This is a genomic window from uncultured Rummeliibacillus sp., assembly GCF_934216135.1.
Classification (GTDB): domain Bacteria; phylum Bacillota; class Bacilli; order Bacillales_A; family Planococcaceae; genus Rummeliibacillus.
The window spans coordinates 288,358-331,342 of the sequence record NZ_CAKQBI010000001.1 but is presented as its reverse complement, the minus strand read 5'-3'; the positions used below and the strand labels follow the sequence as shown (position 1 = coordinate 331,342).

The window sequence follows — 42,985 nt, the reverse complement described above, 5'->3', positions numbered from 1 at the left end:
GTACTATAACGGCTCTCGCCTCGTACTACTGGGTAGTAATCATCTATCTACAAAAGCGTTAAAACACTTTTGTCTCTCCATCCATTCATTTCCTTCAGGAGAACGCCCCTACCATAATTTGGGTTGCTCACTCGCGGGGTTTACCTCGTTCCACTTATTACGTTTCCGTAATAACTTCGTCACTGTGGCACTTTCATAGAGTTTCAACCATATCCCAAATGAGACTTAGGTTTTCCTCTCGCCGTCAGCCATTAGACTGCCTTAGCTTATTTATTCACTAAGCACGAACACTACGGTCATCTCAGAACCGTGCGAGCATGGACTTTCCTCAACAACGTCAAGCGTTGCAGCGATTACTTGTTCTTTTATGATGACTTGATTATTATATGCCTATTATTCATTAATTTCAAGGGGTTAATAGTTATTAAATGAATTTTAATAAAAAATTTCTTGACATACGTAACAAATCACTTCAAAACTTTGCTTCTATTTACTATTAATCGTAAAGTTTGTCGCCAAATACATGCTTCTCTAAATTGGCAATTCGTTTTAGAATATCAAAGTTTGTATTATTTGTATACGCTGAAGATGTTGATTGGCGTCTTGGTTCAGTCGTTGTTGCTTGTAGTTGAACTTGTTTCAATTCATTTTTCAATGCATCAACCTCTTGTTGTTTTTTCGCTAATGCTTTCTCAAAAGATTCATAATCTTGGATAATAATATCTAGAAATTGATCTACTTCATCCTGACTATAACCTCTAATTCCTGTTTTAAAATCTTTATCTAATATCGTCTTTGCAGATAATTTAATGTCCATTTCCATCTTCCTTCCATATATATATAGGTCTTATAATTATAGCACATTTCGCTCTAGTCTATCTCTGTTACTTCCATTGTTAGCAAAGTTATTCATTTCCCAGGTGATGATATTTTTCTTTCGTTTCTAACTATTCTTTTTTCTATCTCACGTAACTTCTTGAATTTTATTTCATCGTTCCATATTATGCTATTTTCCACAAGTTTATAAGCATGTTGGCTATAATAAATTGCCTGTTCATAATTTTTATTTCGATGCTCATCAATTTTAGCTAGTTCAATCAAAGCAATAATTTTTTGTCTTTCTTTAATGAATGGAATAGCGCTTTTAAATGATAAATAGGCTTGTTCAAAAAGCTGTTGCTTTTTTTGTTGAAATGCAAGATGGTAATATGCATATCCTGCTTCATCACTCTTATATAGCTTTGTAACATTTTTTAATAATTCACTACTTTTTTCAGTTTCAGCTAAATCCCCATACCATTTTCCAATATTCGTATAAGTGGTAGCGGATTCTTTTTTAATATCTTCACACAATAGTTTTGTAGTTTGTATATAAAGTGTTATTAATGACAACAAATCGTATTCATTATGTTCAAGTACCTTTAATAATGTAGAAGGATTTCCATTCTTAACAGCATCTAAATAGATAATAGGCGCAAGATAACCCGGTATATCACCTATTCTATGAAAGCCTAATTTTTCTTCCTCTACTTGAGAAAGTTTCATACGAGATAGATCATCTTTCCATATCCGCTTAGAACCATGTAGTAGGTCGATTTGCTTTTGTTCAGGCAATTTAGGCAAATCTTTTCTATGCAAAGTAAAACGAGTTTGTAATTGTGGCCAATCAAAGCTTTTGCCATTGTATGTAACAATTGTCTTATTGGCTTGCCATAATTTTGACTCCCATAAGAAAGCTACTTCATGGCTGGGATCTGCTAGAACATATTGTTTTAATACAAAACCACCTGGCTCTGCTTCTAATATACCATTCAAAAAAATCTGTGTGCCTACACCTTTTAATCCCGTCGTTTCCGTATCGTAAAAAACTAAGTTGTTATCATTCTCTAGTGCTAACGGATGTTTTTGCTCTGTATTATTCCATAATTGAAATGCATTATATAGTTCACCTAAATAAAAATCACCATGCTTATAATTAGTTGAATAATGCTTTTCAAGCAAAAATACAATTCCAAATTTATTATCAATTCTTTTTAACCCTGCATCTTCCCATTGTTTCGCATATGTCGGTACATCAGGTTTTTTGAATACTTTTTCAGCATTTTGTTCTGATTCTGGCTTTTTTTTTCGCATTTTCTTCATTTGAAGAATTTTATTTTCATATGACATTTAATCATCCAACTCTGCTAATAATATTGTCTTTAAGAAAGTTAAAACCTGTTTTTTTCCTTCAGCACTAATATCTTGAGCTCCAATACAAGAAGGACATCCATTTTGACATGGACAACTTTTAACATGTTCATAAACATGGTGTAAAAGCTCATCCCATAGATCATAAATGCGTTCGCTCAATCCTATTCCGCCTGGATAACGATCATAAACAAAAAAAGTAGGTTTTTCAGAATGTGTTGCTTTTACTTGAGGAACTACATGAACATCACTACGATCACTTTGTAATAATAGTGGAATAAAGCTATTCATAGCATATGCTACCCCTGTCATAGCTCCTGTCAAATCATCTTCTTTCCAATTTTCAGGCTGGTCAAAAGATAACCATGTACCACTTGTATGTAGTTCTTCAGGAGGTAAATGTATAGGTCCACTTCCGATATTATCATGCGTTCCAAAACGTATTTTTTTGAAAATAGTGGCAGTAGCTAGTGTCATTAAATCTCCAAACGCAACTTCAGCATGCCCAATTTGTCTACTCTTATCTTCACTGATTACTTTCAACTCTACAGCTAAATTGGCATCTGTAAAATAGTCCACATCCACTTCACGTACATATGCTTTTTTTTCATCCCAGTCTAATTTTTCTACCTGAAATTGCGTTCCTTGATGTAAATAGATAGCTTCTTCATGGAGCAATGTCAATGCACTGTAACGATCCATTTCACCAATAACTTTCGTTTGTGCAGGGATAGATTGATCAATAATCACAACGTTTTCTTGCGAAGCTGATCTAAGGCTTATATCGTGTGCTGGAAAACTATCACTCATCCAATGCCACTTTTCTGAAGTCTTTATAAGAATACCCTCTTCTTGTAGATATTCTAACAAATCTTGCACTTCAAATTCTCCATAAGTGTCATTTACAGAAAACGGTAATTCAAAAGCAGCACATTTTAAATGATCCATCAGTATTAACATATTGTCTGGATATACCCTTGCTTCTTCAGGGGTACTTTCAAATAAATAATATGGATGTTTAATAATATATTGGTCCAAAGCCGTAGATTGGGCAACATAAATGATTAATGCGTCATCTTGTCTTCTTCCCGCGCGTCCCGCTTGCTGCCATGCACTTGCAATATTACCAGGATACCCTGTCATAATACATGCTTGCAATTGACCAATGTCTACCCCCAATTCTAGCGCATTGGTCGAAACAACACATTGTATAGTACCATCTCTTAATCCTTTTTCAATTTTCCGTCTCTCAGATGGTAGATATCCTCCTCGATACCCTCGGATTGTCTCATCTTGAATTTTCTTTGCAGTCAAAGATTTCATATAAGTAACTAGCATTTCAACACGAACCCGACTTTTCGCGAAAATAATCGTTTGGATATTAGAGTTATACAAATCTCTCGCTAAATCCCGCACTTCTAAAATGGCACTTCTACGAACGCCAAAAGTTGGATGGATAATCGGAGGATTATAAAACAAAAATGTTTTCTTGCCAGTTGGTGCTCCATTTTGTGAAATCAATTGATGCTGCGCATTGGTCAAGGTCTCTGCTAATTCCTTAGGGTTTTTAATCGTAGCAGATGTACAAATAAAAATTGGATGACTCCCATAAAAATGACAAATTCGAAGAAGACGTCTAAGTACATGTGCTACATGTGAACCAAATACTCCCTTATACGTATGCAATTCATCTATCACAATATACTGTAAATTTTCAAATAGTGAGACCCATTTTGTATGATGCGGTAATATGCCTGAATGCAACATATCTGGATTAGTCATCACAATATGACCTGCTTTGCGGACCTTTTGTCGAATTCCAGGTGCAGTATCTCCATCATATGTATAACTTAAAATTTCTTCACCACTATCTTCGATTAAATTATTTAAATCGCTTTTTTGATCTTGAGCAAGCGCTTTCGTTGGAAATAAATATAAAGCTCTCGATGCTTTATTTTCCAAAATGGCTTGAAGTACCGGTAAATGATAACAAAGTGATTTTCCTGACGCAGTAGGTGTTACAGCAGTAAAAGATTGGCCATTAATAGCATATTCAAAAGCTTCTCTCTGATGGGAATATAATTGATCTATCCCTCTCTTATGCAATGCTTTTACTAATGAAGGATGTAATTTACTAGGAAAGTCAACTAATTTAGCTGGTTTAGGTGGTATAGTATGAACATATTCAACTCTATCTTGCATTTCGGGATTGGCTTGCCATTCTTGTAAAAGTTCTTCGATGGTTTTCTTTTTACTAATCATCTAAATCATCCTTTTGTAAAATACGTTGCAAACTTTCTAATGTATATGTAACTGATTGAATCGATTGATATAATCTTTTTTTACTTGTTTTCTGATAAAAAGATTGCACAACAAACTGATCCATTGCATCGACAGCATTTCGAATTTGTGTTTTATGCATATACTTTGGCTTTTCTTGATCAATCCAAGTTTCTATTTCCTTTTGCCAGGTGATCAATTTTTGATGATACAAATCTGCATGTGGCTTTACATCTATAAAAAAATCTGGAGATGTGTCAGTTTCTCTCATTTTCAAAAATCGTTGCCAACATTCTTTACATTCATCTAATAACTCGTCTGTTAATGTTTGTAACATTATACACACCTCCAAAATATATTTTCCTCTACTATTTTAAGTGTATCAAAAAAGTTGTTATTTCACTACTTTAAAGCGAACAAATATTCTTTTTGTTCTTCAATCAATTCAAGGCGGTTTGCAACGTATCTCATATTTCTTTCAAGTGTTTTATTATACATTTCTTCCTCATGGTTTACTCTGTTTTCTAATAGTTTATCCACCATATCAATTAAAGTAATAAGCTTATCTATTCTTTGCATCTTCATCGCCTCCCTGCTGTTAACTTTCAAGATATAAAAAACAAATCCTTTATAGTGGACAAAACAAGTGGAGATTCGACGATAATAGTAATTTTTTTTAACATTTTCTAATGGAATTCTCATCATATAACCTATAAGGTTTATGGTATTATAGAATGCAGATGAGGTGTTTTTATGACTATTCGTTATCCAAATGGGAAGAAATATTCGCCAACCCAAAAACTAGAGGTAAAACTTCCGAAAAAGAAGGATTTATCTTATAGTAATCGTGGGAGAACTCTTGAAGAAGAAATAGATGAAACCAATGATTTCTATCGACAAAGGAATATTGCTGTAATTCATAAGAAACCTGTTCCTATTCAAATCGTCAAAGTAGAGTACCCATCGAGAAGCGCCGCTGTCATTCGTGAAGCATATTTTCGAACACCATCCACTACCGACTACAATGGTGTTTATAATGGCTACTACATTGACTTTGATGCAAAGGAAACAGAAAATAAAACATCTTTTCCTTTAAAAAATGTCCATCCCCATCAAGTCTCTCATATGGAGTCTTCTGCAAAGCAGAAGGGAATATGCTTCTTATTAGTACGTTTTTCTTCCTTAGAGCGCTATTTTGTAGTACCTTTGGAAATGCTATTAAAAGCATGGAATCGAATGCTTGAAGGTGGTAGAAAATCAATTCCTTTGAGTGAATTCGAGGAACAAGCTATAGAAATAAAACTAGGACTTGTTCCAAAATTAGATTATTTAAAAGCAATCACACAATTGCTACCATAACTTGATCGTAGTTATGAGAAAGTGAGGAGAATGTTGTGGATCAACAAATAAATTCTCGTAGGCAACGAAAGCAACTAGAAGAACAACAGAGAAAGCGACATACAAAGAAGAAAGGACCAAAAGGCCCCAAAGGACCTAATCGTTCATGGATTAAGAAAATTATCATTGCTATCTTAGCAATTGGTATAGCAATGTTTGCAATAGGTGGTGGAGTGTTTGCATTCTATGCAGCGCAAGCACCTAAATTAGATGAAGAATTATTAAAAGACCCAGTATCATCAAAATTCTTTGATAATAATGGCAAAGTATTTTATACAATGGGCGATCAAGAACGTGAACATGTAGCATACGAAGATATACCAACTAGTATGCGTGATGCAATTATCGCAACTGAAGATTCACGTTTTTTCCAACATCATGGTATCGACTTTGTCCGTTTAGGTGGTGCAGTGTTAGCTAATTTCCGTTTTGGATTTGGCTCACAAGGTGGTAGTACTTTAACACAACAAGTTATTAAAAACTCATTTTTAAATAATGGGAAAACATTAAAACGTAAGGCTCAAGAAGCATATTTAGCCGTACAACTAGAACGAGAATATTCAAAAGAAGAGATTTTCGAAATGTACTTTAACAAAGTATTAATGTCCGGTCGTATCTATGGTTTTGGAACAGCTGCTAAATTCTTTTATGGTAAAAATTTAAAAGACTTAACTTTAGCTCAACAAGCACTTTTAGCAGGGATGCCACAAGCACCTAATGCTTATAATCCATTTAAAAATCCAGATCGTGCAGAAAAACGTCGTAATATCGTTTTAGGTTTAATGTATCAACATAAAAAAATTACAAAAGAGCAAATGGAAGCTGCTAAAAAAGTTGATGTAGCAGAAGGTCTACTTCCTGAAAACAAAAGAAAAACTGCCTCTTCTTCTAAGTACGATGCATTTATCGACGTTGTCTTAAAAGAATTAGAAGAAAATGGGGATGAAAAGGCATTAGCGGATGGTGTGAATGTATATACAACATTAGATACATCAGCACAAAAAATTGTTGAAAAAACGATGAATAATGATGCTAATTTCCCTACAAAAGATATTCAAGCAGGCTTATCTGTTATTGATACAGAAACAGGCGCTATTGTAGCTGTCGGTGGCGGACGTGATTACGGCCCTGAACGTGGATTTAACTATGCAGAAGCGTTAACAAATCGTCAACCAGGTTCTACGATGAAACCGTTAATGGATTATGGTCCTGCAATTGAAAATCTAAAATGGTCTACAGGCCAAACAATCGTTGATGAGCCAATGACTTACACAGGAACAAACCAACAAATTAATAACTTTGACCATCAATACAAAGGAACAATTACAATTCGACAAGCATTATATAACTCACGTAATATTCCTGCTGTTAAAACATTTAAAGAAGTTGGTGCTGATAAAGCTAAATCTTTTGTTAAGAACCTTGGTATTAACGCAAGTAACGTCACTGAATCTGATGCAATTGGTGGAGGTAAAATCAACCTTTCTCCTATTGAAATGGCTGGTGCTTATGCTGCATTTGGTAATAATGGTATTTATACTAAACCACATGCGATTAAGAAAATTGTCTATCGTGATGGTAAAACAGCTAAATCGTATACACCAGATCCAGTACCTGCAATGAGTGATTACACAGCATATATGGTAACAGATATGTTGCGAGATGTAGTAAGCTCTAAATTCGGGGCTTCTGGTACTGCGGCAGGTATCGCTGGATTAGATGTTGCTGGTAAAACCGGTACAACCAACTATAGTTCAGATGATTTTAGTAAGTGGGGTCTCCCTGAGTCATCTGTACCAGATTCTTGGTTTGCAGGATACACATCTAAATATTCAATCGCTGTATGGAGTGGATACACTAATTATAAAAATCCAATTACAACAAGTGCCGAACGTGTTCTACCACAACAACTATTCAGAACCGTTATGTCCCAAATTTCAGCAAATACAGAAACGCCTGATTTCACTCAACCAAACTCAGTTGTAAGAGTTGGAAGTGAATTGTATGTAAAAGGTCAACAACCGGTTACAACAAAACCAGAAGAAACAACAGATGAAGAACAAAAAGTAAATGCTCCATCTGGATTAAAGGCAACATATGATGCTAATTCAAATGCCATTAATCTAACTTGGTCACATGAAGCGACTAACGACGAAAAAGCTAATTTTAAAATTTCAGTCTCAGTTGATGGTGGAGGTTCACAAGCTTTAACTGAAACATCTTCAAATTCTTACACGTATAGTGGTGCCGAAAGCGGAAAGACATATGTATTCTCCGTTGTAGCAATTGCTGGTGGTAAGACAAGTAGCGCGGCAACAACGTCGATTCAGATCCAAGCATCTGAGCCTGAACCTGAACCTGAACCTGACGTAACAGAACCTGATCAAACGGAGACACCAACTACACCAGATCAATCAGAAACGCCAACTACACCTTCTGAAGGTAATGACCAAGATAATACGAATACAGATCAAAATGATCAAACAACAGAAAATTCAAATCAACAAAATAATCAATCGAATAACGGGAATGGGAATGGAAAAAATAAAGCAAATCTAAATAGCATAAAAAGAAATTCCTCTCCCGAAGAACTAGAAAGTCAACAATAGCTTCTTAAGATAATATTAGGCTGTCAACAAGTATAGGTAAAACTTGTTGACAGCCTTTTTAATTATTGCAATTACATCATATGATGAAAAAAAGGCAGAATCATGAGGAAATGATTCTGCCTTAACATATATCATATTGGTTAATGTTTTAAACGCAATCTTGCACATCTTTTTTTCGTTTCTATAAATAATTCATCCAACTGTCTATAACATGCATATTGACTCGGACGGGACTTGATAAACGATAATCTTTCTATTGCATTGATCGGTAAGATTTCGTAATCCTCATTTTCTACTAAATAATCTTGTCCATTAGATGCTTTTATAATAAAAGATTCATAAAGTTGTATTCCTTTATTCATCATATCTCCAGCTTTACCATCTCGAGCTGTATGTGAATGATGAATCTCTTGTTTTAATGATTCCCATTTAATAATCCACTCATCAACGAGCTCTTTTAATATGGCTTCTTTTTTGCACTCAATCATCTATTTCACAAGACCTTTCTTCGCTCTCTTTTGTCCTTCCCTACATATTTCAAATAAAGGACATTCACTACAGTTTGGATTTTGTGCTTTACAATGATAACGACCAAAGAAAATTAATTGGTGGTGAGTTTTAGACCACTTTTCTTTTGGCGTTTTTCTCATCACAGTATTTTCAACTTCTAATACACTATCTTTCCATTTGCAAAGCCCTAATCGTTTCGTAACACGTTCTACATGTGTATCAACTGCTAATGCAGGATGTCCAAATGCAACAGATAAAACGACATTAGCTGTTTTACGGCCTACACCAGGTAAAGTTACTAATTCCTCACGTGAATCTGGAATAATACCGTTATATTCGTCTAATAAACGTTGGCAAAGTTTTTGTATATTTTTCGCTTTACTACGATATAAACCAATTGAGCGAATATCTTGTTCGAGTTCTTCTAAAGAGACAGCTAAATAATCTTCAGGCGTTTTATATTTTTTAAACAATGTAGCGGTAACTTTATTGACAAGTACATCGGTACACTGTGCCGACAGCAAAGTCGCAATTGTTAATTCGAACGGATTTTCATGGACTAATTCACAATGAGCATCCGGAAACATTTCTTCCATTTTTTCTAGACAATATTCCCACTGCTTAATTGTTAACATTTAAATCCACCTCTCACTTATGACGATCTAGCCAGTTATAAAAAGGGACATTACTTGCTGGTGGCTTTTGTTCTGTCTCTTTTTTTGCGGACTTCTGTTCAACAGTTTTAGGAATAATATTTTTTCGGAAATTCTTGCTTTGTTTTTCAACATCTTCTAAAGTTTTTACATTATTCTTCTTCCATTCAAAAAGAATACGGTCGATATACCTTAAACTTAGCTTCTGAGACAAAACGGCTTCTTTTAATGCATGACGAATAATTTCAGGAGAATGACCATCTTGATCAAGCCACATGGAAATCATTTCAGTTTCCATAGGAGATAGGAACCTTCCGAATTCTTGTTCAAATAATTGAAATAACTGTCCTTCTTTTAACTTTGTTACTTCATTTTGATCAGTATCTCTTTTTACAAGAACAATATCCAGAAGTCTACTCCATAAAGGCATTAGGGTAATCACTTCATAAAGTACACCATTGTCATCTAACTTTTGATGAATTTCCATGAAACCCTTTTGCATAAGTCTTTGCATACTTGTAGAGATCATATCTTCAGTCATATTCATACGTTGAGCTATATTAGCAGGTGTAGGGAATTCATTTCCTTCTTCATGAAATGCATACAAATGCATAATTAGCATCGCTTCTACATCTGAGATTTGCAATTCCTTATAAAACTGAAAAAAAAGCTGAGAAATATTAACACTTCCCCGCTCTATCCAAGTTTGGAGACGCTCTGCTTCTTTCATATCATCGAACTCTCCTTTATTTTAAAATTGAACAAGAAGAATCGCCTAAGCGGTTCTTCTTGTGATTTACAACATAATAATATAAGCTAACCTACTACTTATGGATAAATACGGTTTAATAAACGAGGGAATGGAATAGTTTCACGAACATGTTCTGCACCTGTAATCCATGCAACTGTACGTTCCAAACCTAAACCAAATCCTGAATGAGGTACTGAACCATATTTACGTAAGTCTAAATACCATGCATAAGCTTCTTCGTCTAAGCCATAATCTGCAATACGTTTTTTCATCAAATCATAATCCCAGATACGTTCTGAACCACCGATAATTTCACCATAACCTTCTGGAGCGATTAAATCTGCACAAAGCACAACATCATCACGATCAGGATGTGGTTGCATATAGAATGGTTTAATACCAACTGGATAACATGTGATGAATACAGGTTTGTCGAAATGTTCAGCGATTGCAGTTTCGTGCGGTGCACCGAAGTCGTCTCCCCATTGAATATCATCAAAGCCTTTTTCGTGTAATAAATCGATCGCATCATCATATGAAATGCGTGGGAATGGAGCTTGTACTTTTTCAAGTTTAGATGTATCACGGCCTAGAATTTCTAATTCTAGTTTACAATTTTTTAGTACAGATTGGACAATATATGAAACATATTGTTCTTGAATTTCAAGAGATTCATCATGTTCTACAAATGCCATCTCTGGTTCAATCATCCAGAACTCGATTAAATGGCGACGGGTTTTAGATTTTTCTGCTCGGAATGTTGGACCGAAAGAAAATACCTTTCCAAGTGCCATTGCTGCAGCTTCCATATAAAGTTGTCCAGATTGAGAAAGATATGCATCTTGATCAAAATATTTTGTATGGAAAAGCTCAGAAGTACCTTCTGGAGCTGATCCAGTTAGAATTGGAGGATCAACTTTTGCAAATCCATTATTGTTGAAAAATTCATAGGTTGCACGAATAATTTCATTACGAACTTTCATATTTGCATGTTGTTTTTTAGAACGTAACCATAGGTGTCTATGATCCATTAAGAATTCAACACCATGTTCTTTTGGTGTAATTGGATAATCATGAGATTCAGCAATTACTTCGATTTCTTTCACTTGAAGTTCGTAACCAAATGATGAACGAGTATCCTCTGTTACTTCCCCAGTGATATAAAGTGAAGTTTCTTGGTGAATAGATTTCGCTATAGCAAATGTTTCTTCTGATACGTTTGCTTTTACAACTACTCCTTGAACAAATCCTGAACCATCGCGTAATTGTAAAAATGCAATTTTACCGCTAGATCTTTTGTTTGCTAACCAAGCTCCAATTTTAACTGTTTCACCAACATGTTTTGGCATGTCTTGAATTGTGATTTTTTCCATATTAACCTCCGCATTTCAAGCATTCATTAAGCTAATCATTATTTATGCCTAATATTTGCGTATTCTAGTTGTTTTGACAATGAAATTCTTTACTTCTTTTTTAGAATTGACATAAGGTAAATTTAAATTACTTACTTGTCTTTCCATTGTGCAATGGGTCTTGATTTAGATCCACTTAATTCTTCAAAAGTATCAGCATAAATATTATGTAAATACAATGCAGAATTACTTATCTTTATTATATACGAGTTTCCTGTAAATTTCTTTTGAAATGATCTATTTCATGTTAAATTCGTGACCAGATCGCACTGTTGAATGTTATAAATTCAATATTCGTTTCCACCATTGTCCATTTTCGAACATGATATAGACATAATTAAGCTTATCTTGTTTGTTTAGATAAGTTATTTCCCATACAACGCCTGGTTTTTCTACTCCTAATTTTGTATGTAGAATTTCTTTTACATCACCTTTTCTAGTAGCTTCTGATATAGCTTCTTTTTTTGAAATTCCATCTTTCAGATAGACTTCTAGTGGCTTCTCATCGCTATTATTTTGAGAAACAAAAATAGCCTTTTTCTTACCTTTATCATCTTTACCAATTACAGTTACATATGGTTGTTTACCATGGTATACATAGGTTTCAGTGACTGTATTTAGTTGTTGGTTATGCAAAACGGCAGCTTTCGCAGTTTTTTCTACACTATGAAAAGGAGCGTTTGATCTCCATCCAACTATGACAACTAGCGATAGTGCTAGAATTAGTAAAAATATTGAGAAGAACTTAATCCAGTTTTTCATGATATCACCTTATGTTTCTTTTAGTCCTTATTTATGCCACTATAAACGTCGTAGCTAGCTTTGCTTTAATTATTATACCAATCTTCTAATTCATAGACCATATGTTCGAGCGACACTTTTTTGATAGGAATATCTGGTAATGCTTTTATAAATTCTTCTCCGTATGATTTCGTTTCGATACGACGATCAAGCACTATAAACACACCTTTATCATGTGATGAACGAATAAGCCTTCCAAATCCTTGTTTAAATCTTAGGATTGCTTCCGGTAACGATAATCTATAGAAAGAATTCATACCTTTACTAGACAACTTCTCAGCTCTAGCCTTAAAGAATGGTTCTTCTGGAGAAGAGAATGGTAAACGTACTACAATAACTGCAGAAAGGGCATCCCCTGGAACGTCAACACCTTCCCAGAAACTATTCGTTCCAAAAAGAACAGAATGCTCAAAACGCTGGAACATTTTTAAAAGTCTCATCCGACTTCCAGAAGACATTCCTTGTGCAAATAACATGTAATCCTCAAGAATGCCAGTCTCTTGGATAAGCTCCACTGTTTTTCTAAGCATATCTTGAGCAGTGAATAGAACAAAACATCTTCCATGTGTAGCTAATACAGTTTGCACAATCGCATCCGCCACAGCTTCGATATATGCTGATTGAGTCACTGTTTTTATATCGGGCATATCTTCAACAATGTATACACTTGCCCCATCATAATAAGATTTCGGTGCCTGCAATTGATATAAAGGAATATCTTCTGAAAGGCCCAATTGTTGTGCGATAAAACGTTCATTATTTGGGACTGTCAATGTCCCAGATGTCCAAATAATTCCTGATTGACCACGGAATCTTTGCAATACGTTTGTAATTTCATCTTCCACTTTTACTGGTCTTTTAAATAGATACAGACTTCCTGGAAGACTTCTTGTATCTACTTCGATCCAAGCAGTATCTTCTTCTAAATGACTTAAAAAAACAGCATCCCATTCTGCAGCTTTTACTTTTAATTCATTCAGTTGAAACTCCCAATCTGCAATATTTGCTTGTTGTTTTATCGATAAATCATCAGGATAACGTAAATAGATAGAAGTAATTGTTTCAGCGAGATGAATCCACTCTATAACTTTACGACTAAATTGTTCTCCAAAAGGTTGCTCTAATTGAACACTTGATAACAAAAAACTATTTTTATGTTGGCGATTTCTTGTTTTTTGTAATGGTAGTTTTCGTATTAGGCGATGGATTTCTTGATCAAAAAGTGTAACGATCTCTCCAAATAATAATTCTAACTTTTGCAATTTTCGACGTGGTATTTTATCTTCTTGTAACAGCTCTAAATAAAAAGGATGTTCCAACAATTTTGTTTCTGTTGAACCAAGCTGACCAAAGTGATACTTCCACTGTGTGTAGGAGAAAATTTTTTCATCTCTTAATGTAGCTGCTTGCAAAAATTGATGTCCTTCATCCAATATTACCCCATCTAAATCTTTGAGAACAGGCTCTTCTCTTACTAAATCTGCTAATATCATGGAATGGTTTGTTATAACTAAATCAGCCTTTTTACAATTTGACAGTGCTTGGATATAAAAATCATAGGCACCTTTATGATGCGTCTCAGATGTTGTATGAGTTCGACGTATTTTGTCTATGAAATATTTCCCTCCACCAGATAAAGTGATTTCTCCTAAATCACCTGTTTCTGTTCCTTGTAGCCAGACAAGGAGTTGCATCTTCGTAAAATTTTCATCATACGAATCATCTTCTACTCGTAAAAGATCACAAAAACGATCAATATCAATATAATGTTCCATGCCTTTAACAATTGCAGTAGAAACAGTAGTATTTAAAATTGTTTCTGCTTTAGGTAATTCTTCTAATAAAAGTTGATCCAACAAATGCGATGTATATGAACTAATACAGACTGTTTTAGCGTTCTTTTTAGCATATATGATTGCTGGTATCAGGTATGCAAGAGTCTTACCTATTCCTGTTGAAGCTTCCGTCATTATTTCTTGTTTTGTAACAAGTGCTTGCCAAACAATGTCCATCATTTTAAATTGGTCAGGCCGTACCTCAAAAGAATCAAATGCTTCTTTAAAAAGTTTTTCTTTTTCCTTAAAAGAAGATGGATAATAGAGCTGTTCAACATTTGATTTAACAATTTCTACAGGCTTTTTTATAGCGACATCACGGTAATATTGATTTGTATCTGAATCGTGAGAAGTTCTTCTTTTTGTATGAATTGCATCTAAAAAAAGTTGAGATAAATCGGATTTTAATCTGAAAGATCTCATATGAAGTTGCTCAATTGTTGTTAGCGGCAACGTTAATAATCTCTCCCAGCAACTCTTTAGTAAATAAGCAGTCGCCAATGCATCATCATCAGCACGGTGAGCATGTGTTAAACTAATCCCTAACTCCATCGTAATATCTTGTAACTTAAAGCTATATGCTGTAGGAAAAAGAATTTTTGATAATTCTACAGTATCCATATGTTTTCCTAGCCATTTTGGTAAGCCTGCTCTTTTAAACTCCGCTTGTAAGAATGGCAAGTCAAAATCTGTATTGTGTGCAACAAAAATGGTGTCTTGCAAAATTTCAAAAATCTCTTCAGCTTGTTCTTCAAAAGTGGGTGCTTTTTCAACATCTTGATCTGATATATGTGTTAGATCTTGTATAAAAAAAGGAATATCCTTACCTGGATTTACAAACGATGAATAAGTTGATACAACTTTCCAATCCTTCATTAATACAATAGCGATTTGAATGATTCGGTCTCCTTGTTGTGAGGAATGACCAGTTGTTTCTAAATCGACAATGGCATAAGTTTGACTTTCCATGTATTCTTCACAACTTTCCGTTCATGTTATATTGATGATTTTATCATATTTCAAAGAGAATAGCTGAATTGATACCATGTGTTTTTATTTATTTTAGGAACCGGCAATATCTATATTGAAAAATATTATAAATGGAAAATATATTCTGAAGGATTTTCAATTAATGTAAATAATATGATTTTTCTTTATTTTACAAAAATATAATCTTTAAGGATATGAACATCAAAAAGGCTGTTTAGTTAGTGATTTTCACACTAATTAAACAGCCCTTGCTAGCTAGTTATACAATTAATTCATAACGGTTGCTTCTGGTTCATAGTGAATTAATTGTTTTACTTTATTATTTTCATCTAGTATGGCAACTTTAGGTTCATTTTTTTGTGCCTCTTCCAGCGTCAAATAACTGTAGCCTATGATTATAACAATATCTCCTGGCTGAACTAACCTAGCCGCTGCGCCATTTAAACAAATCACTCCAGAACCTCGTTCACCAGCAATTGTATAAGTTTCAAAGCGAGCTCCGTTATTATTGTTTACAATTTGAACTTTTTCGTTTGGGAGAATTCCAACCGTATCAAGTAAATCAGCATCTATTGTAATACTACCCACATAGTTTAAATCAGCTTGAGTAACTGTTGCACGGTGAATTTTCGAAGTCATCATCATTTTTAACATTATTTAGTCTCCTCAATCGAAAAAAGAATATTGTCTATTAATCTAACGTTTGAAAAATTAACTGCTGTCGCAAGTAAAAAGTGACATGTATCAGGATGTACTTCTTGTAAATCCGGATAACTACGTAATTCTAAATAGTCAATTTTCCCTGATGTTTCACTTTCAATCATCTTTTCAGCTATTTGTATTGCTTTTTCTTTATCGTGTGATTTTACAAATTCTGCTTTTGCCTGTTGCAAAGCTTTTTGTATATTCGGTGCCTGTTCTCTTTCTTCCTCTGTTAAAAAAACATTTCTTGAGCTTTTCGCAAGGCCATCTTCTTCCCGAACAATTGGCACACTGCAAATCGTAACTGAAAAATTATAATCTCTCACCATCATTTTAATAAGTGCTAATTGTTGAGCATCCTTTTGCCCAAAATAAGCATTTGTTGGTTGAACAATATGGAATAGTTTTGAAACAACTTGTAAAACCCCATTAAAATGGATGGGTCTTGTTGCCCCACAAAGAATTTTAGATGCAGGACCTGCTTCAAATCGAATTCCTCCATCTGTTGGATACATTTCTTCTACTGTCGGAGCAAACAAATAATCTACACCAGCTTCTGTAGCCAATTTCATATCATGCTCTAAATCTCTTGGATAACTATCATAGTCTTCATTTGGTCCAAATTGTGTAGGATTGACAAAATCACTCATTACAACTAGATCATTTTCTTCTCTTGCTGCTTTCGCTAAAGTTAAATGACCATCATGTAAAAAGCCCATAGTTGGAACTAATGCAATTTTTTTCTTTGTTTCTCTATGCTTTTCTAATTCTTGTTGTAATTCAAGGATGGTTGTGACAACTTTCATCTTTTAATTCCTCCATATAGATGACCTAGAGCTTCTGCTGACATTGAAAATTGATGTTCAGGTGCTGGAAATTCCCCTTTTTTAACAGCATCTTTATAAGCAGTGACACCATGTCTTATTTCGAAACCTACATCTGCGAATTTTTTCACAAATTTTGGAACGTGATGACTACCATATGATAATGTGTCATGGAATACTAATACCTGTCCATCAACCTCTTTACCTGCTCCAATACCAATAACAGGAATGTCTAATCTTTCAGTTACAATTCCTGCTAATTGGTGTGGTACACATTCTAGTACGATAGCACAGACACCTGCTTCTTGAAGTTCAAGCGCATCTTGAATCAGTTTTTCTGCTGCTTCAGTTGTTTTCCCTTGTACTTTATATCCCCCTAACACAGCAGCTGATTGTGGCTGCAACCCTAGATGTCCAACTATTGGAATACCGGCTGATATTAGTGTCTTAATAGAATTCACTAGATTGCCAGCACCTTCTAATTTCAAAGCATTTGCGCCTGTTTGTTGAAATAGCTTGACTGCATTTTTTAATGTATCGCCTACATCGCCATGATAACTACCAAATGGCATATCTACTACGATAAACGTATCTTTTGCGCCTCTTCTTGTTGCTTTACCATGATGAATCATATCATCTAAAGTTACATTTACTGTTGAATCATAGCCTAGAACGACCATTCCTAGTGAATCTCCAACTAAAATCATGTCAATGTCAGCGCTTTCAGCGAGCATAGCTGAAGGGTAATCATAAGCAGTTAACATGACGATTTTCTCTTTTCGTTCTTTCATCTTTAGAAATTCAGTTGTACTTTTCATACACTCTCTCCTCCTTTTTGGGGAAGAAAACAAAAACCCCTCTGTCTAAAAATGGACAGAAGGGTAGTGTAATCACATTGAATCGTTTTCTTCCGTCCCTGTCTTCAAAGATCAAGGCAGATTTTTTTGTTATAGTGAAATTCAAATCTAAGGTACAGTTCTATAAAGATACTGTCCTGTGATTCCACTATAACAATTATTAAAACGATTGCCAATATTTATTTTTCAAGTTCGATATCTGCTGAATAAATTTCTTTTATTGTTCCATCATCAAGTTGCAACTTTAGAATACCTTCATTGGTTATACCAATGGCTTTTCCAACAAAAACATCACGTAAAGTTGTTGCTTTGATGCGACTACCGATTGTGCAGGAATATTCTTCCCACAATGCTTTAATATTTGTAAATCCTTCTGCAATATACTGGTTGCTAAATTTTTCTAAATAATAAAGTATCTTCGCAACAAGTTCCGCACGATCAATCTGCTTACCAATAGTTATTTTTAATGACGTTGCAATATTTGCAATATCTACATCAAAATCTTGAGAATCGTGGTTTACATTAATACCAATCCCCATAATTATTGCATTAACTCTATCTGGATCGGCTTGCATTTCTGTTAAAATCCCCGTACATTTCAAACCATTAATCAATAAATCGTTAGGCCACTTAATATCCGGACGAATTCCAGCTACATCCCGAATAGCACATGTGACTGCAACTGCACCAACTAATGTAAATTGTGGAGCTTCATACGGTGGAACATTCGGACGCAAAATAATACTCATTGCAATTCCTTTACCACTTTGTGATTTCCAAGGACGCGTTAAACGACCTCTGCCTTCTGTTTGTTCCTCACAAATGACCACTGTTCCATTAGGTGCTCCATCTTGAGCCTGTTGATGGGCTGTAGTTTGAGTGGAAGATAGGGTTTTTTCATAGATAATTTTCTTTCCGAATTGTTCTGTCTCAAGTGCTGCTGTAATTTTAGCCGGATCTAATGTATCAGGTGCCGATAGCATCATATATCCTTTTTTTCGGATAGACTCAAATTTATAGCCTTCTTCCTCTAATTGTTTCATATGCTTCCAGATTGCTGTTCTTGAGATGTTTAGGTCATCTGCTAATTGTTGTCCTGAAATTGGATCACCATTTGCAGCACTTAAACGTTTGATAAGCTCATATTTAATGGGTAAGCTCATTTAGATACCATTCCTTTATCTGTTGTCTCTCATTCAGTAAACGATTTTCTAAAATTTCTATAAGGATTTGGTCAAGTGTTTCCTTTAACCATGGTCCACTTTTTTTACTACTCCATTTAAGCAAATCATGTCCTGTGATGACTAAATCCGATTTATGCTGTATTGCTAGATTTGATTTTATATGTTCGATTTCTAATTTAGATTTTGGTTCAAAAACTGTTTTTCCTAAAACCCTTGAAAATTCATAAGCAATTGTTAATACTTCTATATCAAATGTAAAGTAATCTTTTTTTGTCCATCCCGTTGAAGTTAACAATTGATAAGCTATAAGAATATTTTCCACCTGTTTTTTTTCATAGTTGGAGCATTTATATGCTCGCAAAACTTCTATATCCTGTGAGGGCTGTAGAAGACAAAAAAGTGCCCATCCTTTCCAAGACTCTTTACTTGCTCTAAACTTTTCCCATATAGCTGATTGTTGATCAAAATCGCCAGGCAAAAATTTAGCTAAACCAGATTGTTGAATATTTTGGATGGCCTTTTCTGGATGTTCACTTGTAAAGATTTTATCAAATTCTGCTTTTATCCTTTCAATTGCGATAAAATGGATATCCTGAGCTTGCTTTGATATTGCTTGGAATGTTGCTTTCTCGATTTTAAATCCTAATTGAGAACTAAAACGAATGGCACGAAGCATTCTTAATGCGTCTTCTTTAAACCGTTCCACTGGTTCACCAACAGCTCTTATAACACCATTTTGAATATCCTCTTTACCACCAAATAAGTCGATAATTTCTTGATGTCCGGTCATTGCCATTGCATTAATCGTGAAATCACGTCTTTTTAAATCTTCCGCTAAAGAAGACACAAAGTTGACTTGATCTGGTCGACGATGGTCTTGATAGGTACCTTCTGTACGATATGTGGTCACTTCTACAGGACTAAGTGGATGGATAACTAGAACTGTTCCATGGGCGATTCCTACATCAGCAGTACGCTTAAAAACAGTTTTCACTTCTTCAGGAACGGCATTCGTCGCAACATCTACATCGTTTGCCTGATGACCTCTTAAAGAATCACGTACTGCACCACCTACAATAACTGCCTCATAGCCATGCTCTTCAAGTGATGCAATTACGTCAAAAGCTGCTTTCCAAGCGGTTTGTTCAATCATGTTTTCGTGCCACCTTTTCATAGAGCGCTTCATACTGTTCCACAATATTAGAAGAATGGAATTGATTATTCGCTGTAAAAATTGCAGTCTCTCTAAATTGTCGAAGCTTTTCTTCATCCAATAATAGACCTATTGCATATTCTGCTGCCTTTTCACAATCACCAAGTTCTACAATATAGCCATTTTCCCCATGCTGTATAACTTCAGGTATTCCTCCAATATTCGTTCCAATCCCTGGTACCCCACATGCCATTGCTTCCAATAACACTAGACCAAACGCTTCTTTTTCAGACATCAATAACTTCAAATCACTCATTGCATATAGCTCAGATAAATTTTCTTGTTTTCCTAAAAATAAAATATCTGATGCAAATGGACATTTTTTTACTTCTTGCATAATTTGGTTTTTCTCAGGTCCATCACCGACCAACAATAATTTAGCCGGTATTTTTTCTCTTACTTTTATAAATGTTCGAATGACATCCGGTACATGTTTTACTTTTCTAAAATTCGAAACATGTATTAAAACTTTTTCATATTCTTGTATACCGAATTCTTCCTTCAACAAACTTCCATCTTTTGGATAATACTCGCGTTCATCCACAAAATTATAAATGGTTTCAATTGGTTTATCGGTTTCAATCAAATCATAAGTTTGCTGTTTTAAAGAGTTTGACACAGCAGTTACAATATCTGATTTCTCAATGCCATATCGAATAGCACTTGTTAAAGATGAATCATATCCTAAAACCGTTATATCTGTACCATGTAGGGTAGTTACGATACCTACATCCTTGCCTGACATATCACGTGCTAATGCTGCACAAACAGCATGTGGAATAGCATAATGGACATGCAGTAAATCTAAATCTTCACTTTGAATAACATCTGCCATTTTACTTGCTAAAGCAATATCATATGGCGGATATTGAAAAACGGAATAATTGTTTACTTGGACTTCATGATAAAAAATTGTTGGATAAATTTTATTTAGTCTAAATGGCATACTAGAGGTAATAAAGTGTACTTCATGCCCTCTTTCTGCCATCATTTTACCAAGCTCTGTAGCCATTACACCAGAGCCTCCAACGGTCGGATAGCATGTGATACCGATTTTAAGTTTTTTCATCCGACCACTACCTTTCTATTTTCTTCTTTCTTGTATTAATCGCCAATCGATAAAACCTTTTTCTAATCCTTTTAGCAAAACTTCTGCAGTTCCCATATTTGTTGCCAATGGAATTTGGTATACATCACTTAAACGGATTAATGCTGACACATCTGGTTCATGTGGTTGTGCTGTTAATGGATCACGGAAGAAAACTACCATATCCATGTCGTTATTTGCAATCATTGCGCCTATTTGTTGATCTCCACCTAATGGACCAGAGCGGAAGCGATGTACACTTAACCCTGTAGCATCTATAACTCTTTGCCCTGTTGTTCCTGTTGCATATAATTCATGTTGTGCCAAGATATCGCGATATGCAGTTACAAATTGCACCATATCACTTTTTTTCTTATCATGTGCAATTAAAGCAATCTTCATAGCATTCTGCCCCTCTACTATAAAATATTTTCAAGTCCATAGACTAATTCTTTTAATCCCATAACTTTTTCAATCGATAATTTCACACCTGTCATAAAAGATTTACGATCAAATGAATCATGACGGATAGTTAATAACTCCCCTGTTCCTCCGAAGAGAACTTGTTGATGTGCTACAAGACCTGGTAATCGAACACTGTGAATACGCATTCCTTCTATATCAGCGCCTCTCGCACCTGCAATATTTTCGTGTTCTTCTGGATGGCCTTGTTTATGTTTCACACGACTTTGGGCAATTAATTGGGCTGTTTTCACCCCGGTACCAGATGGTGCATCTAATTTTCGATTATGGTGCATTTCAATAATTTCAACATCTGAAAAATAATTTGCCGCCATTTGAGCAAACTTCATCATTAAAACAGCACCAATCGCAAAATTAGGAGCAATTATACAACCAACCTCAGAAGTTTTAGATAGAGACACAAGTTCTTCTAATTGAGCATCTGAAAAACCAGTTGTTCCAATTACAGGTCGTACCCCAGCAAATAGCGCTGTTTTTGTATGTTCATACCCTACTTTAGGGGTTGTTAAATCGACAAAAACATCTGCTTGGATAACATCAAACAACGTATGTAACTCTGTGTATACCGGTACATCGTATTCATCTGGAAACATTTCATATTGTGCTAAGTTCGGGGCTAATTCTTTATGGTCTAGTACTGCTACTAATTCCATATTATCATCATTCATAACCGTATGTACCGCTTCTTGTCCCATTTTCCCTCTTGGTCCAGCAATTACAACTCGAATCGTCATTATATCTCATCCTTTCATATTGAACAATGTCTGATTAAACGTTACGTTTAAATGAATAGTTTTTAGTCATTAAATTAACCTATTTTTAAGTTTAAATTACTGTTTACTCCTATTCCTATCCTAAATAACTATCAACGTTGTTGTCAAAATACCAAAAATGCATGATAATATAGTCTTGTGAAGCTATTTAAACGGAACATATCTAACTAAACACGAAACATTCCCAATTAGCACAAAAATTATTGATAACTTCAAACTAGAATATTTTTCTACACATTAACGTTATTATACTCTACAACTAAAAATTGAGGTGAAACTAAATGCCAAATATTAAAATAAAAAATACTTTATTCATTATACTAGGGGCAGCTATTTTCAGTTTTGGTTTTGTACATTTTAATATACAAAATCATCTTGGTGAAGGTGGATTCAACGGTATTACATTAATCCTATACAATGTATTCAAACTAGACCCTGCTATTATGAACTTAGTATTAAATATACCAATGTTTATCATTGGATGGCGAATACTCGGAAAAAAAACTTTTGCTTATACAATTATCGGAACCGTTTCTGTATCTGTCTTCTTAAAAGTTTTTCAAATTTATCAATTTCCTATCGATTTGCATGACGACATGTTCCTTGTTTCATTATTTGCGGGTATCTTCCTTGGAGTTGGACTTGGAATTATCTTTCGCGTTGGTGGAACAACGGGTGGAGTAGATATTATCGCTCGACTTGTAAATAAATTCTTCGGTTGGCCAATGGGAAAAACGATGTTTATCTTCGATGCAATTGTCATTATTTTATCTTGGGCAACTTATTTAGATGCTCGTTCTGTTATGTATACATTAGTTTGTGTTTTTGTAACAGCCAAAGTAATTGACTTTGTACAAGAAGGGGCTTATGCCGCAAAAGGAGCAATTATCATCTCTAATCATAATCACGAAATTGCAGAGCGAATAGCGAAGCAAATGGATCGTGGTGTTACTTTTTTAAAAGGCTATGGATATTATACAAAAGAAGATCGAGAAGTCATTTATTGTGTCGTTGCAAAAAATGAGATGTTTAGATTAAAAAGTATTGTACTATCAATAGACCCACATGCATTCATATCTGTTTCTGAAGTTCATGATGTCAGTGGTGAAGGGTTTACTTTAGACGATCAAAAAAGACCCATTGAATAAAATAATATTTTTATCAGATTATTAGAAAAAGCAGCGTGATTGGTTATCCAATCACGCTGCTTTTTAAATTAACTACTAATCTTCATTATTATTCAAGCCGGTGTATATTAACAACAAACGTGCTAATTCCATAACAGCTGTTGCCGCTGCTGCAACATATGTTAATGCAGCTGCACTTAATACTTTTCTGGCATGTGATTCTTCTTCGTTTCTAATAATCCCTAGGCTAACAACCTGATTGAGAGCACGTTTAGATGCATCAAATTCGACTGGTAAAGTCACTATTTGGAACAACACACCGATTGCTAATAGGATTATACCTATAAGCATTAATGAGCGCATTGATGAACTAAGCATACCAATCATGATGAAAATCCAAGATAAATTAGAAGAAATATTCGCTGCAGGCACTAATTTTGAACGAAGCGTTAAGAATGCATAAGCTTCTTTATGTTGAATAGCGTGTCCGCATTCATGAGCTGCTACAGAAGTACCAGCAACTGAAGCATTGTGATAGTTTTGAGATGATAAGGCAACTGTTTTACTCCTAGGATCATAATGATCAGATAATACACCAGGAGTTTCTACAACTCTTACATTACTTAACCCATTACTATCTAAAATTGTTCTAGCTACCTCCGCCCCTGTCATACCAGAAGTAGATCTTACCTCTGCATACCGCTTATAGGTTTTCATTACCTTTCGTTGAGCATAAAGCGGTAATAACAATAGTACAGCAAAATACACGATATACATCGCTATTGACAATTAAACCATCCTCCTATTACTTACTTACTCTCATTTTAAAGGGAAACTTTTTTAGCCGCAAATGATATCCTTTTTCGTGAAACATAATAAGCTAATGCTATGCAAGCAATAGACAACCAAAATGTAAAATAGCCAATTTCAGACATATAGGCAGAAAGCATACTATAGATTGGCATTTGGCCAAAAACATAATCTATAACATCATTATGTAGTGTCCAGATTGCTGCAATACTAACTTGAGTTAGTTTAATATCGTACATAGGTATATATAAAATTCCTTGTATAGCCATTGCCAAATGAGAAACAACAAGCATCCAACCAAGAAAACCAATAGAACCTATTTCTATGATTGCTAATAAGTTCATAACGACAGCCCATAATCCATATTTCACTAAAGTAATAAGTGCAAGTGCTTCTATAACGCGCCAATTTTTTCCTAAAAGCCATCCAATTACAGCTATCGAAAAAAATAAAGTAGCGGTTGGACTATCTGGAACAAATATATAAAAAAGAGGTCTTGTTATAGATAATTGTCCACCATACCAGATATATCCGCCAATTGTTCCTAAAATATTGACAGTTAATAGTAGCCACAGAAAAGCCCTATGGGATAGTATCTGCCACACTTGAGAAAATAAGTTATTCATTGGTACCCCCTCGATAAAATATTCTAATTATGTTATAACCTTTTTTGCTAGGGTTCGTCTATGTATATAGAAAAAAAGAGTCAGTTTCCTGACTCTTCTTTCTAGCTATTATTCAGCTTTTAAACCAGATATAAATTCAGCTAATTTTTGAAGATCTTCATCAGATCCCTTATATTGGCCTGCTGGCATACCGCCCTTACCTTCATGAGCGATTTTAGTAATCTCTTCAGGTGATAAGCCTGTATCTGTTAATGCAGGACCTGCACCACCTTGAAGTTTATCTCCATGGCAGTTAATACATGATTGTTTAGCGTATACTTTATAACCTGGATCTTCTTGGTCAATTTCAACAGCTTTAACAATTTCACCTTGTTTCTTAGCTGCAGCCCAGTCATGGTTAACAACTGATTCCCAAGTTAAGAATACCATTGAGGCAAGTGCTAATAGCATAAATGCTACTGGCAATGGTCGTTTTAAAGGTTTACGTTCAGGACCTCTATCTAAGAATGGCGCTAACATTAAAGCACCAATCGCAATTGCTGGAACAACGATTGCACCAATAGTATTGTAAGGACCTGAAGCATATTCGTATTTAAGCAATTGATATAAGAATAAGAAATACCAGTCCGGCATTGGAATATAGCTTGTGTTTGTTGGATCTGCTTGTCCTTCTAATGGAGATGGATGAGCAACTGTTAAAATTAGATAACCAACTAAGAATACAGCACCAACCATCCATTCTTTTAATAAGAAGTCTGGCCAGAATGGTTCTGTTTTACCAGGATATTCGGAATAATCTGGTGGATATACGTTTTTGTTATCTTTTTTAGGTACTCGCGTATCTCCTACGAATTTCATTCCTTTTCCTTTATGCATTTTGTCCCCTCCTTAAGGAAATATTAATGGCTAAATATGTAGTAAATACTACAATGGGCCAGATATCCCTTGTCTACGAATCATGATAAAGTGAGCAGCAAGCAATGCAAGTAAGCATGCTGGTAAGAAGAATACATGAATCGCAAAGAATCTAGTTAATGTTTGTGCACCGATGATTGTTGAATCACCAGCTAAAAGGATTTTGATTGCTTCACCGATAAAAGGAACTGATGCTGCAATTTGAATACCTACTTTTGTTGCAAACAATGCTTTCATGTCCCATGGTAGTAGGTAACCTGTAAAGCCAAGGCCTAACATTACACAGAAAATTAGTACCCCAACAATCCAGTTTAACTCACGAGGTTTTTTATAAGAACCTGTGAAGAATACACGTAATGTATGAAGGAACATCATGACAATTACGAGGGAAGCGCCCCAGTGGTGCATACCACGCACGATTTCACCGAATGCTACCTCATTTTGAAGGTAGTAAACAGACTTCCATGCATTTTCAATATCTGGTACATAGTACATTGTTAAGAACATACCTGATAAAATTTGAATAACAGTAACGAAGAACGTTAACCCGCCGAAACAATATACGAATGCAGAGAAATGGTGTGCAGGGTTTACGTGCTCTGGAACTTCATGGTCGGCTATATCACGCCAAATCGGTGTAATATCTAAGCGTTCATCGACCCAATCATAGATTTTATTAAGCACTGATGTCGTACCCCCTTACAATTATACTAAAGTATTTGCTCTTGTTTTTCCGATCAATAATAGACCGTCTTTTTCTTTTACTTCAAACTCGTCTAACGGACCAAGTGGTGGTGTACCTGCCACGTTTTTACCGTTTTTCTCATAACGGCCACCGTGACATGGGCAGTAGAATTGGTTTTTGTGTGCTGTATCACCAGCCCAGTTTACTGTACAGCCTAAATGTTTACATACAGGTGAAAGTGCGACAATTTTATCGCCATCTTTATAAACCCACGCTGTGTTTGTAACATCAGATTTGTACCAAGCGTCAACTTGTTCGAATGTGAAATCTACTTTTACAGGAGTTTCTGAAAGTTCTGAGACTTTTTTGTCAGTAGGTACAAAGTCTCCGCCTGCTTTCTTTTGAAGAATTGGATCAACTGCAAAGCGAGCCATCGGCATTAACATACCAGCTGCCATGAAGCCACCAACACCTGTAAGTGTGTAGTTTAAAAATTGACGTCTTGTGACACGATTGTTACTCATTCTTTTCCCCCCTCTAACTTCAGGTCAGTCCAACGGACAAACTTATACAAAATAGTAATACTAGGACATATCTATGATATATCAAGTAAAATGTAAGGTCAATAACGCATTCAAGTGTTTTATACACATTTGTGAACATTTATTGAATCTGCATTCAATCTAGATTTATTGTTTTGCCCACTTTTGAGATAGCATTGGTATAACTTGTCTTAACTGATCACTAAGTACTGATTGTTTAACTTTTTGATCCATATCACCCAATGGAATAGAAGGAAGCCAAATAATGTCGTAATTTATCACAAATTGGGTCCAATCATGATCAGACGTGATGAAGAAAATATATTTAAAACCAGCTTCCAATAGTTCCTCTTGAATTGAGCTGATTAAAGATTCTTTCGACATTACTTTTGTGTATGTAATCGGTGAAGTTAAAACAATACGCCCTTTAAATTGTTGTTCAATAAAGTTAGTCAATGACATTAAGAATTCTGCCCCAGAAGCACTCTGTTTTATACCTAAATCTTTTCCTTCTAATAAAACTAATGGAACTAATGCTGTATCGATAAACTCTTTTTGTTTTAAAAATTCTTCAATGTCTTTGCTTGTCCAAAACATATCTATTCCTCCAAAAGTAAAACTTCATCCAATGATGGATGAAGTTTTTTATTTTTCCACATTTTTTATAACATTAAGTAATGCAGATAACTTGTAAAACTTCTCTTTGTCATTTTGATCTAACGCTTCATCAATCTGTTTTAATATTGCTTCTTCTTGGAATGTTTTCATACTATCTTTTAAAATTTCCTCTGCAAGCTGTCGATCCGACTCACTAATTTGCAAATAATTAGGCATGTATGGATTTTCCTCTAATACGGTTAAATACTCTCTACTTGGCGGAACCTTTGGGAAATTCAATTGAATATACATAGCTTCATCTGGATGAAGCCTTAAATCATGGAAGGATTTTTCCGCATCTGCTGTCATTATATTACCTCTATAGAAGCGAAACGGTATGCCAGATGAATCAGTAGTTGACATAACCATTGCTCGTGGGCAGTAATGTGCTTCTTCTACAAAATGAATATGCTCTAATAATTCATCATGACCAAGCAGATAATTCAAAATCCATACGCACTCACGACGTTTCATTTGGTACTTTTTTAAAAACCAACGGACAAATTCTTTTTTGTCCAAGACAGAAACGGATGCGGTCATTTTGTATGAGCCTCCTCTCATTCAAAAGTTTGTAAAAGATCTTGCCAAGTAGGTTCATCTAGTTGAATAGCAATTAATTGATTTACCACTTCTTTTGCTTCATTTCGTTTACCATCTTCAATTAGGAAGTAAGCATATTTTTCAAGGAATAATGGATCTTCCTTATGGTCATTATATGCTAATTGATAAAAATCATATGCACGTTCATAATTTTCTAATCGATCGAAAGAGATGGCTGCGAACATAGATAATGTAGGCCAATCGAAACTTTCCTTCTCTAAATTTTCAATGAGCTCAACCACTTCTTCATCTCTTTCTTCTTTAGAAAGAATAGAAACTAGGGTAATTATCGCTTCCATATATTCACTATCTAATGCAATTGCTTGTCGTAAATACTGTTCAGCTTCTTTTGGTAAACTGTTTTTAAGCGCCATCTTCCCTGCAAATAAATACAACTCTTTATCATATTCATCACGAGATATACCTTCTGTAATTACTTCTAATGCTTTTTTATTGTTTTCAAGCATTGCATAACTTTGAGCTAATAATAAATATGCAGAGAAATAATCTGGGTCAAGTGTTTTCAAATCTTCCGCATAACGTATTGCAGTTTCATACATTTGTGATTGGAATGCAGAATAAGCTGCTCCAAATAATAAATCAGGAGAAGTATTATCTTCCAATGCTTTTATATAAAACGTTAGAGCCTCTTCAAATGCTGCGCCTGCACGATGTACTTCAGCTAATCGCTCAACTAATCTTACTCCTGCAATTTCGCTTTGTTCCTCATACAATTCATGATATATACGAGCTGCTTCAGTAAAGCGTCCCATTTCCATTAGTAACTCTGCTTTTGCAAAATGCAATAATGGTTCATTTGGCAATAAATCTAATGCTTCATTTATACGCTGCTCTGATGCTTCATATAACCCCTGCATTTGATAGTAATCTGCTAATGCAAGTAAAGCTTGTGGATATTCTTCTGCCTCTGGGCTAATTTCCATCAGAATGTTTAATGCTGCATCCCCTTGTTCTCGTTCCATTAATAATGTGGCACGATCAATTTTCAGTTGAGCCTCATCTGGAAATAAGTATTGCAAGTGCTCTAATAATTCATCAGCTTCATCTAAAAAGCCAAAATTCATCAGAAAACCTACTACTTCATATTGCATGTCTGGATCTACTTGAACTTTAAAATCTTCAAGCAAATTATGGATTCCCTCTAGGTCTCCTTTTTGAATTGCATCAATCATTTTTTTTTGAATTTCCATTTTGTCACCTAATCCTACTTTTAATACCTTCATATATCGGCTACATCAACTTTTACGAGTAGCTAAAAAAACTGTAATAGTTTCCATACTTTAGGCTAACTCCATAATGGTCAACTTTGCTTTTAACATTATGCTACATGACTACTGCTTTGTATACAAGGAAAAACTCTCCTAATATAGGAGAGCTTTTTGGGAATTTTACTATTTTATAAGCTTATTTATATCGTCAAAGAATGTAGGATAAGATACCGCAATACAGTCAGCATCATCTAATGTCACTTCATCATCTATTAATAATGACGCAATTGCACCCATCATGCCAATTCGATGATCGCCATACGTTTTTAGTGATCCACCATGTAGTTCTTTAGAGCCGTGAATAATCATGCCATCTTCTGTAGCCTCAATATCAGCGCCTAATTTTTTCAATTCAGTAACAACAGCTGTAATTCGATCCGTCTCTTTTACTTTTAGCTCAGCTGCATCTCGAATAATTGTCGTTCCTTTTGCTTTTGTTGCAAGCAGAGCGATAATCGGAATCTCATCGATTAATCGAGGAATAATATTTCCATCTATAGTGACACCTACTAAATCTGATGTTCTGATTGTAATAGTCGCTATAGGTTCCGCAGCATCTTCGTCATCTACAATGATTTCCATATTAGCACCCATAGCAGCTAGTACATCTATAATTCCTGTTCTTGAAGGATTAAAACCGACATTGCGCAAAATTATTTCACTATTTTCAGCCATTGCACCCGCAACTAAAAAGAATGCTGCAGACGATATATCACCTGGTACCTCTACATGAGTTGCTTGTAAAGTTTGACCACCTTTAAAGAAAATCGTTCCTTCTTCGACAGAAACGTCTGCGCCAAACTGGCGAAGCATTCTTTCAGTGTGATCTCTTGATATGTCTTTTTCATGGATAATTGTCGTTCCTTTTGCCTGTATGCCTGCAAGTAAGATAGCTGATTTTACTTGAGCGCTAGCTACTGGCATCGTGTATTCAATAGCGTGTAACGGACTACCTTTTATCGCTAATGGTGTATATTGACCGTCCATTCTTCCTGTAATTTGAGCACCCATTTCTCGAAGTGGTGTAATCACACGTTTCATCGGTCTTTTAGCGATTGAAGCATCTCCATTTAGAATAGAATGTATATTAGAGCCTGATAGTAGACCAAGCATTAAACGAGTAGTTGTGCCGGAATTACCTGTATACAATATATCTGTAGGTTCTTCCCAATTAATAATCCCTCTACTATTAATCTCTACATCTGTGCCATCTAGCTCAATATTGACACCTAATTTTCTAAAGCACTCTATCGTACTTAAACAATCATCACCCAATAAGAAGCCACTCACAGTTGTTTTGCCCTCTGCAATACTTCCGAACATAATAGCCCTATGTGAAATGGATTTATCTCCTGGAACTTTTATATTGCCTTTAAGCACAGGCTTTTTAAAATTCAGTCTTGCTTCTACCATGATTTGCTACCTCCTTTAGGATATATATACCTCATAGGGGCTACGTTTTTCAATACAAGCTGCCGCCTTTTCCCTATCATCTGCATTTTGGAAACTAACAACCAATATTCCGAAAACATCCTCACGCGTTTCTACAATTCGTATATTCGTAATACTAATTCGCTCATCAGCTAAATAAGCAGTGATTTCAGCAATACTACCTGGGTAATCCGGGACATCTATATATAAATCATAGGTAGAATAAAGTGCCCCCTGCGATGTGCTCGGAAGATCGTCCCTAAAATGCTTTGCCTTTGCGAAAAATGTTTCAATTTGCTGATTATCACCATTTTCAAGCAATGTTTGAACTCTAGACATTTCTTGCTGCCAATTTGCAAGTTGGTTTGCGATTTGTTTACGATTTTGCAATGTAATGTCACGCCATAATATCGGATTGGATGATGCAACCCTTGTAATATCTCTAAACCCACCTGCTGCTAAAAGCTTTGTCAACGAATTTTCTTTACTCTCATTAGCCAACATATGTACTAACGATGCTGCTACAATATGTGGAAAATGACTTACAACAGACGTCATTTGATCATGAGTATCCGCTAATACTGTTGTTAGTTTTGCACGTGTATATTGTAAAACATCTTTTAATTGTTGGACATTACTTTCATCTTCATCAGCTAGTGGTGTCAACATATAATAAGCATTTTCAAAAAGATATGGTTTTGCAGCAAGTACTCCACTTTTATGAGAACCTGCCATCGGATGACCTCCGATAAATGTAATACCTAAGTCTTTTAACTCAAGTGCTTTTTCCATTATTAATGATTTTGTACTTCCTGTATCTGTAATAATTAGTTTCTCTGGTAAATCCCAATCCTTTAGTTTTTCCATCCACTCAATTGTTGCATTCACAGGTGTGGCAAAAAGCAGTATATCAACATTTTTCACAGCCACTTCTGGTTGTTTCGTTACATCTTGCACAACGCCTAACACTTTAGCACTTTGAAGAGTATTTTCATTTACATCAAATCCAATCACGCGAATATTCGGCGATTTTTGGAGAGCTAGAGCAATTGAACCACCTATTAAGCCTAGCCCTACGACAAGGACTGTTTGCTTCAAGCAAAGACGCCTTCTTCTTCTAATACTGCTGTTAACTGTGCTAGTAAACCTGCGTTTTGTGCTTGTGTTCCAATTGTGACACGAATATACCCTGGTGTTCCAAGTGCATTACCACTACGAATTATAAACCCACGTTGCATTAATTTTTGGAATACAACATCACTATCCATTTTCACTTCCATTAAAATAAAATTCGTATCAGTTGGATAATATTGTAAGTGTCGCTCATCACAATATGCCTCAATCTGTTCTTTTCCTTTAGTATTTTCAACACGACATTTTTCAATATATTCTTGGTCTTTTAACGCAACTTGAATAACAGCTTGACTTAAAACTGTGTTATTAAATGGTCCTCTTACTGGATCAAGTTTTGCGATTAAATCTTTATTAGCAATACCATATCCTACTCGGAATGCAGCTAGACCATATGCCTTTGAGAAAGTGCGTAAAATAATAACATTTGAATAATCCTTTATATATGGAATTGTATCCTTGTGTTTATCGTTTGTAACATATTCGAAATAAGCTTCGTCTAATACTACTAAAACATCTTTTGGTACTTGATCTAAAAATGCTTTTAAAGGTGCATCTTCAACTACCACTCCTGTAGGATTATTTGGGCTACATACCCATACAACAGCGGTATTTTCATCAATCTCTTGAAGCATCGCATCTAAATCATGATTACCATCTTTTAATGGGACTTCTCGTATTTCTGCACCTTCGATTCGTGCATTTAGAGCATATTGAGAAAAGGTTGGTTTGCCCATTACAGTATTTACACCTGGGTGTAAAAGCGCTCGTGTAATAATACTAATTAGTTCATCTGAACCGTTACCGAAAATAAGTTCATCCCCTGAAACACCGAGATGTTTTGCAACAGCTTCACGCATATCTGTAGCATAACCATCTGGATATAAAGCAAAGTTAAAAGATTCGTTGGCTAAAAATTCATGTACTTTTGGGGAACAGCCAAATGGATTTTCATTTGAAGCTAATTTTACAATTTCATTTAATCCAAATTCTCTTTTTACAGCATCAATTGATTTACCTGGTTGGTAAGCTTTCATGCCGTTAATCTGTTCTTTCCATTTCATAAAAAATCTCCTCTTTTCGGTAACATTTATTTCGCTAAATCTGGTCGTAACTTAACTGCATCATTTAAATATATATGCTGTATTTTTTCTTGTTCAACTTCCGTATTGACATGTACCAATACACGAATACACAGCGGTAATGCCTCTGGAACATTCATCTCATGCATACACATAACAGGGACATAATTCCAGTTTTCTATCGTACGAACTGCTTTCGCTGGAAAGGCTGATACAATATCTGGTGTTGTTGAAACAATTACTGAAGCAACATTTTCTGGCTTAATATTATTAGCTATAATTATTTCACGCATTAAATGAGCAGTTTCCTGCAAAACCAGTTGGGCATCGTCATACTCAATTGTTACTGCACCTCTTACGCCTCTAATCATAAGCAACCTCCTCTAGCAATCCTCTTAAAACGTGATCTATTTCACGACATTCTTGTTGAGATATTTTTTGAACAAATGGTTGGCCTACTTTTTGTAATAAGACAAATTGCAATTCACCATATTCTGCCTTTTTATCTTTCATCAAATAACCTAATAATTCATCAAAGGTAAAGTTTGCTACAGCCTCAAACGGATAGCCGTTACGTAAAGCGAATTGTAAAAATTCGATCGTGAATGCACGTGAAATTTCTCCATATCGCTCGCTAAGAAGAAGCGCATATACCATACCAATCATAACCGCTTCTCCATGTGCAACCCTTCCAAACCCTGAAGCAGCTTCTATTGCATGACCATATGTATGACCAAAGTTCAAAAACTTTCGAACTGAATGTTCTTCCTCATCTTGTTCTACAATGGATGCCTTAACACGTATTCCTTGCTCTAGATTGTTCTCTAATTGATCCTTAGATAATGACAAAATAGAAGTTGTTTCCATCAATTGTTGCAACCATTTTTCATCAGAAATTAATGCATGTTTAATCACTTCTGCCATACCAGAACGAATTTCACGCTTCGGTAAACTTTCTAGAAAGTCAATATCAAAAATGACTCCTTTAGGTTGATAGAAAGCGCCAATCATATTCTTTCCTAATGGATGGTTTATGGCTGTTTTACCACCGACTGCACTATCGTGAGCTAGAATAGTTGTTGGTAATTGGATGAACGGAATTCCTCTCATAAAGGTAGCTGCAACAAATCCTGTTAAATCGCCTACCGCTCCTCCACCAAATGCAAATAGAAATGATTTTCGCGTACACTTTTGTTCGAGTAAAAAGGTTTGGGCAGCAAAATAATTTTCAAATGTTTTACATGCTTCTCCACCTGGTAAAACAAAAACTTTGAATGTATATGGAAATTCTCGTGTGAATTTCTCTTCGTAGATTTTCCAAATATGTTCATCCGTAAAAACAATCAATTGATCTGCTTTAGCTATGTCCCCTTCAAATGACTGAACAGCTTTTGTAAAATTACCGCTACCAATTTGTACTTCATAAGCATGTGATTGTGCTTTAACAGGAATATTCATTCTTAAAACTCCTTCGTATATAATTTCATAGCATCAATTTGTGCTTTTAGTTGTTCAATTTGATCACTATGGAATTGTTCTACAATGGCTTTTGCGATTTCAAAAGCAATAACATGTTCTGCTACAACAGAAGCCGCTGGTACTGCGCAACTATCAGAACGCTCAACACTAGCTTTAAACGGTTCTTTTGTATCAATATCAACACTTTGTAACGGCTTATATAAAGTCGGGATTGGTTTCATAACACCTCGAACAATAATTGGCATACCTGTTGACATACCGCCTTCTAGACCACCTAAACGATTAGTACGTCTTGTATATCCATTCTCTTCTGACCATAAAATCTCATCATGCACTTCACTGCCTTTTAAATGTGCCATTTCAAAGCCTAATCCAAATTCAACACCTTTAAACGCATTAATACTTAACATAGCTGCAGCTAATTTTGCATCTAATTTTCGATCATATTGTACATAAGAGCCGATTCCTGCTGGTAATCCTTCTACAATGACTTCGACAACTCCACCAATAGAATCGCCAGCTTTCTTTGCTTCATCAATCGCTTCTACCATTTTTGTAGAAGCAATTTTGTCTGCACAATAACATGGATCCTCTTCAATTATTGCTCTAATCTCATCTACAGACTTTTGGGCAATCTTATTGGGGTCTGCAATGACGCCACCAATTTCCGTAACATGTGAAACGATGTGAATTCCTAACTCACTTAACAAAGCTTTTGCTACTGCACCAACTGCAACCCTAACGGTTGTTTCTCTAGCAGAAGAACGTTCAAGAACATTCCGCAAATCACGATGTCCATATTTCATACCACCTACTAAATCAGCGTGTCCTGGACGAGGTCTTGTAATTTTTCTTTTTATATCATCTGGATTCACATCATCTGGCAGAGGTTCAGCCCCCATGATTTTTGTCCAGTGTTTCCAATCATCATTTTTTACAACTAGAGCAATTGGAGATCCTAATGTTTTGCCGTGTCGAACACCAGAAGTAATTTCGACCGTATCTGTCTCAATTTGCATACGGCGGCCTCTTCCATGACCACCTTGGCGACGTTTTAATTCTTTATTGATCATCTCAGCCGTTAGCGGTAATTGCGCTGGTAATCCTTCTATAATCGTTGTTAGTTGTGGACCATGTGATTCTCCTGCTGTTAAATATCGCATAGCACTTTCTCCCTTCAACTCGCTAAAGTATATGTATTTCACTATAACATATTTTAACTTAAAAAAGCAGTTTGTAATGGAAATTTTTAAATAATCATACAATTAATTTTTCATTTAATTCTATAAATAACTTAAATCTCTTCTTTTTATATAAAAAACGCTTTTCGTATTAATCGAAAAGCGTAAACTTGCTTACTTTGTAATGAAAGGGAATTACTAAAAATTATATCTTCTTGTAAAAGAAAGTGTCCTCTATATCAAAAGAGTATCTTGTTGGATTGAAAATTTGTTCAGTACTACCTACAAATAACACGCCACCCGAATGAAGGGAGTTACTAAAATTGCGATAAATTTGATCTTTAGCCTCTTCTGTAAAATAGATCATAACGTTTCGACATACTATTAAATCGTAATTACTGTCATAGGAATCATTTAATAAATTATGTTTTCGAAATGTAACGGTTCGTTTAATCTCATCCTTTACTTTATAAAAAGAGCCTTCTCGTTCAAAATACTTAGACTTCATATTCGCAGGTACTTCAGCCAGTGAACGTTCAGGGTAAACACCAGCTTTTGCTTTTGCAATTGCATTTTCATCTAAATCTGTGGCAAAGATTGAAATTTGAGATAATGGTAAGTAATTTGAAAGCACCATAGCTAAAGAGTATGGTTCTTCACCTGTTGAACATGCAGCACTCCAGATTTTAAGCCTTTTATTACTTTGCAATAATCTCGGTAAGATTTTATTTTGCAATACTTCCCAACGCTTTCCATTTCGATAAAATTCAGATACATTAATTGTCATCCTATCTAAGAACTCATCAAGAAGTTTTTGATCTCTTTCAATTCCCATAAAAAAGTCTTTAAAACTTTTAAATCCTCTTTTTTCATAAAGAGAAGTTAACCGTCTTTTCATCTGTGCTTCTTTATATAAAGCTAAATCAATGCCCGTTTTACGCTTAATATTTGCAATGAATTCTTCGTAATCAGTCATTTGAGCATCTTCCCTCTCTTTAGTCCTATGTCTATTATACCGGATTAGAAATAAATCTTAAATAGAAGAAATCGAGAGTTTTACAATATTTCAGTCATTAGTATTGTTTCAGTTGTGTTTATTGAATAGCTTACATTTTTTATAAGTTTATAAATATTAAAGAAAATAAAAAAACTGTCCATCGTTAAATGAACAGTTTTCTCTTCTTTTATACTAGTGAAAACTAGTGTAATTCTTCTTCTTTGAAGAATAAGCCAATTTCACGTTCTGCTGAAGCTAGTGAATCAGAACCGTGAATAACGTTGTGAGATACTGTTGTTGAGTAGTCACCACGGATTGTTCCTGGTGCAGATTCTGCAGGGTTAGTAGCACCCATCATAAGACGAGCAACAGAGATTACATTTTCGCCTTCCCATACCATTGCAAATACTGGACCAGAAGTGATGAATTCTACTAATTCACCGAAGAATGGTCTTTCTGCATGTTCTGCATAGTGTTTTTCAGCAAGTTCTTGAGAAATTTGCATAAGTTTTGCTCCTTTAAGAACAAATCCTTTGCGTTCGAAACGATCTACGATGTCGCCTACTAATTGGCGTTTAACACCATCTGGTTTTACCATTAAAAAAGTTTTTTGGATAGCCATTGTACTATTACAACTCCTTAAGATTATCTAGGATTTAAACCCTACTTGAAAATATTATCATTGAAACACATAATGTTCAACAATAACTATTAAAATTTACGTTTTCCCATATATAAAGCGATATCTCTTAATGACTTTTTCGCAGAGTTATTTGGTAATGCATCTACTTCTTTCAAAGCCTTTTGTAAATATAAATTACTTATATAATAGGATTCTTCTATTGCATCAGATTGACGAATTTTTTTCAAAAAGGCTTGTCTCTCATTTTCATTCATCGTGCCAGCCAATGCTTTGTCAATAAGAGGTCGCATTTCTAAATCATCTTTAACCAATAAAACTGGAAGTGTAATATTACCTTGCATTAGATCACTACCAGCAGGCTTTCCAAGTTGTTTATCTGAAGCTGTTAAATCTAGAATATCATCTATAATTTGAAATGACATACCTACATAATAGCCAAATCGTTTTAAATGATTTGCCACTTTTTCGTCACAACCTGAAGCAATTGCTCCTAGATGACAACTAGATGAAATTAACAACGCAGTTTTCCTTTTTATTCGTCTAAAATAGTCTCGGATATTTTGCTCTATATGCAATTTATCTTCAATTTGAATAATCTCACCTATACAAATCTCAACCATTGTTTTAGATAAAATCTCATTTGCTTTTTGGCTTTCAATTTTTGTAATATATTCTAATGCTTTCGCAAAGATAAAATCCCCAGTATACATCGCTACACGATTATTCCACTGAGCTTTAACAGTAGGGCGCCCTCTACGAAGTTCAGAATCATCAATGACGTCATCATGAACAAGGGAAGCCATATGGACTAATTCAAGAGGTACAGCCACATTTTTTATATGATGAATATCATATTGACCAAATTTAGCGCCAAGCAAAACAAAAACAGGCCTTATTCGTTTTCCACCAGCTTTAAGCAAATGGAGAGAGGCATCATTCAAATAGTGTGAAGATGAATCCAGCGCTTTTTCTAATTCTTTTTCGATGATCCTTATGTCTGATTGTAAATCGGCATAAAGAAGTTTTAACTTCATCTTTTCCACGCGTTTAAACCTTCTCCCACACTAAATTTCCTTTTTAAAGCCCATATGCATAGCAGCAGCTCCACCACTATAAGATTTATATACTACTTTTTGTAAACCAGCTTGTTCAAACATTTTCTTTAACTTTTTCATCCCTGGAAAATCATTTGCAGATTCTTGTAACCAAGAATATTCTTTATAACTCTTAGCAAAGATCTTACCAAACAAGGGCATAATATAGCGGAAATAGAATCGGAATAATTGACGATAACCAGGAATTTCTGATTGGGATGTCTCAAGGCAAACTACTTTACCGCCTGGTTTTGCTACACGATTCATTTCTCGAAGTACTTGCATATAATCAGGCACATTACGTAACCCAAAACCAATTGTTACGTAGTCAAATGTGTTGTCTGGAAATGGTAGCTCCATTGCATTTCCTTGTATTAATTCTATTTGTTTTATATCCTTTGTTTTTTCTAATCCGACATTTAACATATTCTGACTAAAGTCTAGTCCAGTAACATGTCCATTTTCTCCGACAGCTTCAGCCATTGCAATGGTCCAATCTGCAGTACCACAACATACATCAAGAGCTTTAGATCCCGGTTTAACGTCCATGTGTTTCATCGTATCTTTTCGCCAGCCCTTATGCATTTGAAAACTAATAACAGAATTCATCTTGTCATAACTATCGGAAATATTTTCAAAAACTTCATGTACACGTTCTTCTTTCGATTGTGGTGTCACTATAAATCAACCTTCTCTCATCGTTTGATGTTCAGGTATATCACTTTCGATATACTGTAACACTATTGTTTTAACTTCATCTAGTAGAAAAGGAGAAGATTTAATACTTCGAATTAAATTAGATGAAAGATCTGAAATTTGATATCGAAGAATTTGCTCATATTTCATACCAGCATTTTCCTTCTGTTGTTCCAAGACTCCCATAAAACGGTTATTTTGATGTAATTCTTGATATTGGTTCAATTCACGTTTAAATCGAGTAAGAAGTAAACCTTGGTTTGCAATATCAATATATGACTCAAAATGAAATCGTTTTAAAAATTGTTCAGTGGTCTTTGCTTCAATAACCCGAAATACTTCTAACCATTCCTTTAAATTTCTTTTTTTCGGTTCATACATAGCTGTCTTACATTCACAAACTTCAGCAACTGCCTCCGATAAATTACGAATAAGTTGAATATCTGGAATTGATGCAAGTGTCGTGTAATACAATCCGCTATAATAGTCTCCCGCAAGGACTGATAGTTGCTGACTTTTAGATGTAGCATTTTGTTCATCAATTTGCTCATGCTCGTGCAAAGCAGCATTGATCATTGCTACAGCAGTTGCAGCTTTCTCATGTTGTGCAGACCATCGTTCACCATTTAACTTTGGCAACAATAAATATAGCAGTTGACCATCTTCAACAATTGGTTGACCTGTAAATTGAAGGAGCGTTCTATGATGCAATTGCATTAGAATATTATTTTTTAGTTGCGATACTTGTTCTTCAATATAAGTTGCATTCATAAACTTTTCTCCATTCAGTTTGTATCCTGTTGTCCATATTATATTTACTATTATATTTTATATATTAATTTTTTGAATCGCTTTCAACAACTCCAAAAGCTGTTTGAATTTCTGCTTTTCCTCGAATTTTCATAGCGGAAGTATGCTCAGTAAATTGTGCAATCATTACTTCACCATTGTCTAATTTCTCTGAATGATGAAACTTGGTATCATTCCCACGAGTTAAACCAATGACATGTACGCCGTCTTCTTTTGCACGTACTACTATATAATCGTTTTGAGCCATTTAAACTTTCTCCTTATTTTCGACTTTTCTCCAACAATCATAACACAAAAAAACTCGAAATTTAAGACATTTGAATGAATGAAAGTATTTCTGAACGTTTTACTTCATCTTCTTCAAAAATGCCCTTCGCTACAGAAGTAACCGTTTTAGCCCCTGGCTTTTTAATTCCGCGCATTGTCATACACATATGTTCTGCCTCAACCACTACGTAAACACCTTTCGGATTCAACATTTCCATTAGCGTATCTGCGATAGTTCCTGTAATACGTTCTTGGAGTTGAGGACGATGCGAAACTGTTTCAACAGTTCTTGCTAATTTACTTAATCCCGCAACTACACCATTTTGAGGGATGTATGCTATATGAGCTTTGCCGTAAAAAGGTACTAAATGATGTTCACACATTGAATAAAACGGAATATCTTTTACAAGAACTAGTTCATCATGTCCTTCGTGGAAAACTGTCTCGAAATATTGTCTAGGGTCTTCATGAAGACCTTGGAACATTTCGGCATACATTTTAGCTACTCGCTTTGGTGTGTCTAATAAACCCTCTCTTAGTGGGTTTTCACCGACTGCCTCTAATATCATTGTTACAGCAGTTTCTATTTTTTTTAAATCTACATCAGTAGATACTTGGTCTATTTTTTCAAAGTTTTTTTCTATCAACATAAATCCCCCAATATTTCTGCAAAGAGTCTCAAAATGAGATTACCACACAAGTAAAGTAATCGCAAAATATGTAAACGTTTTTAATAAATTAAGTATGTACTACTAGTAAGATTCATTTTTGAATGTTATTTCAATCACAAAAAAAGAGCAGCCTTAACGGCTACTCTATGTAGAACAGATGCTTGTACTATTTAACAGCATCTTTAAGCGCTTTACCTGGTTTAAATGCAGGTACTTTGCTTGCTGCGATTTCAATTTCTTTACCTGTTTGTGGGTTACGACCTTTACGAGCCGCACGTTCACGTACTTCAAAGTTACCAAAACCGATCAATTGAACTTTATCACCCTTTGCAAGAGCTTCTTGGATAGTTTCAAATACTGCTTCAACTGCTTTAGAAGCATCTTTTTTAGAAAGAGCTGCAGTTTCTGCAACAGAGTTAACTAATTCTGTTTTATTCACACCACTCACCTCCTCTCAAAGGGGCTTTTTCTAAATCATGTAAAAAGATTATCACAACAAATTTTGCTATGCAACAATATTTATACTCCTTTTCCTAACTTTAAGCAAATAATTTATCAAATCGACACAAAAAAGGAATTTACATATCGTAAATTCCTCTTAAAATCAAGCTATTTATTTTCTCTTTCATTGAAACAACTATTAGGATGAATTCACTGATAGAAATTGCACTTTATAGTATAAAAGTAACCATTCCTTGTTCACCTTTATTCACCATTTTTTCAACTGTTTGACGCATTCTAGCTTTTGCATGTTTTGGAACAGCTTCGGTTTTGTAAGCAATACTTTCTTTCATCATTTCATGTAATGGCGTTCCGAATATCTGAGTACTCCATAGTTTTTCACGATCATGTAAATAAGCATTGGTTAAATCTTTTAATAATTGTTGGCTATAAAACTCCGATCCGATAAGTGGTGCAAATTCTGCTTCCATATCGATTCGTAGAATATGATAAGAAGGAGCTTTAACTTCCATCCGAACACCAAAGAAATTATTTTGTTTAATAAGTTCTGGTCTAGTAGGTTCGAATTCTTCTAGGATTGGTAAAGTAACACCATATCCATCTTTATTTGCTTCCTCAATAGCTTTGTGGAAGCGTTGATAAGATTTTCTCGCTTGTTGCGATTCTTTAATAAATAATAACCAATCTTTCTTACTTTGAATAGGTTCATCTAGCCATTCATCACAGATAGATTTGTAGATTTCATTCTTTAATTGTAATGTAATAACTGCATGCCCCAACCCTGCATCTACATTTTTCACTTGAGCAGATGCGATAAAATCTTCTTGTAATAATTCATGTGTTAAACGTTCAATATCTCGAATTTTATTGACCGATGCTTTCCAGTTATCAATGGATTGTTTGATCAGTTTGTTTAGTTCGTGATTTTCATCTAATACATCTAACCAATCTGGTTTTTCCATCTCTAACTTATCAATAGGAAATTCATAAAGGGCCTCTTCTAAAATATGACGAACTTCATTTAAAGTCATTTGATCTACCGATGTAGAAATGACTGGCGCACTATAACGTTCTTGTAATTCTTCACATAATTCCTTCGCGACGTTATGGGCAGGCATTTTACTATTCACAACGATAACGAAAGGCTTACCAATCTCCTGTAGTTGTTGAATAATTTCCTCTTCTGCCTTGCAAACAGCTTCTCTCGGAATTCCATTTACTGTACCATCTGTGGTCAT

General features: G+C 35.0%; 45 protein-coding genes and 1 other RNA gene (1 of these 46 cut by a window edge). 3 read left to right on the top strand and 43 right to left on the bottom strand.

The features are described from left to right. Position 1 precedes the first annotated feature (1 nt). The 6 genes from rnpB to Q0977_RS01625 all read right to left on the bottom strand — a co-directional run bounded on the left by rnpB (position 2) and on the right by Q0977_RS01625 (position 5,049). Positions 2–365: RNase P RNA component class B (gene rnpB / locus Q0977_RS01650), an RNA gene on the bottom strand. A gap of 131 nt (positions 366–496) precedes the next feature. Next, positions 497–823 carry a cell division regulator GpsB gene (gene gpsB, locus Q0977_RS01645; protein WP_233548046.1) on the bottom strand — a complete coding sequence of 109 codons (327 nt, stop codon included), beginning with the start codon at positions 821–823 and terminating at the stop codon, positions 497–499. A gap of 86 nt (positions 824–909) precedes the next feature. Continuing rightward, on the bottom strand, positions 910–2,169 hold the full coding sequence (locus Q0977_RS01640; protein WP_119415369.1) for a ribonuclease H-like domain-containing protein: 1,260 nt from the start codon (positions 2,167–2,169) through the stop codon (positions 910–912). Continuing rightward, entirely contained in the window at positions 2,170–4,452 is a 2,283-nt protein-coding gene (locus Q0977_RS01635; RefSeq protein WP_124217833.1) for a DEAD/DEAH box helicase, read from the bottom strand. Then, complete coding sequence (locus Q0977_RS01630) at positions 4,445–4,807, bottom strand: YppE family protein (protein WP_367269415.1); 363 nt, start codon at positions 4,805–4,807, stop codon at positions 4,445–4,447. Before Q0977_RS01630 ends, Q0977_RS01635 begins: the two co-directional genes overlap by 8 nt. Before the next feature lie 65 nt (positions 4,808–4,872). Continuing rightward, positions 4,873–5,049, bottom strand: a complete 177-nt coding sequence (locus tag Q0977_RS01625; protein ID WP_158582333.1) for a hypothetical protein — start codon at positions 5,047–5,049, stop codon at positions 4,873–4,875. A 174-nt stretch (positions 5,050–5,223) separates the two neighbouring features. Here Q0977_RS01625 and recU point away from each other — a divergent pair, with 174 nt between their 5' ends. Both recU and Q0977_RS01615 read left to right on the top strand, forming a co-directional pair. Then, entirely contained in the window at positions 5,224–5,829 is a 606-nt protein-coding gene (recU, locus tag Q0977_RS01620; protein ID WP_119415371.1) for a Holliday junction resolvase RecU, read from the top strand. 35 nt (positions 5,830–5,864) lie between these two features. Next, positions 5,865–8,477, top strand: coding sequence for a PBP1A family penicillin-binding protein (locus tag Q0977_RS01615; protein WP_119415372.1), 2,613 nt, complete (start codon positions 5,865–5,867; stop codon positions 8,475–8,477). A gap of 140 nt (positions 8,478–8,617) precedes the next feature. Here the strand turns inward: Q0977_RS01615 and Q0977_RS01610 are convergent, their stop codons facing one another. The 14 genes from Q0977_RS01610 to dapB form a co-directional block, all read right to left on the bottom strand. After that, positions 8,618–8,965 carry a YpoC family protein gene (locus Q0977_RS01610; protein ID WP_119415373.1) on the bottom strand — a complete coding sequence of 116 codons (348 nt, stop codon included), beginning with the start codon at positions 8,963–8,965 and terminating at the stop codon, positions 8,618–8,620. Beyond that, positions 8,966–9,622, bottom strand: a complete 657-nt coding sequence (nth, locus tag Q0977_RS01605) for an endonuclease III (protein WP_119415374.1) — start codon at positions 9,620–9,622, stop codon at positions 8,966–8,968. Positions 9,623–9,635: 13 nt separating this feature from the next. Further along, positions 9,636–10,370, bottom strand: a complete 735-nt coding sequence (locus tag Q0977_RS01600) for a DnaD domain-containing protein (RefSeq protein WP_119415375.1) — start codon at positions 10,368–10,370, stop codon at positions 9,636–9,638. A 98-nt stretch (positions 10,371–10,468) separates the two neighbouring features. Continuing rightward, positions 10,469–11,764, bottom strand: a complete 1,296-nt coding sequence (asnS, locus tag Q0977_RS01595) for an asparagine--tRNA ligase (RefSeq protein ID WP_299509997.1) — start codon at positions 11,762–11,764, stop codon at positions 10,469–10,471. 318 nt (positions 11,765–12,082) lie between these two features. Further along, positions 12,083–12,565 (bottom strand): DUF5590 domain-containing protein, encoded by a 483-nt coding sequence (locus tag Q0977_RS01590; protein WP_119415377.1) that lies wholly within the window; start codon positions 12,563–12,565, stop codon positions 12,083–12,085. Positions 12,566–12,630: 65 nt separating this feature from the next. Beyond that, entirely contained in the window at positions 12,631–15,408 is a 2,778-nt protein-coding gene (dinG, locus tag Q0977_RS01585; protein WP_119415378.1) for an ATP-dependent DNA helicase DinG, read from the bottom strand. Between the two features lie 288 nt (positions 15,409–15,696). Further along, a complete protein-coding gene (gene panD / locus Q0977_RS01580) occupies positions 15,697–16,083 on the bottom strand; it encodes an aspartate 1-decarboxylase (protein ID WP_119415379.1) in 387 nt (128 codons plus the stop codon). Next, positions 16,083–16,937 carry a pantoate--beta-alanine ligase gene (panC, locus tag Q0977_RS01575; RefSeq protein WP_119415380.1) on the bottom strand — a complete coding sequence of 285 codons (855 nt, stop codon included), beginning with the start codon at positions 16,935–16,937 and terminating at the stop codon, positions 16,083–16,085. Before panC ends, panD begins: the two co-directional genes overlap by 1 nt. Further along, positions 16,934–17,773, bottom strand: a complete 840-nt coding sequence (gene panB, locus Q0977_RS01570; RefSeq protein ID WP_299509990.1) for a 3-methyl-2-oxobutanoate hydroxymethyltransferase — start codon at positions 17,771–17,773, stop codon at positions 16,934–16,936. The genes panC and panB overlap by 4 nt, the downstream gene beginning before the upstream one ends. A gap of 218 nt (positions 17,774–17,991) precedes the next feature. Then, positions 17,992–18,975, bottom strand: coding sequence for a biotin--[acetyl-CoA-carboxylase] ligase (locus Q0977_RS01565; RefSeq protein ID WP_119415382.1), 984 nt, complete (start codon positions 18,973–18,975; stop codon positions 17,992–17,994). Then, positions 18,959–20,149, bottom strand: a complete 1,191-nt coding sequence (locus Q0977_RS01560) for a CCA tRNA nucleotidyltransferase (RefSeq protein WP_299509986.1) — start codon at positions 20,147–20,149, stop codon at positions 18,959–18,961. The genes Q0977_RS01565 and Q0977_RS01560 overlap by 17 nt, the downstream gene beginning before the upstream one ends. Continuing rightward, positions 20,142–21,278: an N-acetyl-alpha-D-glucosaminyl L-malate synthase BshA gene (gene bshA / locus Q0977_RS01555; RefSeq protein ID WP_119415384.1), complete on the bottom strand. Its 1,137-nt coding sequence runs from the start codon at positions 21,276–21,278 to the stop codon at positions 20,142–20,144. Before bshA ends, Q0977_RS01560 begins: the two co-directional genes overlap by 8 nt. Positions 21,279–21,293: 15 nt before the next feature. After that, positions 21,294–21,698, bottom strand: a complete 405-nt coding sequence (mgsA, locus tag Q0977_RS01550) for a methylglyoxal synthase (RefSeq protein WP_119415385.1) — start codon at positions 21,696–21,698, stop codon at positions 21,294–21,296. A gap of 17 nt (positions 21,699–21,715) precedes the next feature. Beyond that, on the bottom strand, positions 21,716–22,513 hold the full coding sequence (gene dapB, locus Q0977_RS01545) for a 4-hydroxy-tetrahydrodipicolinate reductase (RefSeq protein ID WP_119415386.1): 798 nt from the start codon (positions 22,511–22,513) through the stop codon (positions 21,716–21,718). 320 nt (positions 22,514–22,833) lie between these two features. On the opposite strand from dapB, the gene Q0977_RS01540 reads away from it, so the two are divergent. After that, positions 22,834–23,700: a YitT family protein gene (locus tag Q0977_RS01540; RefSeq protein WP_299509978.1), complete on the top strand. Its 867-nt coding sequence runs from the start codon at positions 22,834–22,836 to the stop codon at positions 23,698–23,700. Between the two features lie 75 nt (positions 23,701–23,775). On the opposite strand, the gene Q0977_RS01535 is transcribed toward Q0977_RS01540, so the two are convergent. The 23 genes from Q0977_RS01535 to spoIVA form a co-directional block, all read right to left on the bottom strand. Further along, on the bottom strand, positions 23,776–24,468 hold the full coding sequence (locus Q0977_RS01535; protein ID WP_367269414.1) for a zinc metallopeptidase: 693 nt from the start codon (positions 24,466–24,468) through the stop codon (positions 23,776–23,778). Between the two features lie 35 nt (positions 24,469–24,503). After that, complete coding sequence (locus tag Q0977_RS01530) at positions 24,504–25,115, bottom strand: DUF1405 domain-containing protein (RefSeq protein WP_119415388.1); 612 nt, start codon at positions 25,113–25,115, stop codon at positions 24,504–24,506. Positions 25,116–25,223: 108 nt separating this feature from the next. Next, the gene (locus Q0977_RS01525) at positions 25,224–25,991 is read right to left on the bottom strand and encodes a menaquinol-cytochrome c reductase cytochrome b/c subunit (protein WP_119415389.1); all 768 of its coding nucleotides are present in this window, start codon (positions 25,989–25,991) and stop codon (positions 25,224–25,226) included. A gap of 48 nt (positions 25,992–26,039) precedes the next feature. Next, positions 26,040–26,714: a menaquinol-cytochrome c reductase cytochrome b subunit gene (gene qcrB, locus Q0977_RS01520; protein WP_119415390.1), complete on the bottom strand. Its 675-nt coding sequence runs from the start codon at positions 26,712–26,714 to the stop codon at positions 26,040–26,042. Between the two features lie 21 nt (positions 26,715–26,735). Then, on the bottom strand, positions 26,736–27,239 hold the full coding sequence (locus tag Q0977_RS01515; protein ID WP_119415391.1) for a ubiquinol-cytochrome c reductase iron-sulfur subunit: 504 nt from the start codon (positions 27,237–27,239) through the stop codon (positions 26,736–26,738). Between the two features lie 165 nt (positions 27,240–27,404). Beyond that, a complete protein-coding gene (locus Q0977_RS01510) occupies positions 27,405–27,854 on the bottom strand; it encodes a DUF2487 family protein (protein ID WP_119415392.1) in 450 nt (149 codons plus the stop codon). 48 nt (positions 27,855–27,902) lie between these two features. Beyond that, positions 27,903–28,454 (bottom strand): ReoY family proteolytic degradation factor, encoded by a 552-nt coding sequence (locus Q0977_RS01505; protein ID WP_119415393.1) that lies wholly within the window; start codon positions 28,452–28,454, stop codon positions 27,903–27,905. A gap of 17 nt (positions 28,455–28,471) precedes the next feature. Continuing rightward, a complete protein-coding gene (locus Q0977_RS01500) occupies positions 28,472–29,758 on the bottom strand; it encodes a tetratricopeptide repeat protein (protein ID WP_299509973.1) in 1,287 nt (428 codons plus the stop codon). A gap of 168 nt (positions 29,759–29,926) precedes the next feature. Next, positions 29,927–31,216 (bottom strand): 3-phosphoshikimate 1-carboxyvinyltransferase, encoded by a 1,290-nt coding sequence (gene aroA, locus Q0977_RS01495; protein WP_119415394.1) that lies wholly within the window; start codon positions 31,214–31,216, stop codon positions 29,927–29,929. A 15-nt stretch (positions 31,217–31,231) separates the two neighbouring features. Next, positions 31,232–32,332 (bottom strand): prephenate dehydrogenase, encoded by a 1,101-nt coding sequence (locus Q0977_RS01490; RefSeq protein ID WP_299509971.1) that lies wholly within the window; start codon positions 32,330–32,332, stop codon positions 31,232–31,234. Next, positions 32,329–33,429 carry a histidinol-phosphate transaminase gene (gene hisC / locus Q0977_RS01485; protein WP_119415396.1) on the bottom strand — a complete coding sequence of 367 codons (1,101 nt, stop codon included), beginning with the start codon at positions 33,427–33,429 and terminating at the stop codon, positions 32,329–32,331. Before hisC ends, Q0977_RS01490 begins: the two co-directional genes overlap by 4 nt. A 26-nt stretch (positions 33,430–33,455) precedes the next feature. Continuing rightward, on the bottom strand, positions 33,456–33,818 hold the full coding sequence (gene aroH, locus Q0977_RS01480; protein WP_119415397.1) for a chorismate mutase: 363 nt from the start codon (positions 33,816–33,818) through the stop codon (positions 33,456–33,458). After that, positions 33,811–34,905, bottom strand: a complete 1,095-nt coding sequence (gene aroB / locus Q0977_RS01475; protein WP_124217843.1) for a 3-dehydroquinate synthase — start codon at positions 34,903–34,905, stop codon at positions 33,811–33,813. The genes aroH and aroB overlap by 8 nt, the downstream gene beginning before the upstream one ends. 2 nt (positions 34,906–34,907) lie before the next feature. Beyond that, on the bottom strand, positions 34,908–36,089 hold the full coding sequence (gene aroC, locus Q0977_RS01470; RefSeq protein WP_119415399.1) for a chorismate synthase: 1,182 nt from the start codon (positions 36,087–36,089) through the stop codon (positions 34,908–34,910). Positions 36,090–36,312: 223 nt separating this feature from the next. Then, positions 36,313–37,083 (bottom strand): protein-glutamate O-methyltransferase CheR, encoded by a 771-nt coding sequence (locus tag Q0977_RS01465; RefSeq protein WP_119417097.1) that lies wholly within the window; start codon positions 37,081–37,083, stop codon positions 36,313–36,315. A 223-nt stretch (positions 37,084–37,306) separates the two neighbouring features. Next, positions 37,307–37,726: a nucleoside-diphosphate kinase gene (gene ndk, locus Q0977_RS01460; protein WP_119417096.1), complete on the bottom strand. Its 420-nt coding sequence runs from the start codon at positions 37,724–37,726 to the stop codon at positions 37,307–37,309. 89 nt (positions 37,727–37,815) lie between these two features. Then, positions 37,816–38,790 carry a heptaprenyl diphosphate synthase component II gene (hepT, locus tag Q0977_RS01455; RefSeq protein ID WP_119417095.1) on the bottom strand — a complete coding sequence of 325 codons (975 nt, stop codon included), beginning with the start codon at positions 38,788–38,790 and terminating at the stop codon, positions 37,816–37,818. 21 nt (positions 38,791–38,811) lie between these two features. Continuing rightward, the gene (locus tag Q0977_RS01450; protein ID WP_119417094.1) at positions 38,812–39,519 is read right to left on the bottom strand and encodes a demethylmenaquinone methyltransferase; all 708 of its coding nucleotides are present in this window, start codon (positions 39,517–39,519) and stop codon (positions 38,812–38,814) included. 6 nt (positions 39,520–39,525) lie between these two features. Then, on the bottom strand, positions 39,526–40,308 hold the full coding sequence (locus Q0977_RS01445) for a heptaprenyl diphosphate synthase component 1 (RefSeq protein WP_119417093.1): 783 nt from the start codon (positions 40,306–40,308) through the stop codon (positions 39,526–39,528). A gap of 64 nt (positions 40,309–40,372) precedes the next feature. Continuing rightward, positions 40,373–40,594, bottom strand: a complete 222-nt coding sequence (gene mtrB, locus Q0977_RS01440) for a trp RNA-binding attenuation protein MtrB (protein WP_119417092.1) — start codon at positions 40,592–40,594, stop codon at positions 40,373–40,375. Between the two features lie 61 nt (positions 40,595–40,655). Continuing rightward, a complete protein-coding gene (gene folE, locus Q0977_RS01435; protein ID WP_255416330.1) occupies positions 40,656–41,258 on the bottom strand; it encodes a GTP cyclohydrolase I FolE in 603 nt (200 codons plus the stop codon). A 193-nt stretch (positions 41,259–41,451) separates the two neighbouring features. Then, entirely contained in the window at positions 41,452–41,724 is a 273-nt protein-coding gene (locus Q0977_RS01430) for an HU family DNA-binding protein (protein WP_102692522.1), read from the bottom strand. 232 nt (positions 41,725–41,956) lie between these two features. After that, positions 41,957–42,985: the 3' portion of a stage IV sporulation protein A gene (gene spoIVA / locus Q0977_RS01425; RefSeq protein WP_299509952.1), read on the bottom strand. It continues 450 nt past the right edge of the window; only the last 1,029 of its 1,479 coding nucleotides appear in the window; its start codon lies beyond the right edge, outside the window; the stop codon is at positions 41,957–41,959.

Excerpts from the sequence above, each read along its gene's own strand:
- gpsB (WP_233548046.1), bottom strand. The coding sequence starts at position 823 with ATGGAAATGGACATTAAATTATCTGCAAAGACGATATTAGATAAAGAT.
- Q0977_RS01640 (WP_119415369.1), bottom strand. The coding sequence starts at position 2,169 with ATGTCATATGAAAATAAAATTCTTCAAATGAAGAAAATGCGAAAAAAA.
- Q0977_RS01635 (WP_124217833.1), bottom strand. The coding sequence starts at position 4,452 with ATGATTAGTAAAAAGAAAACCATCGAAGAACTTTTACAAGAATGGCAA.
- Q0977_RS01630 (WP_367269415.1), bottom strand. The coding sequence starts at position 4,807 with ATGTTACAAACATTAACAGACGAGTTATTAGATGAATGTAAAGAATGT.
- Q0977_RS01625 (WP_158582333.1), bottom strand. The coding sequence starts at position 5,049 with ATGCAAAGAATAGATAAGCTTATTACTTTAATTGATATGGTGGATAAA.
- recU (WP_119415371.1), top strand. The coding sequence starts at position 5,224 with ATGACTATTCGTTATCCAAATGGGAAGAAATATTCGCCAACCCAAAAA.
- Q0977_RS01610 (WP_119415373.1), bottom strand. The coding sequence starts at position 8,965 with ATGATTGAGTGCAAAAAAGAAGCCATATTAAAAGAGCTCGTTGATGAG.
- nth (WP_119415374.1), bottom strand. The coding sequence starts at position 9,622 with ATGTTAACAATTAAGCAGTGGGAATATTGTCTAGAAAAAATGGAAGAA.
- Q0977_RS01600 (WP_119415375.1), bottom strand. The coding sequence starts at position 10,370 with ATGAAAGAAGCAGAGCGTCTCCAAACTTGGATAGAGCGGGGAAGTGTT.
- asnS (WP_299509997.1), bottom strand. The coding sequence starts at position 11,764 with ATGGAAAAAATCACAATTCAAGACATGCCAAAACATGTTGGTGAAACA.
- Q0977_RS01590 (WP_119415377.1), bottom strand. The coding sequence starts at position 12,565 with ATGAAAAACTGGATTAAGTTCTTCTCAATATTTTTACTAATTCTAGCA.
- dinG (WP_119415378.1), bottom strand. The coding sequence starts at position 15,408 with ATGGAAAGTCAAACTTATGCCATTGTCGATTTAGAAACAACTGGTCAT.
- panD (WP_119415379.1), bottom strand. The coding sequence starts at position 16,083 with ATGTTAAAAATGATGATGACTTCGAAAATTCACCGTGCAACAGTTACT.
- panC (WP_119415380.1), bottom strand. The coding sequence starts at position 16,937 with ATGAAAGTTGTCACAACCATCCTTGAATTACAACAAGAATTAGAAAAG.
- panB (WP_299509990.1), bottom strand. The coding sequence starts at position 17,773 with ATGAAAAGTACAACTGAATTTCTAAAGATGAAAGAACGAAAAGAGAAA.
- Q0977_RS01565 (WP_119415382.1), bottom strand. The coding sequence starts at position 18,975 with ATGAGCTTACCCATTAAATATGAGCTTATCAAACGTTTAAGTGCTGCA.
- Q0977_RS01560 (WP_299509986.1), bottom strand. The coding sequence starts at position 20,149 with ATGATTGAACAAACCGCTTGGAAAGCAGCTTTTGACGTAATTGCATCA.
- bshA (WP_119415384.1), bottom strand. The coding sequence starts at position 21,278 with ATGAAAAAACTTAAAATCGGTATCACATGCTATCCGACCGTTGGAGGC.
- mgsA (WP_119415385.1), bottom strand. The coding sequence starts at position 21,698 with ATGAAGATTGCTTTAATTGCACATGATAAGAAAAAAAGTGATATGGTG.
- dapB (WP_119415386.1), bottom strand. The coding sequence starts at position 22,513 with ATGACGATTCGAGTTGTAATTGCTGGACCAAGAGGGAAAATGGGACAA.
- Q0977_RS01540 (WP_299509978.1), top strand. The coding sequence starts at position 22,834 with ATGCCAAATATTAAAATAAAAAATACTTTATTCATTATACTAGGGGCA.
- Q0977_RS01530 (WP_119415388.1), bottom strand. The coding sequence starts at position 25,115 with ATGAATAACTTATTTTCTCAAGTGTGGCAGATACTATCCCATAGGGCT.
- Q0977_RS01525 (WP_119415389.1), bottom strand. The coding sequence starts at position 25,991 with ATGCATAAAGGAAAAGGAATGAAATTCGTAGGAGATACGCGAGTACCT.
- Q0977_RS01515 (WP_119415391.1), bottom strand. The coding sequence starts at position 27,239 with ATGAGTAACAATCGTGTCACAAGACGTCAATTTTTAAACTACACACTT.
- Q0977_RS01510 (WP_119415392.1), bottom strand. The coding sequence starts at position 27,854 with ATGTTTTGGACAAGCAAAGACATTGAAGAATTTTTAAAACAAAAAGAG.
- Q0977_RS01505 (WP_119415393.1), bottom strand. The coding sequence starts at position 28,454 with ATGACCGCATCCGTTTCTGTCTTGGACAAAAAAGAATTTGTCCGTTGG.
- Q0977_RS01500 (WP_299509973.1), bottom strand. The coding sequence starts at position 29,758 with ATGAAGGTATTAAAAGTAGGATTAGGTGACAAAATGGAAATTCAAAAA.
- aroA (WP_119415394.1), bottom strand. The coding sequence starts at position 31,216 with ATGGTAGAAGCAAGACTGAATTTTAAAAAGCCTGTGCTTAAAGGCAAT.
- hisC (WP_119415396.1), bottom strand. The coding sequence starts at position 33,429 with ATGAAATGGAAAGAACAGATTAACGGCATGAAAGCTTACCAACCAGGT.
- aroH (WP_119415397.1), bottom strand. The coding sequence starts at position 33,818 with ATGATTAGAGGCGTAAGAGGTGCAGTAACAATTGAGTATGACGATGCC.
- aroB (WP_124217843.1), bottom strand. The coding sequence starts at position 34,905 with ATGAATATTCCTGTTAAAGCACAATCACATGCTTATGAAGTACAAATT.
- aroC (WP_119415399.1), bottom strand. The coding sequence starts at position 36,089 with ATGCGATATTTAACAGCAGGAGAATCACATGGTCCACAACTAACAACG.
- Q0977_RS01465 (WP_119417097.1), bottom strand. The coding sequence starts at position 37,083 with ATGACTGATTACGAAGAATTCATTGCAAATATTAAGCGTAAAACGGGC.
- ndk (WP_119417096.1), bottom strand. The coding sequence starts at position 37,726 with ATGGCTATCCAAAAAACTTTTTTAATGGTAAAACCAGATGGTGTTAAA.
- Q0977_RS01445 (WP_119417093.1), bottom strand. The coding sequence starts at position 40,308 with ATGAATGCAACTTATATTGAAGAACAAGTATCGCAACTAAAAAATAAT.
- mtrB (WP_119417092.1), bottom strand. The coding sequence starts at position 40,594 with ATGGCTCAAAACGATTATATAGTAGTACGTGCAAAAGAAGACGGCGTA.